The 54,106-nt window shown below is 39.8% G+C and carries 44 protein-coding genes; 21 read left to right on the top strand and 23 right to left on the bottom strand.

What is annotated here, in order from left to right:
* Positions 1–254 precede the first annotated feature (254 nt).
* A complete protein-coding gene (gene era / locus D0T56_RS06420) occupies positions 255–1,136 on the top strand; it encodes a GTPase Era (RefSeq protein WP_163319311.1) in 882 nt (293 codons plus the stop codon).
* 205 nt (positions 1,137–1,341) lie between these two features.
* On the opposite strand, the gene D0T56_RS06415 is transcribed toward era, so the two are convergent.
* From D0T56_RS06415 to udk, 3 genes are all read right to left on the bottom strand, one after another.
* Positions 1,342–3,558: a cation-translocating P-type ATPase gene (locus D0T56_RS06415; protein WP_163319310.1), complete on the bottom strand. Its 2,217-nt coding sequence runs from the start codon at positions 3,556–3,558 to the stop codon at positions 1,342–1,344.
* A 246-nt stretch (positions 3,559–3,804) separates the two neighbouring features.
* Positions 3,805–4,365 carry an AraC family transcriptional regulator gene (locus D0T56_RS06410; protein WP_163319309.1) on the bottom strand — a complete coding sequence of 187 codons (561 nt, stop codon included), beginning with the start codon at positions 4,363–4,365 and terminating at the stop codon, positions 3,805–3,807.
* Between the two features lie 23 nt (positions 4,366–4,388).
* Positions 4,389–5,012, bottom strand: coding sequence for a uridine kinase (gene udk / locus D0T56_RS06405; RefSeq protein ID WP_370458791.1), 624 nt, complete (start codon positions 5,010–5,012; stop codon positions 4,389–4,391).
* 299 nt (positions 5,013–5,311) lie between these two features.
* Here udk and gmd point away from each other — a divergent pair, with 299 nt between their 5' ends.
* Genes gmd through D0T56_RS06390 form a run of 3 tightly spaced genes read left to right on the top strand, consistent with a single transcriptional unit; the run spans position 5,312 to position 8,753 of the window.
* Positions 5,312–6,463 (top strand): GDP-mannose 4,6-dehydratase, encoded by a 1,152-nt coding sequence (gmd, locus tag D0T56_RS06400; RefSeq protein ID WP_163319308.1) that lies wholly within the window; start codon positions 5,312–5,314, stop codon positions 6,461–6,463.
* A gap of 12 nt (positions 6,464–6,475) precedes the next feature.
* Complete coding sequence (locus D0T56_RS06395) at positions 6,476–7,567, top strand: GDP-L-fucose synthase (protein WP_163319419.1); 1,092 nt, start codon at positions 6,476–6,478, stop codon at positions 7,565–7,567.
* Between the two features lie 43 nt (positions 7,568–7,610).
* Positions 7,611–8,753: an OmpA family protein gene (locus tag D0T56_RS06390; RefSeq protein WP_163319307.1), complete on the top strand. Its 1,143-nt coding sequence runs from the start codon at positions 7,611–7,613 to the stop codon at positions 8,751–8,753.
* A 100-nt stretch (positions 8,754–8,853) separates the two neighbouring features.
* Here D0T56_RS06390 and D0T56_RS06385 read toward each other — a convergent pair whose 3' ends face one another.
* Positions 8,854–9,492, bottom strand: coding sequence for a flavin reductase family protein (locus D0T56_RS06385; protein ID WP_163319306.1), 639 nt, complete (start codon positions 9,490–9,492; stop codon positions 8,854–8,856).
* Positions 9,493–9,561: 69 nt separating this feature from the next.
* A complete protein-coding gene (fucO, locus tag D0T56_RS06380) occupies positions 9,562–10,725 on the bottom strand; it encodes a lactaldehyde reductase (protein ID WP_163319305.1) in 1,164 nt (387 codons plus the stop codon).
* Between the two features lie 204 nt (positions 10,726–10,929).
* Between fucO and D0T56_RS06375 the strand changes: the two genes are divergently transcribed.
* From D0T56_RS06375 to D0T56_RS06365, 3 genes are all read left to right on the top strand, one after another.
* Positions 10,930–11,508 carry a DUF177 domain-containing protein gene (locus D0T56_RS06375; RefSeq protein ID WP_163319304.1) on the top strand — a complete coding sequence of 193 codons (579 nt, stop codon included), beginning with the start codon at positions 10,930–10,932 and terminating at the stop codon, positions 11,506–11,508.
* 50 nt (positions 11,509–11,558) lie between these two features.
* The gene (rpmF, locus tag D0T56_RS06370; RefSeq protein WP_163319303.1) at positions 11,559–11,744 is read left to right on the top strand and encodes a 50S ribosomal protein L32; all 186 of its coding nucleotides are present in this window, start codon (positions 11,559–11,561) and stop codon (positions 11,742–11,744) included.
* A gap of 69 nt (positions 11,745–11,813) precedes the next feature.
* Positions 11,814–12,797, top strand: a complete 984-nt coding sequence (locus D0T56_RS06365; protein ID WP_163319302.1) for a beta-ketoacyl-ACP synthase III — start codon at positions 11,814–11,816, stop codon at positions 12,795–12,797.
* 80 nt (positions 12,798–12,877) lie between these two features.
* Here the strand turns inward: D0T56_RS06365 and D0T56_RS06360 are convergent, their stop codons facing one another.
* Both D0T56_RS06360 and lon read right to left on the bottom strand, forming a co-directional pair.
* Complete coding sequence (locus D0T56_RS06360; protein ID WP_163319301.1) at positions 12,878–14,305, bottom strand: hypothetical protein; 1,428 nt, start codon at positions 14,303–14,305, stop codon at positions 12,878–12,880.
* Between the two features lie 314 nt (positions 14,306–14,619).
* Positions 14,620–17,097 carry an endopeptidase La gene (lon, locus tag D0T56_RS06355; RefSeq protein WP_163319300.1) on the bottom strand — a complete coding sequence of 826 codons (2,478 nt, stop codon included), beginning with the start codon at positions 17,095–17,097 and terminating at the stop codon, positions 14,620–14,622.
* 87 nt (positions 17,098–17,184) lie between these two features.
* Here lon and D0T56_RS06350 point away from each other — a divergent pair, with 87 nt between their 5' ends.
* The gene (locus tag D0T56_RS06350; protein ID WP_163319299.1) at positions 17,185–17,901 is read left to right on the top strand and encodes a tRNA1(Val) (adenine(37)-N6)-methyltransferase; all 717 of its coding nucleotides are present in this window, start codon (positions 17,185–17,187) and stop codon (positions 17,899–17,901) included.
* 343 nt (positions 17,902–18,244) lie between these two features.
* On the opposite strand, the gene aroC is transcribed toward D0T56_RS06350, so the two are convergent.
* The 3 genes from aroC to D0T56_RS06335 all read right to left on the bottom strand — a co-directional run bounded on the left by aroC (position 18,245) and on the right by D0T56_RS06335 (position 20,319).
* Positions 18,245–19,312 (bottom strand): chorismate synthase, encoded by a 1,068-nt coding sequence (gene aroC, locus D0T56_RS06345; RefSeq protein WP_163319298.1) that lies wholly within the window; start codon positions 19,310–19,312, stop codon positions 18,245–18,247.
* Positions 19,313–19,429: 117 nt separating this feature from the next.
* Complete coding sequence (locus tag D0T56_RS06340) at positions 19,430–19,627, bottom strand: hypothetical protein (RefSeq protein ID WP_163319297.1); 198 nt, start codon at positions 19,625–19,627, stop codon at positions 19,430–19,432.
* Positions 19,628–19,719: 92 nt separating this feature from the next.
* Complete coding sequence (locus D0T56_RS06335) at positions 19,720–20,319, bottom strand: YigZ family protein (protein WP_163319418.1); 600 nt, start codon at positions 20,317–20,319, stop codon at positions 19,720–19,722.
* Between the two features lie 254 nt (positions 20,320–20,573).
* Here D0T56_RS06335 and carA point away from each other — a divergent pair, with 254 nt between their 5' ends.
* The 7 genes from carA to coaA all read left to right on the top strand — a co-directional run bounded on the left by carA (position 20,574) and on the right by coaA (position 29,591).
* On the top strand, positions 20,574–21,644 hold the full coding sequence (gene carA / locus D0T56_RS16715) for a glutamine-hydrolyzing carbamoyl-phosphate synthase small subunit (RefSeq protein ID WP_255491081.1): 1,071 nt from the start codon (positions 20,574–20,576) through the stop codon (positions 21,642–21,644).
* Between the two features lie 15 nt (positions 21,645–21,659).
* The gene (gene carB / locus D0T56_RS06330) at positions 21,660–24,878 is read left to right on the top strand and encodes a carbamoyl-phosphate synthase (glutamine-hydrolyzing) large subunit (protein WP_255491080.1); all 3,219 of its coding nucleotides are present in this window, start codon (positions 21,660–21,662) and stop codon (positions 24,876–24,878) included.
* Positions 24,879–25,027: 149 nt separating this feature from the next.
* Positions 25,028–26,125, top strand: a complete 1,098-nt coding sequence (gene proB, locus D0T56_RS06325; RefSeq protein WP_163319296.1) for a glutamate 5-kinase — start codon at positions 25,028–25,030, stop codon at positions 26,123–26,125.
* Positions 26,126–26,134: 9 nt separating this feature from the next.
* Complete coding sequence (locus tag D0T56_RS06320) at positions 26,135–27,391, top strand: glutamate-5-semialdehyde dehydrogenase (protein WP_163319295.1); 1,257 nt, start codon at positions 26,135–26,137, stop codon at positions 27,389–27,391.
* A gap of 37 nt (positions 27,392–27,428) precedes the next feature.
* Entirely contained in the window at positions 27,429–27,614 is a 186-nt protein-coding gene (locus D0T56_RS06315; RefSeq protein ID WP_163319294.1) for a hypothetical protein, read from the top strand.
* Positions 27,615–27,682: 68 nt separating this feature from the next.
* Positions 27,683–28,636: an N-acetylornithine carbamoyltransferase gene (locus D0T56_RS06310; protein WP_163319293.1), complete on the top strand. Its 954-nt coding sequence runs from the start codon at positions 27,683–27,685 to the stop codon at positions 28,634–28,636.
* Between the two features lie 13 nt (positions 28,637–28,649).
* A complete protein-coding gene (gene coaA / locus D0T56_RS06305) occupies positions 28,650–29,591 on the top strand; it encodes a type I pantothenate kinase (protein WP_163319292.1) in 942 nt (313 codons plus the stop codon).
* Between the two features lie 34 nt (positions 29,592–29,625).
* On the opposite strand, the gene D0T56_RS06300 is transcribed toward coaA, so the two are convergent.
* Positions 29,626–31,860: a bifunctional (p)ppGpp synthetase/guanosine-3',5'-bis(diphosphate) 3'-pyrophosphohydrolase gene (locus D0T56_RS06300; RefSeq protein ID WP_163319291.1), complete on the bottom strand. Its 2,235-nt coding sequence runs from the start codon at positions 31,858–31,860 to the stop codon at positions 29,626–29,628.
* Between the two features lie 148 nt (positions 31,861–32,008).
* Positions 32,009–32,575 carry an elongation factor P gene (gene efp, locus D0T56_RS06295; RefSeq protein ID WP_163319290.1) on the bottom strand — a complete coding sequence of 189 codons (567 nt, stop codon included), beginning with the start codon at positions 32,573–32,575 and terminating at the stop codon, positions 32,009–32,011.
* A 461-nt stretch (positions 32,576–33,036) separates the two neighbouring features.
* Between efp and D0T56_RS06290 the strand changes: the two genes are divergently transcribed.
* A complete protein-coding gene (locus tag D0T56_RS06290) occupies positions 33,037–34,776 on the top strand; it encodes a leucine-rich repeat domain-containing protein (protein ID WP_163319289.1) in 1,740 nt (579 codons plus the stop codon).
* A complete protein-coding gene (locus tag D0T56_RS06285) occupies positions 34,773–35,354 on the top strand; it encodes a pentapeptide repeat-containing protein (protein ID WP_255491077.1) in 582 nt (193 codons plus the stop codon). Before D0T56_RS06290 ends, D0T56_RS06285 begins: the two co-directional genes overlap by 4 nt.
* A 179-nt stretch (positions 35,355–35,533) precedes the next feature.
* Here D0T56_RS06285 and D0T56_RS06280 read toward each other — a convergent pair whose 3' ends face one another.
* Positions 35,534–37,183, bottom strand: coding sequence for an AMP-binding protein (locus tag D0T56_RS06280; protein WP_163319288.1), 1,650 nt, complete (start codon positions 37,181–37,183; stop codon positions 35,534–35,536).
* Positions 37,184–37,214: 31 nt separating this feature from the next.
* The gene (locus tag D0T56_RS06275) at positions 37,215–37,769 is read right to left on the bottom strand and encodes a helix-turn-helix domain-containing protein (protein WP_163319287.1); all 555 of its coding nucleotides are present in this window, start codon (positions 37,767–37,769) and stop codon (positions 37,215–37,217) included.
* A gap of 141 nt (positions 37,770–37,910) precedes the next feature.
* Here D0T56_RS06275 and D0T56_RS06270 point away from each other — a divergent pair, with 141 nt between their 5' ends.
* On the top strand, positions 37,911–38,186 hold the full coding sequence (locus D0T56_RS06270; RefSeq protein WP_163319286.1) for a hypothetical protein: 276 nt from the start codon (positions 37,911–37,913) through the stop codon (positions 38,184–38,186).
* A gap of 308 nt (positions 38,187–38,494) precedes the next feature.
* Here D0T56_RS06270 and D0T56_RS06265 read toward each other — a convergent pair whose 3' ends face one another.
* The 6 genes from D0T56_RS06265 to D0T56_RS06240 all read right to left on the bottom strand — a co-directional run bounded on the left by D0T56_RS06265 (position 38,495) and on the right by D0T56_RS06240 (position 44,893).
* A complete protein-coding gene (locus D0T56_RS06265) occupies positions 38,495–39,127 on the bottom strand; it encodes a DUF4294 domain-containing protein (RefSeq protein ID WP_255491076.1) in 633 nt (210 codons plus the stop codon).
* Positions 39,128–39,170: 43 nt separating this feature from the next.
* Positions 39,171–39,650 carry a Cys-tRNA(Pro) deacylase gene (gene ybaK / locus D0T56_RS06260; RefSeq protein ID WP_163319285.1) on the bottom strand — a complete coding sequence of 160 codons (480 nt, stop codon included), beginning with the start codon at positions 39,648–39,650 and terminating at the stop codon, positions 39,171–39,173.
* Positions 39,651–39,659: 9 nt separating this feature from the next.
* A complete protein-coding gene (locus tag D0T56_RS06255) occupies positions 39,660–41,069 on the bottom strand; it encodes a DUF3943 domain-containing protein (protein WP_255491075.1) in 1,410 nt (469 codons plus the stop codon).
* A 114-nt stretch (positions 41,070–41,183) separates the two neighbouring features.
* Positions 41,184–41,927, bottom strand: coding sequence for a polyprenol monophosphomannose synthase (locus tag D0T56_RS06250; protein ID WP_163319283.1), 744 nt, complete (start codon positions 41,925–41,927; stop codon positions 41,184–41,186).
* Between the two features lie 340 nt (positions 41,928–42,267).
* A complete protein-coding gene (locus D0T56_RS06245) occupies positions 42,268–43,128 on the bottom strand; it encodes an RNA polymerase sigma factor RpoD/SigA (RefSeq protein WP_163319282.1) in 861 nt (286 codons plus the stop codon).
* A 247-nt stretch (positions 43,129–43,375) separates the two neighbouring features.
* A complete protein-coding gene (locus D0T56_RS06240) occupies positions 43,376–44,893 on the bottom strand; it encodes a Do family serine endopeptidase (RefSeq protein WP_163319281.1) in 1,518 nt (505 codons plus the stop codon).
* A gap of 966 nt (positions 44,894–45,859) precedes the next feature.
* Here D0T56_RS06240 and D0T56_RS06235 point away from each other — a divergent pair.
* Genes D0T56_RS06235 through D0T56_RS06225 form a run of 3 tightly spaced genes read left to right on the top strand, consistent with a single transcriptional unit; the run spans position 45,860 to position 49,478 of the window.
* Positions 45,860–47,197 carry a hemolysin family protein gene (locus D0T56_RS06235; protein ID WP_163319280.1) on the top strand — a complete coding sequence of 446 codons (1,338 nt, stop codon included), beginning with the start codon at positions 45,860–45,862 and terminating at the stop codon, positions 47,195–47,197.
* A gap of 33 nt (positions 47,198–47,230) precedes the next feature.
* Positions 47,231–48,361 (top strand): tRNA guanosine(34) transglycosylase Tgt, encoded by a 1,131-nt coding sequence (tgt, locus tag D0T56_RS06230; RefSeq protein ID WP_163319279.1) that lies wholly within the window; start codon positions 47,231–47,233, stop codon positions 48,359–48,361.
* Between the two features lie 40 nt (positions 48,362–48,401).
* Positions 48,402–49,478 (top strand): LptF/LptG family permease, encoded by a 1,077-nt coding sequence (locus tag D0T56_RS06225; protein WP_185153846.1) that lies wholly within the window; start codon positions 48,402–48,404, stop codon positions 49,476–49,478.
* 73 nt (positions 49,479–49,551) lie between these two features.
* Here D0T56_RS06225 and speA read toward each other — a convergent pair whose 3' ends face one another.
* From speA to lepA, 3 genes are read right to left on the bottom strand one after another with little or no spacing between them, the layout of a single operon-like run.
* Positions 49,552–51,444 (bottom strand): biosynthetic arginine decarboxylase, encoded by a 1,893-nt coding sequence (speA, locus tag D0T56_RS06220; protein WP_163319278.1) that lies wholly within the window; start codon positions 51,442–51,444, stop codon positions 49,552–49,554.
* A 56-nt stretch (positions 51,445–51,500) separates the two neighbouring features.
* Positions 51,501–52,013: a flavin reductase family protein gene (locus D0T56_RS06215; RefSeq protein ID WP_163319277.1), complete on the bottom strand. Its 513-nt coding sequence runs from the start codon at positions 52,011–52,013 to the stop codon at positions 51,501–51,503.
* A gap of 37 nt (positions 52,014–52,050) precedes the next feature.
* Positions 52,051–53,838, bottom strand: a complete 1,788-nt coding sequence (gene lepA, locus D0T56_RS06210; protein ID WP_163319276.1) for a translation elongation factor 4 — start codon at positions 53,836–53,838, stop codon at positions 52,051–52,053.
* Positions 53,839–54,106: the final 268 nt, after the last annotated feature.

Genomic DNA, 54,106 nt, shown 5'->3' with positions numbered 1-54,106 from the left:
CTGAGTAAAACGAAGGATCTGGATTGAAAATACATAGATTTTTCACTTCGTTCAAAATGACAAAACCAATATGGGTCTTATAATAAATGAGTTAACATCAAAGTCTTAAATGCACTACGGGTTATATATAATACTATTCACGGCAAATGCTAATGATTTTATATCTTGTTCAGAATTAATTATTCAGGTTTTATCTTCACATGAATCGTATTTGATTGTATCTTTGCCATCACATAATTTTCAAATATCATTTAATGCATAAATCAGGATTCGTAAATATTGTAGGAAACCCTAATGTGGGCAAGTCTACATTAATGAATACGTTGGTAGGGGAAAAAATATCTATCATAACCTCTAAGGCGCAAACTACCCGGCATCGTATATTGGGTATTGTCAATACGCCCGATTATCAAATCGTGTATTCTGACACGCCAGGGGTTTTAAGACCGAATTATAAATTGCAGGAGTCGATGCTCAATTTTTCCGAATCGGCCTTAAGCGACGCCGACGTACTGCTATATGTTACGGATGTGATAGAAAAAACGTCTAAGAACGAAGAGTTTCTGCATAAGGTGCAAAATACCGAAGCTCCTGTTTTATTATTGATAAATAAGATTGACCAAACCAATCAGAAAGAACTGGAAGATTTGGTGATTGAGTGGCAGAAATTGTTGCCAAAAGCTGAAATATACCCCATTTCTGCACTGAATAAATTTAATGTCGACTTGGTGAAGAAGCGTATTCTGGAACTGATACCCGAATCTCCTCCTTATTTCGAAAAAGACGCATTAACTGACCGTCCTGCCCGTTTTTTCGTAACGGAAACAATACGAGAAAAAATACTTCTCTATTATCAGAAGGAAGTTCCTTATGCAGTGGAAGTTGTGGTTGAAGAGTTTAAGGAAGAGAAAGATATAATCAATATTCGGGCACTGATTGTTGTGGAGCGTGATACACAAAAAGGCATTATAATAGGGCACAAAGGTTTAGCCTTGAAAAAAGTAGGAGCCATGGCTCGCAAAGATATCGAGAAGTTTTTCGAAAAAAAGATATTCCTGACAATGTATGTGAAAGTGGAAAAAGACTGGCGCAGCCGTGACAATCTTCTTCGACAATTCGGCTATCGGCTAGATTGATACTAAGATTGGACGGAAGTGCCCCAAAAGTTCCCAATTTTAGGAAACACCCTCCCAACCCCTAAAGGGGAGCGTTGATTCTCAATCATTTGTCGCTACATGGGATTTGCAATCCCATGATTGGCTGCTATCCGGATTTAAAATCCGGAGAATATAACTTCGGGGTTAGAAATCTCAGAGAACAAAAATGCTAACAGTTAATTGATTACAGCTTTTTATTTCTCAACCTCAAACTATTGGTAACCACGCTCACACTGCTCAGAGCCATAGCCAGACCGGCAATCATGGGGTTCAACAGAAAACCTGTCAGCGGATACAAAGCACCTGCTGCAATCGGGATGGCTAATATGTTGTAGATGAACGCAAAAAACAGATTACGGTTGATTGTGGAAACCGTAGCTTTCGACAATTTTATCGCTGCGTTTATCTTACTTAAATCACCCGAAACAATGGTCAGATCGGCCACTTCCATAGCAATGTCGCTACCGCTTCCCATTGCCATACTCACATCAGCCTGAGCCAATGCTGCACTATCGTTGATGCCATCTCCGGCCATTGCCACCACCTTTCCTTGGCTTTGCAATTTCTTGATATACTCTAACTTATCTTCGGGTAACGTTTTGGCTTTAAAACTGCCGATTCCCGCCTGTTGTGCTATTTGCCTGGCAGTTTCCTCGTTGTCTCCGGTTAGCAAATGCACTTCGATGCCGTTATTTTTTAATTGAGTGATTGCCTCTTGCGAACTCACTTTCATTCGGTCTTCTAAAGCAATGACACAAAGCACTTTATCATCTTCACCGAACAAAACTACCGTTTTTGCGGCATGCTCCCATTGGTCAATTAACGATTTAATATGTTCATTTACAGATATATCGCTAAATAATTTAACATTACCAACTGTGTAGACATTACCATTTATTACCATTTTAACACCCTGTCCTACCAAGTTGTTAATTTTGCCTCCTGCAATCAGGTCGGCATCTCCCAGATTGCTGCATATAGCCTCTGCCAATGGGTGATTAGACGATTTCTCTATGGTGTAGAGCAAGTTGGTGAGCTGCTTGGTCTGTGGCTCTATCCATGCCATGTCCACAACCTGAGGCTTGCCCTCTGTTATAGTTCCCGTCTTGTCCAGAACCACCGTATCCACCCGCTTCAGTAGCTCAAGGCTTCGGGCATCCTTTATCAGGACACCTATTTCGGCGCCTCGCCCTATCCCTACCATGATAGCCGTAGGGGTAGCCAACCCCAAGGCACAGGGACATGCTATAATCAGCACCGTAACAAAAGCCAGAAACGCATGCACCAAGCCGTTGTCACCACCTAGAACAATCCACAACAAGGCAGTTGTTACCGCCACTGCAATCACCACAGGAACAAAGATTGCCGCAATCTTATCCACCAGTTTCTGAATAGGAGCTTTACTGCCCTGTGCCTCTCCAACCATTCGTATGATCTGCGAAAGAAGGGTTTCGCTACCCACCTTCTCTGCCCTAAACCTGAAACTGCCTTTCTGGTTTAAGGTTCCGGCAAATACCCTGTCGCCCGCTTTCTTGTCAACGGGAATGGGTTCGCCCGTAATCATGCTCTCGTCTACATAAGACTCACCCTCTGTGATAGAGCCATCCACAGCTATCTTCTCGCCGGGTTTCACCATCACAATATCATTGAGGGCTATCTTTTCGATAGGCACCTCAATAGCCAGAAAACTCTTAATGATAGTGGCTGTCTTGGGTTGCAGTCCAATAAGTTTTTTGATAGACGAAGATGTTTTCTGCTTTGCCCGTTCTTCCAACAGTTTACCAATAAGAATAAAGGTAATGATAACCGCCGAAGCCTCGAAATAGAGTTCGGCCGAAAAACCTCTGTCCATCCAGAATTGCGGAAAGAACAAATTGAATAAGCTGAACAGATAGGCAACTCCCGTGCTCAGGGCAACCAGTGTATCCATATTCATAGACCTATGCCGAGCCTGCTTATATGCTCCAACAAAAAACTGCTGTCCGCAATAGAATAGCACCGGGGTAGCCAGAATCCACATTGCATACCGTGCCCATGCGTGATGCATCAATGGCGTCATTGCCAATATAACTATCAAGACAGAAAGAGTGGATGAGATTATGGTCTTCTTCCTCAATCGGAGATAGTCTTCCTGTTCTTTTTCGTCTAACCTATGGGAGATGTTGTCCCCTTCGTCAATGATCATATCATAACCTGCCGAACGTACTATATCCCTCAAGCGAGGAGGTGAAACCTCGGAAGCATTAAACTCAATATTCACAGTTTTATTTGCAAAGTTCACATCGGCTTTCGCCACACTCTTCTGATTGCGCAATGCCTTTTGTACATTGGCGGCACAACCTGCGCAAGACATGCCCGTTACAGGATATGTCTTCTTTACCATATTGTTTGATGTTGCCATAAATACTCCTTTCTTATATAGATTGTAGGGGCGAATAAACATTCGCCCACATATATTCTTTCCTTCGGGCGTAAGATTTTACGCCCCTACTTTCGGGCAGACCAGAGGCCTGCCCCTACATTTTCAAAAATATGTATAAAATGAATAAACACTTTTCCATCACCGATTCACATTGATCGTATGAATTATATACAACAAAAATAGCACCGACAATGGTCAGTGCTATTATATAATTAAGGATAAGATTTACAAAATATCGTCAAGTGGCTTTCTCAAATCAGAACTCTGGGTTTTAAACTGCGACGGGGTCAGTCCCGTTACTTTCTTGAACTGGGAAGATAAGTGTGCTACGCTGCTATATCCCATCCTGAAAGCAATTTCACTCAGGTTCAACTGGTCATAGCTCAACAGTTCTTTTACCTTTTCCACTTTCTGCAAAATAGTATATTGCTCAATGGTTATACCTTCGGTAGAAGAAAACAACTTGCTCAAATATGAATAGTCGCGATGAAGCCTGTCTGTCAACAGTTCAGAAAAAACAACATGATTGTTTTCCGATTGTTGAATCTGCTCGATAATAATCACTTTGATCTGCTCTATCAATCTTTTTTGCTCATCGTCTAACAGCTCGAAACCTATACTTCTGAGGTCTTCTGCAATAGAATCCAATTCCGATTTGCTCAAATCTCTGTTTATAACAACCTTCCCCAATTGTATATGCACTATCTCCACCCCACGGTTGACCAAAATATTTCTCACCGCCATAATGCAGCGAGGGCACACCATGTTTTTTATATATAAAGTCATATCCTTATTTTCATTTGCCTACCTTACTTGCAATTAATATTGATTTTCTGACAAATGGCGGCGGCGATAAATTCTGCAGCATTTCCGTTAAGTCCACCTCCCATAACCAACATATCAGCCTGTTGCCTCGATGGTTCTATAAATTCTTCATGCATGGGGCGCACGGTTTTGTAGTACCGTTCTATAACTTCCAATGCAGTACGCCCCCTCGATTTCATATCCCGCTCTATAATCCGAGTGAGTCGCCTGTCGGCCGGAACTTCCAGAAATATCTTCATGTCCAACTCTTTGCACAACGGAAGACAAGTATACAGAAGTATACCTTCTACGAGCAAAATCTTTTTAGGAGAGATAGGTATAGTTTCGGGCAATCTGGAACACGACAGGTACGAATAGGTAGGGCGTTCAATCGTTTCACCCTTTTTCAGTCCGTTAATATCCTTAAGCAGCAATTCCCACTCGATGGAGTCGGGATGATCGTAATTCACCATCAACCGATCTTCCATAGGCATATGGCTGTTATCTTTGTAGTAAGCATCTTGCGGAAGAATGGCAATTTCATTCTGAGGTATTCGAGACAATATACTTTCAACCAAAGTTGTTTTTCCTGAGCCCGAACCACCGGCAATACCAATTATATACATCATTTTAAACAGTTTAACAGTACAATTGTGAACAAATATAGTAAATCTGAGTTTTAATATAGGTCTGATGTCGCAAAATTTAATGAAATGCAGATAATTTTTGCGCTTTTATGTGTAAATATCTGATTTTAGGGGCATTTAAATTAATTATTTTTTTAAAAATGTTTATAGGTAACATCTTTTTTACACTTTTTTTTGTGAACAAAAGTTTTATTTTTACCTTTGCCACTTAGATGCGAGGCTTTGAAGGCCAAATGTACGTGGTATATTTAAAGCAAAGAGATTAAAATAATAAATCATTAATGGCAAAAATTGCTCTTATAACAGGAATCACAGGTCAGGATGGCGCATACTTGGCCGAATTTTTGATAAAAAAAGGATATGTGGTGCATGGCATTAAACGAAGATCATCTTTGTTTAATACTGAGAGAATAGACCATTTATACCAAGATCCGCATCTCGAAAACAGAAATTTGATATTACATTACGGGGATATGACCGATAGTATGAATTTGACTCGTATTATTGGAGACGTGAAACCCGATGAAATATACAATCTGGCGGCGATGAGCCATGTGAAAGTAAGTTTTGATACCCCCGAATATACGGCAAATGCCGACGGAATTGGAACTCTCCGTGTTCTCGAAGCAGTCAGATTACTAGGACTGACAGATAAAACCCGTATATATCAGGCTTCGACTTCGGAGCTATACGGATTGGTTCAGGAAGTACCTCAAAAGGAGACAACACCGTTCTATCCACGTAGTCCGTATGCAGTAGCAAAAATGTATGCATATTGGATCACCGTGAATTACAGGGAAGCCTATGGTATGCATGCAAGTAATGGTATTCTATTCAATCACGAATCACCATTAAGAGGCGAAACCTTTGTTACACGGAAAGTGACAAGAGCAGTTGCAAGAATAGTTCTGGGACTTCAAAAAGAGGTTTTCATGGGGAACCTGTCCAGCAAAAGAGACTGGGGGCATGCGAAGGACTATATAAAAGCAATGTATTTAATATTGCAACAAGATACACCTGACGATTATGTCATTTCAACGGGCGTAACAACCTCTATCCGTGATTTTATAAAGATGACGTTTGCAAAATTGGGAGTTACGGTCGAATTTAGAGGTGAGGACGAGTCGGAAGAAGGATTTATAGCTTCGGTAGACGAAACGTTGTTTGCCCAAAAGGTTGGATTAGAATATTTAGCCGGATTCAAGGATAGAGTTGGTATGACAGTTGTAAAAGTTGATCCAGCATATTTTAGGCCTACGGAAGTAGATTTGCTTATAGGAGATAATACAAAAGCGAGGACTAAGTTGGGGTGGAATCCCGAGTATGACTTAGATTCTTTATGTGTAGATATGATAACAAGCGATCTCACATTAATGAAAAAAGAAACATTTTTAAGAGATGGCGGCTATCGTATCAATAATTACTTTGAGTAATTTTTAGGTATGATTGACAAAAATGCTAAAATATATTTGGCCGGACATCGAGGATTAGTCGGTTCGGCGATATTGAAAAACCTGAAAAACAGGGGATACACAAATTTTGTATTACGTACACATGAACAACTGGATTTGACTGATCAAGAAGCAGTTGCAGAATTTTTTAGAACAGAAAGACCTGATTATGTTATTTTAGCAGCGGCTAAAGTTGGAGGAATTATAGCGAATAATACATATAGAGCAGATTTCATTTATGAAAATTTGATGATACAAAATAATGTCATTCATCATTCGTATCTGAATAATGTGAAAAAATTAGTATTTTTGGGCAGTACATGCATATATCCAAAGCATGCGCCACAGCCAATGAAAGAAAACGAATTGTTGACGTCACCATTGGAATATACGAACGAGCCGTATGCAATAGCAAAAATTGCAGGCATAAAAATGTGTGAAAGTTATAATATTCAATATGGAACAAATTTTTTGGCCGTAATGCCAACTAATTTATACGGGCCCAATGACAATTTTGATTTAGAGAAATCACATGTTTTGCCGGCAATGATTCGCAAAACACATTTGGGCAAATGTCTTCACAATGATGATTGGATAGCGATTCGCAAAGATTTGGACCGTCGTCCGGTTGAAGGCATAACAGGAAACAGTGAGAAAGATTCTATTATCTCAATTTTGGATAAGTACGGAATACGTAAAGCCGATGACGGGTATGCCCAGATAGAATTGTGGGGAACCGGAAAGCCTATGCGGGAGTTTCTTTGGAGTGAGGATATGGCTGATGCAACTGTTTTTATAATGGAGTCGGTGAACTTTTCGGATTTAACAAGTGTTATAAAAAGTAAAGAAATCCGGAATACTCACATAAACATTGGCACGGGCGAAGAAATATCGATTAAAGATGTTTCAACATTGATAAAAAAAATTGTAGACTATGAAGGTTCGATTGTTTTTAATACAAATAAACCCGATGGAACAATGAGAAAGTTAACGGATGTCACAAAGTTGAACTCGCTGGGATGGAAACACTCGGTTGAAGTACAGACCGGACTGAAGAAACTTTATGAATGGTATATTGATAATTAAACTAGAATTATAAGTGTTTAACTATATTAATTAAAAAGTGATTATGAAGAAAGTAGGTTTACTTTTATTTTTGAGTTTGGCAATCTTTTCGATGTCAGCTCAGGATGCACCTAGTGGGAAGACCGCATTTGTACAAAACGGTTTTTGGTCAAATTGGTTTATCGGAGCAGGTGCTAAAGGAAATGTTTATGTAAATGGAGCATTTAAAAATGCCGATTTATTGAGTACGCCATCTCTAGGAGGCGAATTCTTCGTTGGTAAATGGTTCTCTCCAGTATTCGGAGCCCGTTTAACAGTTGAAGGTGGAGGTTTGCACCCATTCTATGATGGATATCCAGACAAAAAGGATGTTACTATGGGACACCAAGAATATTTGGCTGGTCACGTTGACGCGATGGTTAACTTGACTAACTTCTTCTGTGGTTACAAACCAGGTCGTTTCTATAATTTCATTCCTTATGCTGGTATCGGTGTAGGTCATGGATTTAAAAATGAGTGGAAAAAATGGGATAATAACTCAATTTTCTTCAGTGCAGGTCTTATGAACACATTCAGACTGTCTAACAGATTCTCATTCTTCTTGACTATCGGTGGATCAATTGTTGACGATCAATTTGATGGTAACGAAGGTGGTGACTGGAACTGGGAAGGTCTTGCTCAAGGAACAGCAGGTTTTACAGTTAACTTAGGTAAAACTGAGTGGGCTCCTGCAACACTTTGGGATCAAGGTTTGATCGACGATTTGAACAGAACTATCAACAGCCAACAACGTGAAATTGACGATTTGAAAAAACGTCCAACTCGTTGTCCTGAAGTTAAAACTTGTCCTCCATGTGTAGAAAAAGAAGTTGTTACTGTTGGCGAATTCAATCCTAATGTTGTATTCTTCCGTATGGGTAGCGCAGTTATTGACAAAAACCAAGAAATCAACGTTTACAATACTGCTGAATACATGAAAGCTAACTCTGACGCTAAAGTTAAGGTTGTTGGTTATGCAGATAAGAAAACTGGTTCTGCATCAAGAAACATGGTACTTTCTGAAAAACGTGCTAAAGCAGTGGCTAACGCTCTTATCAACAAATATGGTATCAGCGAAGACCGTGTAGCAGTAGAATGGAAAGGTGCTTCAGAGCAACCATACGAAATCAATGAATGGAACCGTGTAGCAATCGTTTTTGCTGACTAATTCCTCGTTCATTTAGATAATACAGAGAAAGGCTGTCCATTGTGGACAGCCTTTGCTGTTTTTATATTGAGACGTAATTTGTCTCGTTTGACTTTTATTATTATTTATCCTTTTTCCAGACACCTACAATTTCTCCGAAATATAAGTTGTGAACCCCCGGTTCTTTACTATACCATTGATCAGCAACGGTTTTGTCGGTTATGTTTTTGGGGTCGATAGGTTGAGACAAGAGTTTCTTACATTCAATTATCATATATGCTTCTTCGAAAGCCATAGCACCCGATGGCATCTTCAAGGGGGTGAGTCCCACTTCCTTGATTTTATCGCTGTCTCGGCCTGACTTACTGCCTAGTGTCTGCAATTTGTCTTTATAACCCTCTTCGTAAAACGAGATTGTATAGACCGGTTCGCGCTGCAAAAACTCGAAAGTATAGCGAGAATCCCTGATTGTCATGAATGCAATAGGTTTTTGCCAAATGGTTCCGAATCCGCCCCAACTTGCAGTCATGGTATTGAACGAAGATTCGTTTCCGCCGGTGACTAACATCCATTTGTCGTTGATTAAGAATAGATTGTCTGAGATATTACTCACCGTGTCTTTAGCAAATCCATTGTAAAGATCTTTGGGTTGTTCAGAGTTTGCAGCCTTTTCTCCTCGATCCTGACTGTCTCCTTGGGGTGCTTTGGTGCAAGAGGCAACAAGACTTAGCATTGTTGCGAATAAAAAAAATTTCCTCATGATTTTGTCAATTTAAATGTTTGTTAAACAGACAAAAATAAGGAAATTTTTCAATTTCCTAAGTGAGTATCAATATGCTGTATTGTATATTTCTGCAATATCTTCAACCGATGTTGGCCTTGGATTACCTCCTGTGCATACATCGTTGAAAGCGGCAAGAGCCAAGATGGATTGTATATCTTCTCTTTTTACACCTATTTCGTTCAATTTTTGAGGGATGTTGACACTTGCCGAAAGCTCTCTCACTGCGTCGATTGCAGCTCTCACGCCTTCTTCTTGTGTCATATTTTCAGTGTTTTTCACACCCATAGCTTTAGCTATATTCAGATATTTAGGAGCTGCCTGAGAATTTGCATTGTATTCCATCACATAAGGCAGCAACAAAGCACATGCCACTCCGTGAGGCGTGTCGTACAGGGCACTAAGCGGATGCGCCATTGAATGAGCGATACCCAAACCTACATTGGAAAATCCCATTCCAGCTATGTACTGTGCCAAAGCCATTCCTTCCCGTGCTTCTTTGCTGGTGGGATTATCCACCGCATTCTTAAGATGCTTGCTAATCAGTTCGATAGCTTTATATTCCAACATGTCAGACATTTCCCATGCCCCCGGAGTGATATACGATTCGATGGCGTGCGTAAGGGCATCCATTCCGGTTGCAGCAGTCAGGCTTTTAGGCATTGAGTACATTAATTCCGGGTCAACGATAGCTACGGTTGGTATATCATTAGGGTCGACACAAACCATTTTCCGCTTTTCCGTTTCATCGGTTATCACATAATTGATAGTAACCTCGGCGGCAGTTCCTGCGGTTGTAGGCAGAGCAATAACGGGTACAGACCTATTTTTTGTATCGGGCGTTCCTTCAAGCGATTTTACATCATAATGTTCCGGGTTATTAGCCACAATACCAATACCTTTGGCCGTGTCGATAGCCGATCCGCCACCCAAGGCAATGATAAAATCGGCTCCCGATTTTTTATAAGCGTCAACCCCTTGTTGAACATTTTTGATAGTCGGATTTGCTTTTATTTCATCATAAATTTCGTATGGAATGGAAGCGTTATTCAATACTTTTTCAATTTCGGCAGCTACTTTGAACTTTACAAGATCTTTGTCTGTAACAAGTAAGGCTTTTTTGTAATTCCGACGTTTCACCTCTGCAGCAATTTCATTTCTCGACCCCGCGCCGTGATAGGATGTTTCATTCAGTACAAAACGGTAAGACATAGTAAATTTGTTTTTTTAAGTTAATAGATTTTGAGTTATAGCAATTTTCTTGCCTCACGAAGTTAGTATAAGACATAATTTTTGCTCTTTACAGATTGATTTTATTACTTTGCATATTGATTCTTGTTATAAAGATTCGAGAAAATGTGGAAAAACTGAAAAAAGTTCTTATCTTTGCGTCCATTCTTTTAAGGATAATCGGTTGTGGGAAAATTTACTGTTTATAATATACCATTAAAAGGCTTATCGGAAGGAATCCATTCGTTTGATTTTTTATTAGATAAAAAGTATTTTTCTGATATTAGCGATGGAGAGTCTGATATAAAAAGAGGTGATGTTCCTGTTAAACTTACAGTGAAGAGGGTAGGTTCCACCTTTGAAATGAGCTTCGACCTTTCGGGAGAAGTCATAGTGCCGTGCGACAGATGTTTAGACGATTTGTCTTACGAAGTTGCGGTTCAGAACAGGCTATTCGTGAAATTTGGGAAAGAATATTCCGAAGAAAGTGACGAAATAGTTGTTATTCCCGAAGATGAAGGCGAAATAAATATAGCTTGGTTTCTTTACGAATTTGTGGCTTTAAGTCTGCCCGTAAAGAAAGTGCATCCTCCCGGAAAATGTAACCGGATGATGTCGTCTAAGTTGAACAAGCATAAAGCCTCGAGCCCCGATGATGAAAGCGGAGATGAAGATTCGGATGTAGACGTTGACTACGAAGATGATTCGTCCGGAGACGTAGACCCACGTTGGGACGCTTTGAAGAATTTGAATACAGAAGAATAAATTAGATAAAAACGATTATAAAACGAAATTAAAAATAAAATTATAAAAAAATGGCACATCCTAAACGAAGACAATCGAAGTCTAGATCAGCAAAAAGAAGAACTCATGATAAAGCGGTAGCACCAACATTGGCAGTATGCCCTAACTGCGGAGCATGGCACGTATTTCACACTGTGTGTGGCGAATGTGGCTACTACAGAGGTAAAATAGCTATCGAGAAAGAGGTTGCTATTTAATGCCCATAAGCAAGTAAAAGCCCTAAAACAAAATTTTAGGGCGTTTTTTTAATTAAGATACAAACTACAATGATTCAAGCCGCAATAACAGGTGTTGGAGGTTATGTACCGGAAGACGTGATTACGAATGAAGACATAGCTAAGATTGTCGACACAAGTGACGAATGGATAACTTCACGTGTAGGTATTAAAGAAAGACGGGTTCTTAAGGGTGAGGCAAAAGGAGTTTCGGTTATGGCTGCAGAGGCCGTAAAGCAGCTTCTTCAAAAAACAAATACAAAACCGGAAGAAGTAGAAATACTGATTTTTGCTACATCAACTCCGGATTTTATATTTCCATCGGCAGCAGCAATGACTTGCGAAGCATGTGGCATAAAAAATGCTTTTGGCTTTGACGTTCAAGCAGCTTGTGCCGGTTTTATTTTTGCCCTTGAAACCGGATCTAACTTCGTAAGATCAGGAAAATATAAAAAAGTAATAGTCGTTGGCGGAGACAAAATGACTGCCATAACTAATTATACAGACAGAACTACCTGTCCGCTTTTTGGCGATGGGGTAGGGGCTGTTATGTTGGAGCCTACGGAAGAAAATGTGGGTGTAATGGATAGCATACTGCATGTCGATGGCATTGGTATAAATCATCTGCACATGCGTGGAGGAGGTTCTGCTCATCCGGCTTCAGTTGAAACGATTGAAAAACAGATGCATTATGTTTATCAGGAAGGACAAGTTGTGTTTAAACACGCTGTGTCGAAGATGGCAGATGTATCGGCAGAGATAATGGAGCGTAATCACTTGTCGAAAGATGATGTTGCGTGGTTTGTTCCACATCAGGCAAATTTACGTATTATTGACGCTGCAGCCAATAGAATGGGTTTGTCATCGGACAAGGTGATGGTGAACATTCATAAATACGGAAATACCAGTGCGGGAACCATTCCTTTGTGTTTATGGGAATGGGAAGACAAACTGAAAAAAGGCGACAATATAATACTTGCGGCTTTTGGTGCCGGTTTCACCTGGGGTTCAATTTATTTGAAATGGGCCTATTAAAAAAAAAGTCTGATCATAAATAATTAAAAAAAGCGTATTCTATAAATTTAGAATACGCTTTTCTTTTGGGTATGAATAAGTTACAGGGTAACTTTTATGCTTTTTGATTGGTCGTTCGACGTAATTTGTACAATATAACAACCATTGCCTGTAACATCGAAATATTCCAAGGAATTGTCAACAATCTTCGACCGCATCAAAATGCCATTCATTGTATAAATGTTTACCTTGCATCCGGAAGCACCTGACACAACAATCTGTTTATTAGATGTATATGCGGATGCGTTGATGGACGAAAGCTCGTTATCGTCAATTCCGCTATCTTCTTTTATTTTACCAACCCCTGCATACGCTTTCAGAATGGCAGGAATATCTTCAGCTTTGTCTAATACGGAAGAATAGTTATAATGGTTGGACGGAACAAAATCGGTTTTTGTAAATGATTCGCTGCTACTTAAAAGTTCGGGAGAACTTCCATCAATATTGGTATATCCATCAGGAAGCCTTTTGCATCCATTAAAAATATTGTCTATCAGTGTCGCTTTGCCAGATTCAGACGATTTTCCGAAAACAGGCTTCTTACAATTTTCAAAATAACATGCTTCGACATAAGCGTGACTGTTTACACGAACTTGCAAACCATCTTCACATCCATACTGATAATTGTTAAAGTAGTGATGTTGTCCGAAACGAAGTAAAGGCAGGCGCGAACCTTTAATGTTCTCGAAGAAGTTGTGATGCAATGTTGTTGTACGGTTATACTGGTCTGATCCTCCTTTTCCGAATAGGCATGCTTTTGAGTGGTCGTGGAAATAACACCACGATATGGTAACATACTGTACGTCATTCTTTATGTCGATCAGTCCATCATAACGGTCTTTGTTCGCATAGTCATCTTCGGGGTTGTAGTTGTAAAACTCACAATGATCTATCCATATATTCCTGCAATATCTGCTCGATGAAGGGAGGTTGTCGTCATCGGCCTGAATACCGATACAATCAGGGTCGCCAAGCAAAACCTCGGCTCCGTTTCTGAACCCGACAATCTTGTTTTCGTCCGATTTACTGATCGGCACATTTTGCAGGGTTATTTTTAAATTGCGAATAATAATATTGCTTTTGCATTGCACGTTGATGCCTATGCGGCTTAATGTGGCATTGGCTCCAATACCGATCAGCGTTTTGTTTGAACCTAGTTTTATCACTTCTCCGTATGTGGTTTCTGTTCCTGAAGAAGCAATCTTTCCGTCGTTGTCGATATAGGCTTTGATGCCTGTGTTTATTTCGCCCTCTACTTGAATGACGTAAGGAGTGCTTGGGTCTTCCGCATATTTTTTCAGGTCGGCAAAGGTGCTGACTTTTACTGTTTGACCGCCTTCTCCTCCGGTTGTGCCTCCGTTAAGGGTGGCAAAACCGATCATAGAAAAATCGGGGGTAGATGCTGTTGTGTTGTTTGTTGTTAAGAGAGAGACTGCTAAGATAAAGCAGCTAAGTAAAATTTTTCTCATATATTATGGTATTTGATTAAATGTGAAACCGTCTAGACTTTTTCGTTTTATTCAATTTTGTCATCCTGAGAGTATCGAAGGATCTGTTTTTTAGATGTTTCACTACGTTCAACATGACAAAAACTCAAAAATTAAGTATAATTTAAAAAGTCTAGATGACTTCTGTAAATATTTTCTCTGTAACAAAATTAGGGATATCGAAATAAAAAGATTCGCACATTTTGACCAATTGGGTGGAATAAATGATTTAGTTTTATAAAAAAATAATGAGGCACATGATTATGCGCCTCATTAACAACGGGTATTGCTCGTTTTTAGTTTTTGGTATCTTCTATACTTAAATCAAGAGGGTCTTTCACTTTTTCTTTGAGCAGTGCAATGTCAAGAACTTCTTTTATGTCGGAGACGAAGTGAAACTTCAATCCTTTCAGGTATAATTCCTTGATTTCGTCAATGTCTTTCTTATTGTCTTTGCTCAATATAATTTCCTTGATTCCGGCGCGTTTGGCAGCCAATATCTTTTCACGTATCCCACCCACCGGCAATACTTTTCCTCTCAAAGTCATTTCTCCGGTCATAGCCAGATTGGCACGAACTTTTCGTTGAGTGAAAGCCGATGCAAGCGAGGTAACCATTGTGATTCCGGCCGAAGGTCCGTCTTTTGGTATGGCTCCTTCCGGCACATGGATATGTACGTTCCAGTTTTCCAACACTTCGTAAGGTATCCCGATATATTCGTTATGAGAACGGATATATTCCATAGCCAACATGGCAGATTCTTTCATCACATCCCCCAATTTTCCGGTTAAGGTTAGTTTTCCGCCCTTACCCTTACTTAGCGATGTTTCTATAAACAATATTTCTCCGCCGACGGCAGTCCATGCCAATCCTGTCACAACTCCGGCATATTCATTGCCCTGATATGCGTCTTTGGTGAAGATGGGTGCGCCCAGATAATCTTGCAGATCGGAAACCTCCAGTGTTTTTGAGTATTCTGCTTTTGTTGCAACTTTCAGAGCAACCTTTCTCATCAGTTGAGCCAACTTCTTATCCAACGCCCTGACTCCCGATTCGCGGGTATAGTCTTCAATTATTTTTTCGATAGTCTTTTTGGGTATATCTATGGCATCCGCTTTCAAGCCGTGGTTTTCCAATTGTTTAGGAATCAGGTGGCGACGGGCAATTTCTATTTTTTCTTCAATGATATATCCATTCACATCAATCAGCTCCATACGGTCGAGCAAGGGTTGCGATATGGTCGAAATATTGTTGGCGGTTGCAATGAACAGCACTTTCGACAAATCGTAATCAATGTTCAGGTAATTGTCGTGAAAGGCAAAGTTTTGCTCCGGATCTAACACTTCAAGAAGCGCCGAAGACGGATCGCCACGGAAATCGTTGCCAATCTTATCTATTTCGTCCAACACGAACACAGGATTTGAAGATCCGGCTTTCTGTATGTTCTGTATTATTCGTCCCGGCATTGCGCCTATGTATGTGCGGCGATGTCCTCTGATTTCAGATTCGTCGTGCAATCCGCCGAACGAAACACGCACGTATTTTCTGTTCAAGGCTTCGGCAATTGATTTACCGAGAGATGTTTTTCCCACCCCCGGAGGTCCGTAGAGACATATAATGGGCGATTTGAGGTCACCTTTCAGTTTCAAAACCGCCAGGTGCTCTATTATACGTTCCTTCACTTTTTCCAAACCGAAGTGATCCCTGTCTAGTGTTCTTTGAGCATTTTTCAAATTGAAGTTATCTCTCGTACACTCGTTCCAAGGCAAGTCTAGCACGGTTTGTATATACGAAAACTGTGTCGAATAATCGGGCGATTGAGGGTGAAGCCGTTCAAGTTTACTGATTTCCTTTTCAACGGTTTCGGCAATATTTTCGCTCCATTTTTTTTGATGAGCCCTGATACGGAAAGCATCAATATCTGCTTGCTGTGGATTCCCTCCAAGTTCGTCCTGAATCGTTTTTATTTGTTGTTGAAGGAAATATTCTTTTTGTTGTTGGTTCAGTTCTTCGCGGGTTTTCATCTGGATGTTCATCTTCATTTCCATCATTTGAACCTCACGATTGAGAATCATCACCAATCTGTATGCTCTGTCTCTTTCGTTGTCGATGTTCAACAACTCTTGTTTTTCTGCGCCCGAAACAGGTAGGTTTGTACAGCAGAAGTTTACCAAAAGAGGAGACTTGACTATGGAATTCAGCCTTTGCACAAGTTCTTTCGGTGGTTCGCCATACATTCTCAATATCTGCATCGAGAGGTCGAATATAGACTCAAGCAACAGGTTATATTCTTTGTCGTTGATAGGTGCGGGAATAGTATCCCTTATCGAGAATCTTGCCCTCAAATAAGGTTTCACCTGTGTTGCTTCTTTCACATCGAAACGATCTTTCCCTTGAAAAATAACGGTTATCGATTCTTCTCCGGGAAATTCTATCACGCGCAAAATTTCGCCGATCACTCCAACCGAGTGAAGATCTTCCAAAGCAGGATCTTCCGTTTCAGCGTCTTTTTGGCATATCAGACCGACATAACGTCCTTTTTTCTTATTCAGGCTTCGTATCAGTCTCAACGATTTTGTGCGGGCAACGGCAATAGGTTGGCTCGTACCCGGAAATATCACAGTGTTGCGAAGCGCCAAAATAGGAAGGTCGTCTTGTAGGTCTTTGGGGTCTACATGAATTTCCGATTCATTGATATCGCCTGAAACAAAGGATATTACAGGGTCGGAAGTTTCGTCGATATTCAGAAAATCGTATTTTTTGTTTTTTGACATATTCTATTTTCGTTTCGAGTGTTTATATTCTATGCTGTAAAATTAAATAATTGCATTATTTTTGAAACATTGTAAATAACAAATTCTATGCCAAATACGTATTTTCGATTTAAGCAGTTTACCGTTTGTCATGAAAAGTGCGCGATGAAAGTAGGAACGGATGGGGTTCTGCTTGGCGCGTGGACCGACGCCGACAGTTGCCAATCTGCGCTTGATGTGGGTGTGGGTTCGGGTCTTGTGGCATTAATGCTTGCCCAACGATATCACAACCTTGTCGTTGATGCCATAGATATAGATAAAGATGCAGTGGATCAGGCTATTGAAAATGTGACAAATTCGCCTTTCAGCCATATCAATTGCTATCACGCTTCGTTGCAGGATTGGGCAAAGGTTTGTGATAAAAAATATGACCTGATTGTATCCAATCCTCCTTTCTTTTCATCCTCCCTGAAATCGCCGAAACATCAACGTACATTGGCTCGCCACACCGATTCGTTGCCGATGGAGGATTTTATACCAATAGTAGAATCTATTTTATCGGATGCGGGCAGATTTTCATTTATTTATCCATATTCAGAAAAAGCATTGTTGTTAGAAATTGCGGATAGATACCACCTGAAGGCTTCCCGTATCACGAATGTATTGCCTAAAGCAGGGGTGTCCCCGAAACGGGTTTTGATGGAATTGAGAAGAAAACCGACCGAGAATATTGTTTCTGAAAATGATCTTATAATAGAAAAAGACAGGCATATTTATACTGACGAATTTACCGGATTGGTAAAGGATTTTTATTTGAAAATGTAGATATGTTATAACAAAAGAGTTAGTTTATTTTGTACAATATCTTTCCAGTAGGGTGTGTGTCAAAAGTAAATTTCAATGTCTTTTTGTCATCCTGAACAAAGTGAAGGATCTGTTTTTAGAAAGTACAGATTCTTCGTTGCACTCAGAAACAACGTTCGAGGAGCGAAGGCGACTCAATGACAAAAATCAGTAACACTTTGATAGTGCAATCTTACTTTTGACACCCTCGATATTATTGACACGAGGGCATAAGATTTTACGCCCCCTACTTTCGGGCAGACCAGAGGCCTGCCCCTACATTTTCATTTTCAAAAATATGTGAAAAATAAACCAATATTTTCAACTACTGATTCGCTTTATTCAGTAAATAATAGTCGAGAATTGTCATAGCTGCCATTGCCTCCACGATAGGAACTGCACGGGGCAATACGCATGGGTCGTGCCGGCCTTTAGCGGTGAGTCCGGTATTTTCACCATTTTTATTCACTGTATTTTGTTGCATCAAGATTGTAGCCACCGGTTTGAAGGCTGCACGGAAGTATATATCCTGACCGTTTGAAATACCACCCTGAATACCACCCGAATGGTTTGTAGTGGTAACAATTTTTCCATTTTCGTTGACAAAAACATCGTTCACTTCCGAGCCTCGGTGGTCAACATCAAATCCGTCGCCATATTCAAATCCCTTCACGGCATTAATACCCAGAATGGCAGTGCCCAAAGCCGCATGCAGTTTGCCGAAAACAGGCTCGCCCAATCCCACGGGAGCACCTTTTATGACACAAGTGATAACTCCGCCGATGGTGTCTCCTTTCATTTTCACTTCACCTATCAGGTCTATCATTTCCTGTGCCTTATCAAGATCGGGACATCTTACGGGAGTTTCTTCAATCAGGCTCAGGTCGTACGCTGTATATTGTTTTTCCAGTTTCACGTGCCCTACCTGCGATGTGTAGGCGGTGATAGAGATATTCAACTGTTTCAATGCCAGCTTGGCAATGGCTCCACCAACACAACGGGCAATGGTTTCTCGCGCCGAAGATCGTCCGCCTCCACGATGGTCACGAATACCGTATTTTTTCTGATAAGTGTAATCGGCATGCGACGGGCGATACAAGTCTTTCATGTTGTCGTAGTCGGAAGAATGTTGGTTTGCATTGCGAACTATAAATCCGATTGGTGTACCTGTAGTTTTTCCCTCGAAAATGCCCGAAAGAAATTCTACCTCGTCGGCTTCTTTTCGTGGAGTTGTAATTTTCGATTGTCCGGGACGACGACGATTCAGTTCGTTCTGAATAAAGTCCATGTCTATTTCTATGCCCGATGGACAACCGTCAATCACCCCGCCGATGGCCACACCGTGCGATTCGCCGAAAGATGTTAGCCTGAATATATTACCAAATGTGTTCATTTCTTCTTATCACGTAAAATTTCAGAAACAAAGATAACTCATTTATGTAGTAGCGGAAACAAAATATCCCAAATTACTTAAAGCAATTCGGGATACTTATGTTTATTTTGTTTTCTATTATTGTTTATTTGTGCCCAATCGGCTTCCGATAAGGAATAAAATTGCGCCAACAACCGTAATCGCTATTTTTATTATCCATGCTATACCATCGCCCCATGTATATATCCAAACTAATACAGACGGCACACGGTCAACAAAGTCTAATACGATTGCTAAAATACCAATAATAAACAAAAAAGAACCAATGCTTTTCATAATTAATTGAAGTGTAAATAGTTAATAAATAGTTATGTAAAATTTATACTTTTGTCTAGTTTTCGGGGGCAAATATATATATTTTTGTCGAGTTATATTTCGGGAAAATTGAGACTTTCGACTTTCGACAGCCTGTTTTTCAACAAATCGAATTGAGCTTGCCTAATCTGTAATGTCATGTAACAATCCATGTCGTACGATTGGTTCAGTATTGTTGCCTCCATGTCTTTTACAATCTTCATCACATCGTTCATGAAAGGGTATTCGAATGAAAATGATATGGAGCAATCCACCGTTTTTGTTACAATCTCAGCACCTTCTATGGCTTCGGCGGCAGCACTTCTGTACGATGTGATCAGTCCGCTGGTTCCTAGCTTTATGCCCCCGAAATATCTTACAACAAGAACAAGTATGTCTGTAAGTTCGTTCGAATTTATTTGTCCCAGAATCGGTTTGCCTGCTGTGCCCGAAGGTTCGCCATCGTCATTCGACCTGAACTCTGAACGATCAGCACCCAGCACATAAGCCCAGCAGATATGGCGCGAATCGTAATATTCTTTTTTATACTTTTCTAGTTCACTTTTCACATCGTCGACCGATTGAATAGGGATGGCGTAGGAAATGAATTTACTTTTTTGTTCCGTAAAAATGGCTTTTGATAGTTCTTTTATGGTTTTGAAGGTATCATTCATTGTCAAAGGAGTAATCAATATTTCGAAAGCAAATATAACTATTTTAAACGTAATTATTTTTTGCAATCGAAAAACATTTACTACTTTTGTACTTCAGATATTCACAGAGTATTTGAATGGCAAAAATGACACAGCAGAAAATATATCATATCGAAAGCAGAAAGGACGGATTTTTATAATCTTGTCCTTTTTTTTTGCCCAAGAAAAATGTAATATCCAAATCATTTGTCAAACAATAATAATTCTATCGCAAAATGCATGCAGACAAACCTGTTCGACTGATTCTTGATGATGGTACAATCTTCGAAGGAAGATCGTTCGGTGCAGAAACACCGGCAGCCGGAGAAGTTGTATTCAACACGGCAATGGTTGGTTATCCCGAAAGCCTTACCGATCCTTCCTATCTGGGGCAAATCCTTACAGTGACATTCCCCCTTGTTGGAAACTATGGCGTTCCCGAAAACACCTTTACCAACGGGATCTCAAATTTTTATGAGTCGGAAAAAATTCAAGTCCGTGGACTGATCATCTCCGATTATTCTCACGAATATTCGCATTGGAATGCCCAAAAAAGCCTTGGCGAATGGCTCAAAGAAAGCGGCGTTCCCGGAATATACGGGATAGACACCCGCGAGTTGACCAAATTGCTTCGTGAAAAAGGTTCGATGAAAGGTAAAATCGTCTTTGCTGATGAAAACGAAATAGATTTTATCGACCCGAATCTTGAAAATCAGGTAGCTAAGGCCAGTTGTAAGGAAGTTATCACATACGGAAACGGAGAAAAACGAGTGGTCTTGATAGATTGTGGCGTGAAACATAACATATTGCGTTGCCTTCTGAAACGGGATATCACGCTGATACGTGTACCGTGGGATTATGATATTTCGCAGATAGAATATGACGGATTGTTTATATCGAACGGTCCCGGAAATCCTGATTTTTGCGAGATAACAGTACAAAATATCCGAAAAGCGATGCAAAATGACAAGCCAATCTGCGGAATTTGCATGGGGAACCAGCTTCTTTCGAAAGCGGGAGGAGCCACAACATATAAACTGAAATACGGGCATCGCAGCCATAACCAGCCTGTCAGGATGGTGGGCACAGAGCGGTGTTTCATCACCTCGCAAAATCATGGCTTTGCAGTATCCAATGCTTCGCTGGGTGAAGAATGGGAACCCCTGTTTCTGAATCTGAATGATGGAACAAACGAAGGAATCAAGCATAAAACAAAGCCGTTCTTTTCGGCACAGTTTCACCCCGAAGCCGCCAGTGGCCCCACTGACACAGACTTTTTGTTCGACTTGTTTATTGAGAAACTCTAAAAAAATTATCACATCATGGATATAAATATAAAAAAGGTACTGGTACTTGGTTCGGGAGCTCTGAAAATAGGTGAGGCGGGAGAGTTCGACTATTCCGGTTCGCAGGCATTGAAAGCCTTGAAAGAAGAGGGTATCGAAACGATACTGATAAATCCGAATATCGCAACCGTTCAAACATCGGAAGGCAGTGCCGACAAAATATATTTCTTGCCAATCACTCCTTACTTTGTAGAGAAAGTGATTAAAAAAGAAAAACCGGAAGGCATTTTGCTTGCTTTCGGAGGGCAAACGGCGTTGAACTGCGGCGTTCAGCTTTTCGAATCGGGTATTCTGGATAAATACAACGTGAGAGTGTTGGGTACTCCTGTTCAGGCGATTATGGACACGGAAGACCGTGAGCTTTTTGTGAAGAAACTAGACCAGATAGATGTAAAAACCATCAAGAGTATGGCTGTGGGCAGCATTGAAGATGCCGTGAAAGCAGCCGACGAACTGGGTTACCCCATCATTGTGCGTGCGGCTTATGCTTTGGGCGGATTGGGTTCCGGGTTTTGCAATGACGAGCAGGAACTGAGGGCATTGGCCGATAAAGCCTTATCATATTCATCGCAATTGCTTGTCGAAAAATCGTTGAAAGGCTGGAAAGAAATAGAATACGAAGTTGTACGGGACAAATACGATAACTGCATGACTGTCTGCAATATGGAAAACTTCGATCCTCTCGGAATCCATACAGGCGAGAGCATCGTTGTTGCGCCATCGCAGACATTAACAAACTCGGAATACCACAAATTGCGTGAGATAGCCATTCGCATTGTCCGTCACATCGGCATTGTGGGCGAATGTAACGTTCAATATGCTTTCGACCCCGAATCGGAAGATTACAGGGTGATAGAAGTGAACGCACGTCTCAGCCGTTCTTCGGCTTTGGCATCGAAAGCAACAGGCTATCCTTTAGCGTTTGTTGCGGCAAAATTAGGACTTGGTTATGGCTTGTTTGAACTGAAAAATTCTGTAACTAAAAGTACCAGCGCATTTTTTGAACCGGCTCTGGACTATATTGTGGTGAAAATTCCTCGTTGGGATTTGGGTAAATTTCATGGAGTATCTAAAGAAATCGGTTCGAGCATGAAATCCGTTGGTGAAATTATGGCAATCGGACGGACATTTGAAGAAGCCATTCAAAAAGGCCTTCGCATGTTGAATATAGGTATGCATGGATTCACAGGGAATAAAGCCCTTGAAACAGAAAATATTGACGGAGAACTGACAAACCCCACCGATAAGCGTATATTCTTTATTTATCAGGCGTTTGAGAAAGGTTATGATATAGATAAGATACACGATCTGACCAAGATAGACCGATGGTTTTTGCAAAAATTGCATTACATATACAAGTGTTCGGAAGAATTGAAAAGTTTTGATGATATACAATCACTGCCACTTCAACTGCTTCGATCAGCCAAACAAATGGGCTTCTCCGATTTTCAGATTGCCAAAACCATTTGCAAGGAACCATCATTGATAGACAATATCGTTCCTGAAGTCAGGGCAATAAGAAAGCGGAACGGAATAGTTCCGGTTGTGAAACAAATAGATACTTTGGCGGCAGAATATCCGGCTCAGACAAATTATTTATACTTAACCTATAACGGAACGGCCAACGATGTAAAATATCTGGGCGACCATCGTTCCGTTGTTGTTTTAGGTTCGGGAGCATACCGTATAGGTTCGTCCGTAGAATTCGACTGGTGCTCGGTAAATGCCTTGCAAACAATACGTAAGGAGGGGTATCGCTCGGTGATGATCAACTACAACCCCGAAACGGTATCTACCGATTACGATATGTGCGACCGCCTCTACTTCGACGAGCTGACCTACGAAAGAGTGATGGACATCATAGAACTGGAAAATCCTCATGGGGTGATTCTGTCGGTTGGCGGGCAGATACCCAACAACTTAGCTATCCGTTTGGATGAAGCAAAAGTGAACATTCTGGGAACAACCGCACAGAGCATTGATAATGCGGAAGACAGGCACAAGTTTTCGAGTATGCTGGATAGGATAGGGGTTGACCAACCCCGATGGAAAGAACTTTCAACTCTGTCCGATATTAAAGATTTTGTTGCAGATGTAGGTTATCCGGTTTTGATTCGTCCATCTTATGTGCTTTCGGGTGCTGCGATGAATGTCTGCTCTAATGATGAAGAGTTGGAAAACTTTCTGGGACTGGCTGCCGAAGTTTCTAAAAAACATCCTGTTGTGGTGACTGAATTTATAGAAAATGCAAAAGAAATAGAAATTGATGCAGTTGCCAACAAAGGGGAGATTGTGATGTATGCAATATCGGAACATGTTGAGTTTGCGGGAGTTCACTCAGGAGATGCGACAATACAGTTTCCGGCGCAGAGGCTTTATGTAGAAACTGTGAGGCAGGTGAAAAAAATTGCCCGGAAAATAGCACAGGAATTACAGATATCAGGACCTTTCAATATGCAATTTCTGGCTAAGAATAACGATATCAAAGTGATAGAGTGTAACCTTCGGGCGTCACGCTCGTTTCCTTTTGTGTCTAAGGTTTTGAAGATCAACTTCATTGATTTGGCAACACAAGTTATGCTCGGAAAGCATGTGGAAAGACCTAACAAAAATGAGTTCGATTTCGACTATGTGGGCATTAAGGCTTCGCAGTTTTCGTTCTCCCGCCTGCAAAAAGCCGACCCTGTTCTAGGTGTCGACATGGCTTCCACAGGAGAAGTGGGATGTATAGGTGATAATTTCTACGATGCTATGCTAAAGTCGATGCTTTCGGTTGGTTATCGCATCCCGAAGAAGACGGTGTTGTTCTCGACAGGGCCTGCAAAGTCGAAAGTTGAACTGTTGGAAGCTGCCCGCTTATTGCACCGTAAAGGGTATGAACTATATGCTACGGGTGGTTCACAGAAATTTCTCGAAGAAAATGGTGTTCCGTCTACGCAAGTTTATTGGCCGTCGGAGGATAAAAAGCCGAGTGCTTTAGAGATGATTCGCAACAAAGAAATAGACATGGTAGTGAATATTCCTAAAAATTTCACTTCCAGCGAGTTGAATAACGGGTACAAAATTCGCCGAGCTTCTATTGATTTTAATATACCTTTGCTCACGAATTCACGTCTTGCGAGCGCATTTATACAAGCCTTTTGCAAAATGAATGTAGATGATATCGAGATCAAGGCGTGGAACGAATACGAATAATTGATAATCTGATTATGACCTCAAAACTTTTTTGGGAGAAAAGATATTTAAATTAAAACCCGGAAGGCATTCTTTATGGATGCCTTTTGTGCTTACTTTTTTGCGGGTTCTTACAAAATAATTAACTTTGTGATGCTCGTTTAATCATTATGAAAGCTAAAACAAAAGAACTCCGACGAATTGCTATCAAGATAGGAAGCAACGTACTCACCCGAAAGGATGGAACGCTGGATGTGACAAGAATGTCGGCTCTGGTAGACCAGATTGCAGAACTGCGCAAATCGAAAATAGAAGTCATACTGATATCTTCGGGGGCTGTTGCTGCGGGTAAAACCTCTATCCGACCCAAAAATAAAATAACGGATGTTGTCTCAGCACGTCAGCTCTATTCGGCGGTGGGTCAGGTAAGGCTTATCAGTCAATACCTTACACTTTTCAGTCATCATAATTTAGTTTGTGGACAAGTTTTGGCAACAAAAGAAGATTTTTCTACACGCAGGCATTACCTGAATCAGCGAAATTGTATGTCTGTGATGCTCGAAAATGATATTATTCCCATCGTAAACGAAAATGATGCAATATCCGTTAACGAGTTGATGTTTACGGATAATGACGAACTATCGGGATTGGTGGCGGCAATGATGAATTGCAACAAACTGATTATATTGAGTAATATTGATGGAATATACAACGGACACCCTGACAATCCTGATTCCCGGGTGATAGAAGTTGTTGATACGAAAAAAGACAAAATAGAAGAATTCATACAAACTTCGAAGTCGACTGCCGGAAGGGGCGGTATGCAAACAAAGTACAACATAGCCCGGAAGATTGCCGAAGAAGGCATTGAAGTGATTATAGCAAACGGAAAAAAAGACAATATCCTCATTGATTTGCTTTCGGATAAAGAAATAGTTTGCACTCGTTTCAAGGCTTCATCGAAAGAAATGTCGAACGTGAAAAAATGGATAGCACACTCGGATAGTTTTGCGAAAGGCGAAATTCATGTGAATGAGTGTGCCAGACTTGTTCTCATGGGCGATAAGGCGGTGAGTTTGTTACCGGTTGGGATAACAAAAATCTCAGGTAATTTTGAAGAAGACGATATCGTGCGTATTTTTGATGAAAAAGGCAATCAGATAGGCATTGGAAAAAGTTCGTTTAACAGCACGAAAGTGAGCGAATTGATAGGAAAAAGTAATGTTAAACCAATAATACACTACGATTACTTATACATAGATAAATAAATTACTAAAATGGACGATGACACCAAACAACTGTTAGAAGCAGCACAGGTAGCAAGCCGCAGCCTGATTTTGTTGAAGGAAGAAGAAATTAACAACATTCTTGAAGCCATTGCAAAGGAAACCGAGTCAAAAATCTTTTACATCCTTGAAGAAAATTCGAAAGATCTTCAACGCATGGATAAGGAAAACCCGAAATACGACAGGTTGAAACTTACGGAAGATCGTATCAAGGGGATAGTTAGCGACATTCGCAATGTTGTATCCCTGCCCGGTCCTGCCGGACGGATCTTGGAAGAAAAGACTTTGCCGAATGGCCTTCACCTGACAAAAAAAGCAGTCCCGTTCGGAGTAATCGGTATAATTTTCGAAGCACGCCCGAATGTTTGTTTCGATGTGTTTTCATTGTGTTTCAAATCGGGAAATGCTTGTGTGCTGAAAGGTGGTTCGGATGCCTATTTTTCTAATCGGGCAATTGTAGAAATTATCCGTAACGTGCTTGACGAACATGGTTTGAATCCAAACATTTGTGTCTTGCTATCTAATGACAAAGAGGCAGTAAAGGAACTTCTCGGCGCACGTGAATATGTGGATGTAATTATTCCCCGTGGAGGTCAATCGCTGATAAATTTTGTTCGTGAAAATGCCCGTATACCTGTGATAGAAACAGGTGCAGGCGTGTGTCACACTTATGTGCATAGCAGTGGCAATAAAGATTTTGCCAGAAACATTGTCTATAACTCAAAAACTCGCCGGGTAAGTGTATGTAACACATTAGATTGCCTCATTGTAGACAAAGATAGGTTGCCTGACTTATATTATATTTGCGAAGAACTGAAGAACGATAATGTAACCATTTACGCCGATAAATATGCCTTTGAAGAACTGAAAGGAAAATATCCTGAAAATCTTCTGAAAGAGGCTGTTACAGAAGATTTCGGAACCGAATTTCTTGATTATAAAATGGCAATAAAAACAGTTTACAGCATCAATGAAGCCATAGACCATATAACTGAATACGGATCGAAGCACAGTGAAGCTATAATTGCCGACGACGAATCGGCCGTTCAACTCTTCCAATCGCTTGTTGACGCCGCATGCGTTTATGCAAATGCTTCAACGGCATTCACCGATGGCGCACAATTTGGCATGGGGGCTGAGATAGGTATCAGCACACAAAAACTTCATGCACGTGGTCCGATGGCTCTCAATGAGTTGTGCAGCTATAAATGGATTGTCGACGGCAACGGGCAAACCCGAAATCCATAAAGGCTACAAACCTTTTGGATGCTTTAATTTAAACTTAATGAAGAAGAATAGAAATAAGAAAAAGACAAAAATAACTGTTCAGGATTATATAAAAGCAGTGAAGAAAGCCAATAGAGACATTCAGATGGAGTCTTCTATTGGTTGGTCTTCTGTCACTAAAGTGCATAAAAGCAAAAAAATATACGACAGGAAAAGAATTAAGAAGGATCATTCGGAAGAATGATTCTTTTTAATTATAACCATTCAACATAAAAAACTAAATTTGTCTCCGATTACATAAATAGAAAACGAATGAGAACATACACCAACGTCAAAGATCTGGGCGATTTGAATCTCGCCGTAAAGGAAGCCCTTGAAATAAAGAAAAACAGGTATGCATACAAGCACCTTGGCGAAAACAAGACCCTGTTGATGGTCTTTTTCAATTCAAGCCTCCGCACTCGGCTGAGTACTCAAAAAGCAGGGATGAATCTGGGTATGAACACCATAGTTCTTGACATCAATCAGGGAGCCTGGAAGTTGGAAACCGAAAGAGGTGTCATTATGGATGGCGATAAGACGGAGCATATTCTCGAAGCCATTCCTGTGATGGGTTCTTATTGCGATCTTATTGGTGTACGTGCATTTGCACAATTCGAAAATAAAGAATACGACTACAACGAAACCATATTGAATCAGTTTATACAATACTCAGGTAAACCTGTTTTCAGCATGGAAGCCGCAACGGGGCATCCTCTGCAAGCATTTGCCGACCTGATTACGATTGAAGAATATAAAAAAACAAATCGTCCGAAAGTAGTGCTCACGTGGGCTCCCCATCCTAAGGCGTTGCCTCAGGCCGTGCCTAATTCTTTCGCCGATTTTATGAATGAAGCGAATGTCGATTTTGTTATCACACATCCCGAAGGATATGAGCTTGACCCTAAGTTTGTTAGGGGAGCTAAAGTTGAATACGATCAGGATAAGGCTTTAGCCGGAGCCGACTTTGTTTATGCAAAGAATTGGGCGGCATACACAGATCCCAACTACGGTAAAATATTGAGTAAAGATCGTAGCTGGACTATTTCTTCTGAAAAAATGGCTCTGACTAACGATGCCTATTTCATGCATTGCCTGCCGGTTAGGCGCAATATGATCGTGACTGACGACGTGATTGAAAGTCCTCGATCCATTGTGATACCGGAAGCGGCAAACAGGGAGATCTCTGCCCAGACTGTTATAAAAAGAATGCTCGAATCTCTATAATTTAGAATACTATATGAATTCAGTACCTGACAGTCCATACATGACGTTTACTCGTGATAAGTGGGCTGCCCTTCGTAAATCCGAGCCACTCACACTGACAGAAGAAGACTTGAGTGAATTAAAGGGTATCAACGAAGAAATCTCAATAGATGATGTGGAAGAAATCTATCTTCCTTTGTCCCGGTTGCTCAGCTATTATGTAGATGCAACCACAAGCCGTCAAACGGCAACAATGAAGTTTCTGGGCGAGGAAAACAAGAAGGTTCCCTTCATTATCAGTATTGCAGGAAGCGTCTCGGTAGGAAAAAGTACTACGGCACGTGTTATGCAGGCTTTGCTTAGCCGGCAGAAAGAACATAACAATGTAGCACTTATCACAACCGATGGTTTTCTATACCCCAATGCCATTTTGGAAGAAAAGGGTATAATGCTGAAGAAAGGTTTCCCCGAATCTTACGATATACATGGTTTGTTGCAATTTGTGATGGACATAAAGTCGGGAAAACCGGAAGTGACGGCTCCCGTTTATTCCCACCTGACTTATGACATTGTAAAGAATGAGCAAGAGGTTATAAAACAGCCTGATATACTGATAATTGAAGGCTTGAATGTATTGCAGAGCGGTATGGACTATCCCCAGAGTAAACCTCGTGTATTTGTATCCGACTTTGTGAATTTTTCGATTTATGTGGATGCCGACGAAGAATTACTGGAAGAGTGGTATATTTCCCGTTTTATGAAGTTCAGGCAAGGAGCCTTTACCGATCCGAAATCTTATTTTCACTCATTTGCCCAATTGCCTGAAAATCAGGCCGAAAAGATGGCAAAAACTGCATGGAGGGAAATAAACAGGAAAAACCTGAGGAAAAACATTCTTCCCACGCGTGAACGAGCCAGCCTGATAATACACAAAACAAAAAATCATACGGTTGATTATGTGAAACTTCGCAGATAGCATTACTCCTTAATGCTATCTGCGAAATTGAAAGCTACATGAGCCGGGTAATTTGCTTTACACCTTTCACCGTCTTCATTTTCTTCATCAATCCATCCAATACTTGCGTATTATTCAGTGTGACAGACAGGTTGCCTTGAAATATACCATCATTCGATTCTATATTGATTGATCGTAACAAAACGCCGTTTTCTTTCGATATGATTGATGTGAGGTTGGTTACAATACCAATATCGTCCTGACCCACAACACGTAAGGTCACGGTATATGCCGAACCAAATTTTCCCGACCAACGGGCAGGGATAACCCGATAGGCAAAGCGAGAAAACATATCGTGGGCATTGGGGCAGTTGCTCCTGTGAATTTTGATTCCATGCGACGACACAAAGCCGAAAATTTCATCTCCGTATATTGGGTTACAGCATTTTGCCAATTGATAATCAATACCTGTCAAGTCTTTATCAATAATCAGTTCGTCGGTAGCCTTTGCCGCCATATCTGTTTGCTCGGCAGGGTGCATAACAAACTCCTCTGCACTGACAACATCGTGCTTATCCCTGACATCAGCCTCTTTTTTCTCCAGTTCCGCATAACCATCTATCACATGGTTAACGTCCAGCGATTCGTCTGCAATGGCTTGATAAAAATCGGTCACAGTTTTGTACCCCATTTTCTTTATCAGACGCATTAAGACACCCTCGTCTTCTTCTATTTTCCGATTTTTGAACCGCCTTTTCAACAATTCCTTGGCATAATCGACTTGCTTATTCGCCTCTTCTTTCAAACTTTGGCGAATCTTATTCCTTGCCTTCGACGTGGTTACAGAGTTCAGCCAATCACGTTTCGGGGTTTGATTGGGTGAGGTTATTATTTCAATCACATCCCCATTATTGAGTCTGTGACGAATGGAAACGATCTTCGTTTTATCTCCTTTAATCAGTTTTCCGGAAGTACACGTAGAACCGACCTTCGAATGTATGGAAAAGGCAAAATCGAGTACTGTTGCGCCTTTGGGCAATTTGTGCAAATCACCTTTGGGTGTGAAGACATATATTTCTTCGTCGTATAAGTCGAGCTTAAAATCTTCTAGCTTTTCGGTTACATTTAGGTTTCTGTTTTCAAGGGTTTCCCTCAGGTTTGTCAACCAGTCATCCAGATTCGATTGACTTTTCACCCCTTTGTATTTCCAATGTGCCGCCAGTCCACGCTCGGCTATTTCGTCCATTCTTTTGGTTCTGATCTGGACTTCTACCCATCGGGAGTCTTGCCCCATAACGGTGGTATGCAGCGATTCGTATCCATTGGTTTTGGGTATCGACAACCAGTCTTTCATCCGTTTCGGGTTGGGCTGATATAAGTCCGTCACAATGGAATAGACCTGCCAGCATTCCGATTTTTCTTTCTCCATACTCGAATCTAAAACGATTCGTATGGCAAATAAGTCATAAATAGACTCAAAGTCTATTTTTTGTTTTTTCAATTTATTATTGATGGAAAATATAGACTTGGTGCGCCCTTTTATATCATACTTCAACCCTGTGTTTTTAAGCATTTTATCAATCGGGGCAATAAATTCGGCTATATATTTGTCACGAGATTCCTTACTTTCGTTTATTTTTCGGGAAATGTAATCGTACGATTCCCTGTCGGTATATTTCAGATATAAATCTTCCAGTTCCGACTTTACTTTATACAACCCCAATTTGTGAGCCAATGGTGTATACAGATACGAAACTTCCAAGGCAAGCCTTAAGCGGAATTTTTCATCCAATTGTTTCGCCGATCTCATCAGAAACAGCCTGTTGGCTATCATAATGAGAATGACCCGCATGTCTTCGGCAAACGACAACAGAAGGCGCAAATAGTTGTCAGATCCAAGTGTCGGCTGATTTGAATCCAGATTCCTTACTTTTTTCAAGCCATTGACAATGGTCATGACATCGGGGTCGAAGTGTTTGCAAACTTCAGCTTCTTTGTCAGGATTGGATATGATTGAAAAATATAGCATTATGGCCAGAATGGATGTATTTTTCAGTCCCATTTCGTTTACCACAATGAGGGTTGTATTAACACTCACATCCGAAATATTGAATCCGTATTCGTCCGTAACGCCTGTTTTCGCATCTTTTTTTATTACGGGATAAACATATTTTTTCAATTTCTCAATTTCCTCCGGCGAGAGGTTGTTTTTCAATGCCAAGAAAAACTGTCTGTATTGTGTTAGGGAAATACCTTCTGATCTTTTACCTTTTGCCTCTACCTGTGCCATCTCCGTCGATATAAATTAATGCCATAAAAGTACAATAATTAGAGAAAATTGTATTGTTATGAGCATTTAATTATACATAAATACTATAAAAACAGAAAAAGCCGAACAAATGATCGTCCGGCTCTTTAATATATTTTGTGTGAAAGTTTTAACTTCTCACTCTTTCCACATAAGAACCGTCCTTTGTGTTAATTTTTATTTTTTCACCTTCATTGATGAACAGAGGAACACGAACTTCGGCGCCTGTTTCCACCGTTGCGGGTTTCATCGCATTGGTTGCCGTATCACCTTTTATACCCGGCTCGGTATATGTAATTTCAAGGATAACGTTCTGAGGAAGCTCCGCAGTCAACACAGTTTCGGTTTCGGCATGCACCTGCACTTCCACCATATCTCCTTCTTTCAGGAAAGCAACTCCTTCTATCTGATTTTCAGGAATAGAGATTTGCTCGTATGTTTCGGTATTCATGAAATTGTATCCCATTTCATCTTTATATAGGAACTGATAAGGGCGTCTTTCTATGCGCACCTCGTCAAGTTTAACTCCCGCATTGAATGTTTTTTCAAGAACACGTCCTGTGGTAACACTTCTCATTTTTGTACGTACAAAAGCTGCGCCTTTACCGGGTTTTACGTGCAAAAATTCGATAATTACAAAATATTGACCGTCGATGTCAATACACATTCCGTTTCTTATATCAGCCGTAGTAGCCATAAGTAATTCTTATTTATATGTTTACATTTATAATTTATTTCGCGTGGCAAAGATAGTAAAAAAGCAAATAGAACGAAATACAGAAATAAATAAATAATGCCAAACGGTATTTGTATTTCAATACCTAGTTAACCCGTAGTGCATTTAAGAGTTTGATGTTAACTCATTTATTATAAGATTTATATCCGCTTTGTCATTTTGAACGAAGTGAAAAATCTGTGTATTTCAATCCAGATCCTTCGTTTTACTCAGGATGACAATGCAAATATATATTATTTTTCAGCTAGTTATCTTTTATTTTCTAAATGCACTACGGGTTTAGTTAATATGCAGGCGAATGTTTATTTGCTCTTGGCAATCGTTATCATCGAAATTAAAATTTCACACAAAGTCAACTTATTTTTTGTTTTTTATGCTAAATTTGTGATAATATGGTGATTTGAATTTTAAATATTAGATAAATGAGAACTATCTTTTTATTTTTTATAACAATAGTATCTATTTGTGCTTTCGCTCAGAATGGAACTACGGGTGATGTGAAGTGGAATCTTGATGAAAATGGAACTCTGACTATTAATGGTTCGGGAGAGATGAAGGATTATAAGTTGCTTTCGAGTGCACCTTGGGACAGCGATAAAGATAAAATAAGAAAAATTATCATTTCGGAGGGAGTAACCAACATCGGTAAATATGCTTTCAGAAGTTGCGAATCTGTTGCATCTGTAGAAATGCCGAGTACTTTAGTGACAATCGGCTCGAATGCTTTTTATAACTGCACATCTCTTGTTTCCATTGAAATACCTGATGGTGTGAAAATTATAGAAGGAGATGCCTTTTATGGATGCCGGAGTTTAAAAATTCTTAGTCTGGGTAAATTAGTGGAAAGGCTTGATGGCAGTATCATTATGAAATGTGACAACTTGCAGACCTTAATAAGCAAGAACTCAACTCCTCCCGTAACCAAATCGAAGTTTATGAGCGAAACTTTTATGGGGGCGCCTGTCGAAACTTGCAATATAATTGTTCCTGAGGGAAGTGAAGCAGCCTATAAAGGAGCAAAAGGTTGGAAAAATTTTAAGAAATATGGAAAAATAGGAAGTACACCACAAGTTCAAGGAGATATAGCTGCCGTAACGCAAAACAGGCAGGAAGAAAAATCAATATCTGTGCCTACCGACGAAAAGAGTGGCACTGATGGAAATATAAAATGGAAGATTAACAGTAAAAATGAATTGTATATAAGTGGTAGCGGAAATATGAAAGATTATTCCGCCATCACAAATGCAGATTATTCGCCATGGCATTCGTTTTATAAATATAAGGAGAATGGATTTACAAGAAGAGCAATGGCACATTTTGCAAAAAAGATATATATTGCAGATATTGAACACATTGGCAATTGGGCATTTACGAATGGCGTGCAATTAACACACGTAAGCATTCCGAATACCGTAAAAAGTATTGGTGCTCAGGCATTTTCAGCTTGTCCTTTGTTGAAATCCATTACCATACCCAATTCTGTGACATCGATAGGTGTAAATGCTTTTAACGGAAGTGGTTTTTCTTATATAGAAATACCTAATTCGGTTACGTATATGGACGGTAGGACATTCTATAATTCAGCTCTCGATTCAATATCTCTTTCTAATTCAATAGAGAAGATTGGTCTTGAAACCTTTGCTTATTGCAAAAACCTCAAGTTTATAGTTATTCCAAACTCTGTGAAAGATATTCAATCAGAGGCTTTTAAGGGCTGTGTCAGTCTTAAAAGTGTAAAGATGGGTCCTGCTGTAAAATATATCAAAAAAGGAGCCTTCATGGGGTGTACCAGTTTAACAAGTATAACTTTACCTGCATCTGTAACGTGGATTGAAAAAGAAACTTTTAAAGATTGCACCGGTCTAAAATCGGTTACTTTAAACTGTTCTACTTCTCTATCGGTAAGTATGTTCGAAAACTGTGGTTTTGAGTCGGTGAAGATTCCATCATCCATAAATATGATTTCAGATTATGCCTTTAGGAATTGTAAAAACCTGAAATCTGTAACAATGGTAAGTTCTCGCCCCCCTAACATAGGTTATGGTGTATTCAACGGTGTGCCCGAAGATTTTAAGATATATGTACCGAAAGGTAGTTCGGGAAATTATAAATCAAGCTCTTCTTCTTTTAAAAACTATTCTAAATATATAGTGGAAAAATGATGAGCTTTGATAATAGAACATACCAAGACGATACATTTGAAAAAGTAGATATCACCGAATCGATTGACTCTAAAGAATTTGAATATTGCACTTTCAAAAATTGCAATTTATCGAACATTGCCATCACATCCTGCAAATTTATAGAATGTAACTTTACGGGTTGTGATATTTCGATGTCAAAATTGACCGAAAGCCAGTTTTCTAACGTAGAATTTAGAGATTGTAAAATTCTGGGAGTTAAATTCAACTTCTGCAACAAGTTCTTGTTCGATGTGAGATTTTACAATTGCATCCTCGATTACAGCACTTTCCCCGAAATGAAGATACCGAAGACTCCATTCCTGAAATGTAGCCTGAAAGGTGTCGATTTTGCCGGAGCTATGTTGGAGCAAGCGAAATTCAACGAATCGGACTTAACCGATACCATATTTGAATCGACAAACCTGAAAGGGGCTGATTTTTCTTCTGCGCATAACTACATCATAGACCCCCGTTCCAATTTATTGAAAAACGCCAAATTTTCACGAGACGGACTTTCGGGTTTACTGACAAATCTGGGCATAAAGATAGTGGATTGAAAGTATTCAATGAATTTTGACTTAAAAATTTAGGGAGCTCACCTTCCGAAATCAGGCGGAAAAACAGAACTAAACAATATGTATAAAACAACAACATCCGTCACAGCTAAAGTGACAGATGTTGTTTATGATACAATAATTGAAGAACAAGCGTACGCAAAATTTCGTAGTTCAACAAATTATTTTTTTCTTATTTCCGCACGTTTAATCTTGCCGCTGATTGTTTTGGGCAATTCGTCCACAAACTCCACTATTCGTGGATATTTGTACGGAGCCGTAACATTTTTCACATGATCTTGAATTTCTTTCACCAAAGCGTCATTGGCTTTGTCTTTATAATCGGCAGATAAAACGATTGTAGCCTTAATCACTTGTCCTCTTATTTCGTCGGGAACTCCGGTAATGGCACATTCTACTACGGCTGGGTGAGTCATGAGGGCACTTTCAACCTCAAATGGCCCGATACGATACCCCGAACTTTTTATCACATCATCCAAACGCCCTATAAACCAGCAATAACCGTCTTCGTCGCGCCAGGCAACGTCTCCCGTATGATATATATTATCATAATATACCTCGTTGGTCAATTCTTCATCATGATAATAACCCATAAACACGCCTAATGGTTTCTTGCCATTCGGAGTTCTTATTATCACCTCGCCCTGTTCTCCATCTTCGGCTGTCCGTCCATCAGAAGTAACGAGATCCATATCGTACATAGGGTTCATTACACCCATAGATCCCGGTTTTGGCTCAAGCCACGGAAAGGTTATGATAGAGGGCATAGTTTCCGTCTGACCAAATGCTTCCATCATTTTGATGCCTGTTGCTTTATAAAATGCCTCAAACACAGAAGGGTTGAGTGCCTCTCCAGCCGTTGTACAATATTCCAGAGACGAGAGGTTGTATTTGCTCATATCTTCCCTGATCATGAAACGGTATACAGTAGGAGGCGCACAGAATGATGTTATTTTATGTTTCTCTATCAATTCGAGAAATGTTGTAGCATTAAATTTGTCATGGTCGTAAACAAATACGGTAGCTCCCACAATCCACTGTCCGTACAGCTTACCCCAAACTGCTTTTGCCCAACCAGTATCGGCAACCGTAAGGTGTATGCTCTTGTCGTGCAGATTGTGCCAAAACTTAGCTGTGACAATATGCCCAAGAGGATACGTGTAGTTGTGTATCACCATTTTAGGTTCTCCCGTTGTTCCCGAAGTGAAGTATAAGAGCATAATATCTTCGTTCGTATTCACATTCTCGGGGCGAACGAAAGGCATTGCATTTTCCAGGCCTTGGTCGAAGCTATCCCATCCTTCCGGTATATTTTTTCCGCAAGCTATGCGATGCTTAATACTTGGAGAATCTGCCATAGCTTCATCTACATGTTGCTGAATGAGTTTTTCGTCAGCCACAACAATAGCCTTGATGTCAGCCGCATTGTTACGGTATATTATATCCTTTTTTGTGAGCAGGTGAGTTGCGGGGATTGCTATTGCCCCGATTTTGTGTAAACCCAGTATTGCGAACCAGAATTCATACCTCCGTTTAAGAATCAGCATCACTTTGTCACCTTTGCCAATCCCTAAAGACATGAAATAAGAGGCGGCTTTGTCGCTTTGCTTCTTTATATCACTGAAAGTGAAGTTGATGTGTTCGCCATGTTCGTTTGTCCAAAGCAAGGCAATCTTATCCGGGTCTGTTTTTGCCCATTCGTCTACAACATCGTAAGCAAAATTGAAGTTTTCGGGTACATCAATCTTAAAGTTTTCCTTGAAATCATTAGTTGATGTGTATGTTGTTTGTTTTAAAAATCGTTCTAACATTATTCGTCCGTGTCGTTTGAGTCTGGTTAAATTATACTATTACTGTAAGAAATTTGGCGGGTTTCCCGTCCAACGCTAACATTCCGTGAGGCAGGCTAGGGTCGAAGTATAGACTATCTCCAACTTCCAGAACCAAATCTTTTCCGTTCACCTGAATCAACAAGCGACCCTCGAATACAAGGCAAAACTCTTGCCCCGAATGTTGGCTTAAATGTATCGGATGGCCTTCGCTTTCGGGTTTTGCCGTTACAACAAAAATATCAGCTTTTCTGTTTATAAAACCACTTGCCAAAGCCTGATAGTCATATTCATCGACACGATTTATAGACAATCCCTTGTTTTTTCTGGTCAGGGCATAACTGCTCATGTGCGGCTCTTCGTCAAACATAAGCGTGTTGAGGTCGATCTTATATTTGTCTGCAATGTTTTTCAGGATGCTGATCGAAATGTCCTTCTTCCCGTCTTCATATAGTTTATAATCTTCTACCGAAATATTACAGGAAGAAGCAACTTCTTCTTGTGTAAGTTCAAGCGCATCGCGTAAGCCTTTTAGCCGCAAGCCTATTTGCTTCAGTTCTTCATTCATTGTATAGCATTTTAGTAATAAAAATCGTCCAAAGGTAATAAATAAAAAAAATAATCAGTGTTAATCTTGTTTTTACTTTATTTTTGAAAGATTAATTTCAAATAATGTATCTTTGTGTCAAACAAAAGGGAATCTGCTTGCATGAAGAAATATAGAAACCTCATTTACTATATATCGGTAATCGGTGTTTTATGTATTATAATGTATGTTATTTTCTTTTTCGGAGAAAGTAATCTTGAAGCACATCGTCAGTTAGAAGTAGTTACGTCACAGCTTTCGGCCTGGAAAAATTTCACGCTGTCCGTATTTAGCGAAGCCACGGGGTCTGTGGCTATTCTCTTATTACAAATAATTGTAATATTGATGTTTGTCCGTCTTTTTGGTTGGATTTGCCAGAAGATAGGACTAGTCAGATAGCGACATCCTAAAGAAACAAGACTTGGTGATGGTGAGCCTGAAAAGCTGGAAAACATTGAAAGAAACCAATCTTCCGTGGGTGAAATCAATCCCGTCCCGCTTGCTTTTAGATGACTGATTAATGGGTATGGTTTATTAAAAAACAAGGGTGAATTGCATTTACCCGACAGGAACAACCTATAGCGGACGCATTCAATACGCCCCTGCAATCGTTATTATCGAATTTAAACCAACGTTTTTATTATAGAAGATCCAAATACTGATTGGCATTATTGATATATAAATATTATTGATTACTCATATGTCAACTATAAGACTCCTTCTTCTATCAGAATGGCAATGCGTTCAATCAGCTTGTCTTTTCCTTCGGGATCGTATTTTGTTTTGAGGCTGTTTCCAAAAATTCCGGCGAAAACATTATACATCCCTGCCTGAAAACTGCCAACTATAGATTTTACGATGTAGTATGATGTTGAACTGGCTTCCCTGTCTATCAGTTTTATGAGTATCTGCCCCTGTCGGCGGGTAAGTTTCTTCATCTTGGGCTTATATTCGTCCATCATGTATTTTTTCACCTGATCCAGATGCTTTTGCTTTGCCTTGTCGTCCGGCAAAGTCTGCATGTATTCGTATGTTTCAATGATGCTATACGTAACAGCCTTGGCATAAGGAAGCGTTTTTCTCACATCCCTTATCAACTTATTATATTCTATTTCTTCCTTGTTGTTCTTGAAAACTAACGGATTGAAAATGGTAATGTTAGGTATTACGCCGAACAACAAGGTATCACCGTCCTGAACTGTATAGTGATACTGTATTTTACGCTGATACCGATACGAATCCGATTCTTGTGCTTGCACTCCCAAGCATAAGAATACGAAAAAAATAAATATGGAGAGATATCCCTTCAACCTGATTTTATATTGATCAAACCATTTCAAAAATAGGCATTTTAGAGATAAAAATCACATTCTCTGATTTTTTTTATGATTTGATAAGTAAATGGTCTTCCGCTTTGATTAGGGATAGCAAGTCGGTTGGGTTCATTTTTATCTGCATACCTCTCACTCCGGCACTGATATATATGAAACTGAAGTCTTTACATGAAGAATGAATGTATGCAGGAAAATGCTTTTTCATCCCGATCGGGGAACATGCACCACGAATATAACCTGTTATAGACAGCAAGTCTTTCATCGGGATCATATCGCAATTTTTATTGCCCGATACTTTTGCCGCTAATTTCAGGTCAAGTTCTTCCGCTCCCGGAATTATGCACACAAAATAACCTGTTTTGTCTCCTTTGAGGACTAAGGTTTTGAATACTTGCTCAATAGGTTCATCAAGTTGTTCGGCTACATGCACGGCACTTAAATCCGATTCGTCAACCTCGTATGTTATCAGTTCGTATGATATTTTTGCCTGATCCAATAACCGGGCGGCATTTGTTTTGTTTATTTTCATACCCTTAGCCTAATATTTGTATGTGAGCATTAGCTTCACATCATTAGTTTGAGAATATACATTCTTAAAATCCTGATAAGCCGTAGAACGCCTGTAATATGTAAACATCGAGGTTAGATAAAACTGTTTTTTCAGTTTTATATCAATCTTAAAATTGGTTGTGCTGAAAGAAGCATTTGAATGGTCGCCCTGATAATTGAGTTTCTTTTCGTCAACAGAATCTAAGTTAAAATTCTTAGGATACCCTTTCCATGTGAAAAGACGATAGCCTTCGTGCCACATAGACACTCCTATTTTGTCTTTATACGATATTGCACCACCTGCAAGCCACGAAAAGCCGCTACCCAGATTGTATTGCCTTTTGTCTACCACATAATGATCGCTTAACGAACCTCCTAATATTATGCCCGAAAAATGTGCATGCGAATTAATATTCCAATTATTCAAACGTTTACTTTTGTGCATCAGTCCGACTCCGAACGAAGCGGGTGTTCCAAACTTGTAAGGGATTTTATTGGACACATCCGAAATTGTATCCGAATCGTAATAATCGAAATGCTGATATACGCCAATATTAAGATAATCTGTTTTATTATCAACAAGATCGCCACCCCAAATTCGTCCCATCACATTTATCTGCCCCAAAATAGGCTGGCCTTTTTGAAGATACAGACCTGCTCTGAGCGAAAAATAATCGTACGGCTTCAGTCCGTCTGTTTCGTATCTTTCTCCATATTCGATAGAGCCCATAAGAGCACCACCAAGTCCTTCGTCTATGATGGGGTCTTCCAACTCCAAGCCTCTAATTCCTATTGACGTTTCGATGCTGACATTGGGTATTCCGTGCTGACGCCCCGAGGTTGACCGTTTTTTCCACGTATCACCGTTAATCAATCGGGACAAACCTCTGGTTGGTGTAATCAAAAATGCAGCCACTTCCCGCACAACCCTCTCTCGACCTGTTTTTCGGTCGTCTATCACCATATCCGACGCCCGGTGAAACACCTCTCCGAATATTGTACCACCTATTGGTGTTGCTATCACATCATTGATCGACGGATATTCATTTTCCAGAAACATTTCCCACATAAGACTTCCTCCCAAGGCAAAAGCCGAAGACCCAAGATAACTAAATCCATTGGAACGTGCCGCATTGAAATACATGCTGCCATGATATGGGTGAAGGAACATGTTTGTTCCCAGTTGATCGTTGTCCCACACAAAACCATGCTTGAAGTTGGCTTTTATAGTGCGGGCGTTTATATACGCAAAGTCAGACTTGGTTACATACCTGTCGAACGCCCATATTCCCATATTCAGACCAACCACCTGTCCTGCTGCACTCCACCAGTTTCTTTTACCGTAATATGCTATGTCGATCGAATCGGCAGGTCGGATAGTGCTAAGTTGTTTTCTCATTGATGAGTATTGAGAATATACATTAGAAGGAAGTATTATTGACAGAAAAATGATTATTACGAGTTTCCTGATAGAACTGATCATAAGTTTAGTGTATTGTAATAAATGCGAGTGTTATTGAGCTTGATGAGGCCTAAATTTCCCCAACATTTTACGGATGCGTAAGCGTATGACTCCGAAGAAAGCCTCACTGAATATTCCGCTATTCATTTTTGACACACCCAAAACACGATTAACAAAAATAATTGAAACTTCTTTCAGGTTGAAACCAAGGCAATATGCAGTATATTTCATCTCGATCTGAAAAGCATATCCTTTAAACTGAACCTGATCCAAATCTATTGTTTCCAGAACTTTTCTCTTGTAACAAACAAATCCTGCTGTGGCGTCATGCACTTTCATGCCTGTAATCAATTTCACATATTTGGATGCAAAATACGACATAATGACCCGCCCCATTGGCCAGTTAACAACATTCACCCCAACATTGTAACGAGAGCCTATGGCTAAATCGGCGCCTTCATTAACACATGCGTCATACAGCCGCAACAAGTCTTTTGGGTCGTGCGAAAAATCGGCATCCATTTCAAAGATATACTCATATTCTTTTGATAACGCCCACTTGAATCCGGCAATATATGCCGTACCTAAGCCCAATTTTCCTTCTCTTTCGATCATAAACAACGAATCGCTAAATTCTTTTTGTAGATTTTTAACGATTTGAGCGGTGCCATCGGGAGAACCATCATCTATAATCAATACGTGAAATTTTTTTGGCAACGAAAATACAACCTTGATTATATTCTCAATGTTTTCCTTTTCGTTATAAGTCGGTATTATTACTAAAGAATCTCCCATATCTTGATTTTTGCCCAAATATAAACAATTACGAAATAGAATATATTAAATAAAATATTTTTTTTAAATTTTTCAAAACTATTTAAGGTCACGGATCTTTCAATGAAGTCATCTAGACTTTTTAAATTATACTTAATTTTTGAGTTTTTGTCATGTTGAACGTAGTGAAACATCTAAAAAACAGATCCTTCGATACTCTCAGGATGACAAAATTGAATAAAACGAAAAAGTCTAGACGGTTTCAATTTCATCAAACAACGATTTATTCGATGAATATAAATATACAAAAAAGAGATTGCACATCTGTGCAATCTCTTAACTATATTAATCTCTATTTTTGTTAGCCTAAATAACCTTTAAGCAATTTACTTCTTGAGTTTTGACGCAATCTCTTGATTGCTTTCTCTTTAATCTGTCTAACACGTTCACGTGTCAACTGGAATTTATCACCAATTTCTTCGAGTGTCATCTCCTGATAACCGATTCCGAAAAACATCTTGATTATATCACGTTCTCTTTCGGTCAGTGTAGACAAAGCTCTCTCAATTTCTTGTTGAAGCGACTCATTGATAAGCGAACGGTCTGCAATGGGCGCATCATCATTCACCAACACGTCTAACAAACTGTTGTCTTCTCCTTCCACAAACGGTGCATCCATAGATATGTGCCTACCCGACACTTTCAGCGAGTCTGCTATTTTATCCACCGGAATATCCAATTCCAGAGCCAATTCTTCTGCCGATGGCTTTCTTTCGTTTTCTTGTTCAAACTTGGAGAATGCCTTGCTTATTTTGTTCAACGAACCCACCTGATTCAACGGCAAACGTACTATACGTGACTGTTCGGCCAATGCCTGAAGTATAGACTGGCGAATCCACCACACCGCATAACTGATAAATTTAAACCCACGGGTTTCGTCAAACTTTTCCGCTGCCTTTATCAGACCCAGGTTTCCTTCATTTATCAAGTCAGGTAAACTTAATCCTTGATTTTGATATTGCTTTGCTACAGATACGACGAAACGTAAATTCGCTCGAGTTAGTTTCTCCAAAGCAGCCCTGTCGCCACGTTTAATGGCTTGAGCTAATTCAACTTCTTCTTCAACAGTGATCAGGTCTTCACGCCCAATTTCTTGCAGATATTTATCCAGAGAAGCGCTCTCACGATTAGTGATAGATTTGGTAATCTTTAATTGTCTCATCTATATAAAGTTATTGTATATTATCCAAAAATGCTTGCAAATATACTAAAAATTTGCCGAATTATTTACATTTCACAGATAATAAATTCTTGTTATACATTTTTCGTTCCTTTACTATTGCTTAAGAATAAAGTTCTCATTTTGCGCAAAATGAATATTGTATATCCTCTCTTCGTAATTATAAACGCTTAACTCCTTGGTATTCCTCAGAGTTAAGCGTTAATTTATAGTTAATAATACGTAATTATTATTCGCTCAGGTCAATTGCAAAATACTTTCTCGATCCGCTTGGGTAGAAACCTGTGATAAACAATACTTTATCGTCGCTTACGGCAACTTTCTTGATTATGCTTTCAACGTCTTCGGATGTTGATACATTCTGATTGTTTATTTTAGTGATAATGAATCCTTTAGTTATTCCTTCTTTTTTGAATTTACCTGAATTGTCAACTCCGGCAACTTCAACTCCCGAACGGATTCCATATTGTTTCTTTTTCTCCTCGCTTAGAGTTTTGAAAGCAGCGCCAACAGCGGCTATTCCGTCCGTGCTCTTCACAATCTTGGTATCGCCGGCACTATTTTTCAGAACAATTTCTGTTGTTTTTGTTGTGCTTCCTCTCATAAATGTGATTTTCACTTTATCGCCGGGGCGGAAACGGTTTATCTGATCTAATAATTCGCTAACACTTTTTATCTTTGAATCATTAACTCCCACAATAACATCTCCTTTTTCCAAACCAGCTTCTTTAGCCGGACTACGTTCTGCAAAATCGTTCACGTATGCGCCTTCTGTCGCTTTCAAGTTTTTAGCTTCATCTGCATCAGACTCTTTTGCTACACTTACGTCTGTAATAATTACTCCAAGTATTGCTCTTTGTACAGTTCCATATTCCTTGATATCAGCAACTACTTTTCCTGCAATTGAAACTGGTACAGCAAAACCGTATCCTGCAAAATCTCCTGTTTGAGAATAAATGGCTGTATTGATACCTATCAATTGTCCCGCTGTATTAACCAACGCTCCACCACTGTTTCCTCTATTTATAGCAGCATCCGTTTGAATAAATGACTGAATATCTCCACTACCTATTCCACCACGACTTTTTGCACTCACAATACCTGCCGTAACAGTCGAATTTAGGTTGAAAGGGTTACCGATAGCCAACACCCATTCGCCGACTTTCAGTTTATCTGAATCCCCGAAAGGAATGGTTGGGAAATTATCACCTTCTATTTTCAACAAGGCAATGTCTGTTTTCGGATCTGTGCCAACCAATTTTGCAGTAAATTTTCGGTTATCATTCAACGTAACTTCTATATCGTTTGCTTTATCAATAACGTGATTATTAGTTATTATATAGCCATCTTTAGATATTATAACTCCAGAACCCATGCCCACACTTGGTTGAGACTCGTAAGGAGAACTGCCTCCTTTATCGCCAAATCCAAAGAAATAGTCAAAAAACGGGTCGCCCGTACCACCTCGGCTTCTGCCCGAACTTCCTGACGATTTCACCACCGATTTTATATGTACTACGGCATGTACCGAGTTTTCTGCAGCTTTAGTAAAATCGGGATAACCTTCCGCTGTCAATGAAGCTAAATGGATATTCTGGTCTTGCTGAAAATCTTTCCCATAATCGTAATAGTCGGCAATTTCGCCCGACGAATGATTGTTGTAAAGATTATAAGCACCAAAAGTTGCACCTGCACCCACCAGAGCTACAATCACATAAGTTGAAATTTTCTTCCAATTTTTTTTCATATGCTTATTATTTTAAATTTTATATATATAATTTTCTTGTATTCATTTTTCAGTTATCAAATATAGCAGCAAAAATCATTCATTTAACATGCCGACATTCCGATTTTAACACTTTTAACCGCACAAAAACGCCCTTAACAGGCTTTAACTTCACTTAAAACAGAGCACAGTTTTTTTAACAATACACTGACATGTCAAATTTACAGAAAAAATGACAATTATGGCAGGGTTGTTCAAAACCTGTTCCGAAAAATTATTTATGTGAATCAGTAGTTGAAAAGTGTTCTTTTATTTTATATAATACACTGCGCGTAATCAAAGATTACTTGCATCCCTTTTGACCAAAGCCTCAAAAGGAATCAAAAAGGCTTTCTGTGACTCAGGCTTCTTGCCGACCCACTTTACAGCTTATAAGCTGAACAAAAAATAACTCGCACCAAAAGTCTGTCAAAATCAGAGTGGTTTGGTTATGCTCAAACAGCTTTTTGTTCTAGTCGCTTATCTGCGCTGTGTGGGTACCCCGTCAATTAGCCAAATGTCACGTTTACACCCGTTAGGCGAAATGGCATCTGCTTCGTAGGCGGGGACACGTTAAGCGAAACAAGGCGTAAAATTGAAAGCTGTTTGAGCGAAGCGAGTTTTTTCAATTTAGCCAGTGAGATTGTAACGGGTCGCCGAGAAGCTAAGCCTTGACTTTTTGGTTCGTTTTGTGTCAAGACAAAATGAACGAAGGCAAACTTTCGAAGAAAGTGCGTCAGAAAGAACGTCGAATGAAAAAGAACGCTTTTATGTATAATAAACTCAACTACTGATTGGCATTATTAAGCAGAAATTATTAAGCAGAATAAACTATTCTATCGGATAAAGCGTTATTTTGATAAAATGTTTACAATATAATTTTGATAGGAATTATATTAACAAATGCGCAAATATATTATCTTTGCATCATCACATTTAAAATAATATATGTTTACGAACATTCTTATTACTCTTCTTTTTGTTTTCTTAAACGGCTTTTTTGTTGCAGCCGAATTTGCAATTGTAAAGGTGAGGTCATCTCAGCTTGAGTTGAAGGCTCAGGAGGGAAATAGTTTTGCCATATTGGCCAAGCATATTGTTGGTCATTTGGATGCGTATCTTGCTGCCACTCAGTTAGGTATAACACTGTCCAGTTTGGCTTTAGGTTGGATTGGAGAGCCCGTTGTTTCTAAGATGATTCTCAGTTTCATTGAGTTTCTTAACAGTGCTTTCGACCTGAATCTGGCTTTAGGCTCAGACCTGCTGCACAGTGTAGCATTGATTTCGGCATTCCTTATCATAACGATATTGCACATCGTTTTTGGTGAATTGGCACCTAAATCGTTGGCCATATTGAGACCGGAACAAACTACATTGTTTGTTTCATATCCTCTGCAAGGTTTTTATTGGATATGCCGTCCGTTTATTTGGTTATTGAACGGATTTGCTAATCTGATTCTGAAATTGTTCGGACTTCACACGGTGTCGGAAGCAGAATCGTATAGTAGCGATGAATTGAAATATCTCGTAGATCAGGTAAGGGAAAGCGGTGATATTGAAGATACAAATTACGATATAATAAAAAACGCTTTCGATTTTTCGGAACGAACAGCACGTCAGGTAATGGTTCCTCGTACACAGATAGTGGCTATTGATGCCAACGACTACGACGAGGAAACACTGGAAACGGTGATAGAAGACGGATATTCACGTATCCCTTGTTATGAGGATAGTATAGACAACATTATTGGGGTTGTCCATCTGAAAGATATCCTGAAGAAGATGCGCCAAAGTGGGAATGTAGACATACGCTCTATTGTCCGTCCCGTATCTTTTGTTCCTGAAACAAAGCGTATCGGGCAGATATTGAAAGAATTTCAGGTGAAGCACCAACAAATAGCCATGGTATTGAACGAATATGGCGGTATAGATGGGATCATCACAATGGAGGATATTCTTGAAGAATTGGTTGGCGAAATTCAGGACGAATACGACAACGAGATACCTTTCGTCGAAAAGATGAGCGAGAATACCTACTCGGCAATTGCCACCGCTGCCATAAGTGACATAAACGACCAACTTCCACATTCTATCGATAAGGCAAAGCAGTACGATACACTTGCCGGATATTTGATAGATAAATTTGGAAGGATACCAAACATACACGATGCCTTAGAATGTGAAGGTTATGAGTTTAAGGTACTTAAAAAGAATAAAACATCAATAGTCCTGGTTCAATTAAGGGATTTGGAGTCTGAGGGTGAGAGTGTTGCTTCTTCGAAATAACTTTATCATTTGGGGACTACCTAACTTTCGAAAATGAAATTTGAATTACTACATACTGATAATCAATCGAAGGCGAGAGCCGGATTGATAACGACAGATCACGGACAAATAGAAACTCCCATTTTTATGCCTGTTGGTACACAGGGAGCGGTGAAGGCCGTACACATGACGGAGCTTGAAAATGATATAAAGGCTCAGATTATATTGGGAAATACGTATCATTTATATTTGCGACCCGGCTTAGAAATTCTAAAACAAGCCGGAGGACTTCACAAATTCAATAGCTGGAATAAACCTATATTAACTGATAGCGGAGGATTTCAGGTATTTTCCCTTGCCGAAAATCGAAAACTGACCGAAGAAGGTGCTATTTTCCGTTCGCATGTAGATGGATCGAAACATATCTTCACTCCTGAAAATGTGATGGATATTCAACGAACCATTGGTGCGGATATTATTATGGCTTTCGACGAATGTACGCCCGGAGATGCCGACTATAACTATGCGAAAAAATCATTGGAACTGACTGAGCGTTGGCTCGACAGGTGTTTCACCCGTTTCAACGAAACTGAGTGTGAGTATGGTTACAAGCAGTCGCTATTTCCTATTGTGCAAGGCTGTGTTTATACAGATCTTAGAAAACGTGCTGCCGAAAACGTAGCATCGAAAGGTGCGGAGGGAAACGCTATCGGAGGTTTGGCTGTTGGCGAACCAACAGAGAAAATGTATGAGATGATAGAAGTTGTGAACGAAATACTTCCCGAAGATAAACCCAGATATTTGATGGGCGTGGGAACTCCCGCCAATATTCTGGAAGCCATAGAACGGGGTGTGGATATGTTCGACTGCATTATGCCAACCCGCAATGGACGTAATGGACAACTTTTCACCTGGAATGGTATTCTGAACATGCGTAACAAAAAATGGGCGAACGATTTTTCTCCGATCGATCCTGATGGAACATCGTTTGTCGACACATTATACACAAAGGCGTATCTTCGCCATTTATTTATTGTTAACGAAATTCTTGCTCTTCAAATAGCTTCAATACATAACTTAGCGTTTTATTTGCAATTGGTGAAAGAAGCTCGTAAACATATAATAGAAGGAGATTTTTCGAGTTGGAAAAAATCAGTTATAGAAGATATTTCAAGAAGAATATAGTTTAAGGTCGCAGACCTTTTTATTACTTAAGTTAATACAGATGCTTTCTATTCTGGATAGATATATAATAAAGAAGTTTTTGGGAACATACGTTTTCTCAATTGCGCTTATTATTTCCATCGCCGTTGTTTTCGATATAAATGAGCAGTTAGATAAATTCTTGAAGAATAAGGCACCGCTATCAGCCATTGTGCTTGATTATTACGTCAACTTTATACCATACTATACCAACCTGTTCAGCGCTCTTTTCGTTTTCATTTCCGTTATTTTCTTTACATCAAAACTGGCTAACAATTCGGAGATTATAGCGATGCTTTCTAATGGAATGAGCTTCAAAAGGCTCATGAAGCCGTACATGATTTCGGCAACGGTTATCGCTATATTGAGTTTTATATTAACCAGTTTCATTATTCCTCCGGCAAATAAGACCCGTATTGATTTTCAGAATAAGTATATCAAGAACAAGGCTGTCGATTATGCCTCAAAAATTCAAGTACAGGTAGAACCCGGCGTTATAGCATTTTTTGAGAGCTATGATAATAAAAACAAATCGGGAAGAAATTTTTCGTTGGACAAATTCGATGGAAAAGAGTTAGTCTCTCGTCTGACAGCCAAGAATATAGAGTATGATTCGGCATATCATTGGGTGGTAAAGAATTACCAGATCAGAGAGTTTAACGGTATGCGCGAGACTTTAAAAAATGGTGACAGAACTGATACCACATTAACTATTACGCCGAACGATTTTCTCATATCGGCAAATGATTTTGAGAAAATGAACACCATACAATTGTATGAACACATCAAAAGGCAGAAAGATCGTGGAATAGCTAATATTCAAGGATTTGAGATTGAGTTTCACAAACGGTTTGCATCCATTGCATCTGCGTTTATACTAACCATAATAGGAGCATCCCTCTCTGCCCGAAAGATGAAAGGCGGTATGGGGTTGAATATTGGTCTGGGTATCTTACTGAGTTTGACCTATATAATATTCTTGACAGTAAGTTCTTCTTTTGCCGTTTCGGGTTTGGTTAGTCCTATGATTGCTGCATGGATACCCAACTTTGTGTTTGTATTTATTGCTATTTTACTGTATCGTAAGGCTCCGAACTAATGATATAAAAAAGAAAGTGTCTCAAAAAAACTTTTGAAACACTTTCCTAGATTATTATACAATTAGGTATTTATTACTCCAAATAGGTATATCCGTATAATCCTGAACGATAGTTAGATAGAAATTCTTTTCCTTCTTCCACAGTTATTGTGCCTTGCTTCACAGATGTTGTTACCCACGTTTCTACCGTGCGCACAAGCTTTTTAGCATTGTATTGAGCATAATCCAAAACTTCGGCAACAGTTTCCCCGTCAATCATTTGATCTATCTTGTAGCCGTCTTCACTAACAGAGACATGCACGGCGTTAGTATCTCCAAACAGATTGTGTAGATCGCCCAATATTTCTTGATAAGCACCTACCAAAAATACTCCAAGATAATAGGACTCATTTTTCTTTAAAGCATGAACCGGAAGATAACCCGATTGATTGCCTGTTGGTATGAAATTATCTATCTTTCCGTCCGAATCGCAAGTAATATCTTGCAAGGTTGCCGTACGGTCTGGTTTTTCGTCCAATCTATGAATCGGCATTATCGGGAATATCTGATCAATAGCCCAAGAGTCAGGCAAAGACTGAAATAACGAGAAGTTGCAGAAATATTTATCCGGCAACAATTTACCCAATTGCTTCAATTCTTCGGGCGAATGTTTCATCCTTCCCGCCATTTGGTAAACCTCACGAGCTATTGAAAAGTAAAGGCGTTCAACCTGTGCCCGTGTTTTCAGATCGAGCATGCCTAGGCTGAACAAGTCTAAAGCCTCTTCCCTTATTTGTTGCGAGTCGTGCCATGCTTCAAGCATACTGCGCTGAGTGAGATCGTCCCAAATTTGATACAGTTCTCGAACCAATTCATGGTCATCGTCAGATATTTCGTTACCTTCTTGCCATTCAGGTAATGTAGCAGTTTCAAGTACTCCGAACACCAATATGGAATGATGGGCAGTAAGAGAACGTCCCGATTCCGTGATGATATTGGGGTGAGGTAAGTCGTTCTTGTTGGCGGCATCTACCATAGTTGCTATCGAATCGTTCACATATTCCTGAATACTATAATTAACACTACTTTCACTCATAGCTGAGCGTGTGCCGTCGTAGTCTATACCCAAACCTCCGCCAATATCAACAAATTCGACCTTGAACCCTAGTGAATGAAGCTGAACGTAGAATTGAGAAGCCTCACGTAAAGCTGTTTTTATACGGCGAATTTTTGTTACCTGACTACCAATATGAAAGTGGATCAAACGTAACGATTCTTGCAAATTATTCTTTTCGAGGAATGCGAGAGCTTCGAGCAATTCGCTGGAATTTAGTCCGAATTTACTAACGTCGCCTCCCGATTCTTCCCATTTTCCGCTACCGCTGCTTGATAGTTTGATACGGATACCGATATTAGGAACGATCTTCAAGCGTTTAGCAATTTTAGTAATCAGAGGAAGCTCGTTTAGTTTTTCAACCACAATGAAAATTCTTTTTCCCATTTTCTGGGCAAGAAGAGCCAACTCTATATAGCTTTCGTCTTTATAACCATTACAGATTATGAGAGAATTAGGGTCGGTGTTTATGGCAATCACGGCATGAAGTTCGGGTTTTGAACCGGCTTCCAAACCTATATTGAATTTTTTTCCATGACTGATAAGTTCTTCCACAACAGGCCGCATCTGGTTCACCTTGATGGGATAGATAATGTGGTTCTGAGCTTCATAACCATATTCTTTCGATGCTTTCTGGAAGCAAGTCGAAATTTTCTCGATACGATTATCCAATATGTCAGGAAAACGAAGAAGTACGGGTGCTTCTATATCACGAAGCTGCAATTCGTCAATCAATTCTTTCAGGTCGACCGATACCCCATCTTTGCGAGGTGTAACCGCTACATTCCCTTTTTCATTGATTGAAAAATAATTAACACCCCATCCCGAGATGTTATACAATTCTTCCGAATCTTCAATACGCCATTTTCTCATTATTGCAAATTAAGCCGAATTAAAATGTTAATATAATTTTAAACTATTGTTGAATTTTATTTTTTTATCAAAACTTTCCTTATCTCTGCAATATACAAATAATGAAAGTCTTTCTCAGAATACCATTGATCTATAATTTTTTCATCAAGAAATGATGATTCGGATAATGGCTGAACAAAAAGTTTTTCCACTAAAATCGCAGTTTCCGACTCCTCAAAGTACGGAGTATCAGTGTTATCTTTTGCGACAGTCAATCCTGCTGTTTCTATTTTATTCTCATCTCTGCCCGATGCTCTTCCCAGATAACCTAATTGCTTTTTGAAACTTTCGTCGAAAAAGGTCAGGGAAAAAGAGTCTGCATTATCTACAAATTCCTTCGTATATCGTTGTGGTCGTATTACTACAAATACAACATCTTTGTTCCACATAACACCGAATCCGCCCCAACTGGCAGTCATTGTATTCACAGACCCGTCTGCTTTTGCAGCCGTAACCAGCATCCATTTATTCTTCAAGTCGAATGGAGAAAAAGATAATTCGGATGCTTCTATTTCTTTGAAATTGCTCATAGCCTTCAATATTGATACAATTATTTTGTTCTCAGGTTTAATCCAGTTTCAGCACTGCAAGGAAAGCCTTTTGTGGCACTTCCACATTGCCCACTTGTTTCATTCGTTTCTTACCTTCTTTTTGTTTCTCAAGAAGTTTACGTTTACGAGAGATATCACCTCCGTAACACTTCGCTGTCACATCCTTGCGAACGGCTTTTATCGTTTCCCGCGCAATAATTTTAGCGCCGATTGCTGCTTGAATAGCTATGTCGAACTGTTGACGAGGGATGAGTTCCTTCAATTTCTCACACATGCGGCGACCAAACGTAACGGCATTGTCCACATGCGTAAGCGTGGAAAGTGCATCCACAGGCTCACCGTTGAGCAGAATATCCAGTTTCACCAGTTTCGATTCACGGTAATCGTGCATGTGATAATCGAACGAAGCGTAACCTTTAGATATACTTTTCAGTTTGTCATAGAAGTCTATAACTATTTCACCCAGAGGAATATCGTAGATGATTTCGACCCTGTCGCCAGAAATATATTCTTGTTTTATAAGTATTCCCCGTTTACCCAGACAGAGAGTCATTATCGGGCCTATGTAGGTTGTGTTTGTGATAACTGATGCCCGGATGTATGGTTCCTCAATATAATCAATGAGAGTGGGATCAGGTAATCCTGACGGATTGTGAACCTCTTTAACGTTATCTTTCTTGTCATGAACAAGATAAGACACGTTAGGCACGGTTGTTATAACGTCCATGTTAAATTCTCTGTCGAGACGTTCCTGTATAATTTCCATGTGGAGCAGTCCTAAGAATCCGCAACGGAATCCAAATCCCAGAGCCACAGACGATTCGGGCTGAAATGTCAAAGAAGCATCATTCAATTGAAGTTTTTCGAGAGACGCACGAAGGTTCTCAAAATCCTCACTTTCGATAGGATAAACTCCGGCAAAAACCATCGGCTTCACTTCTTCAAAACCTGCGATAGCTTCTTTGCACGGATTCTTTACGTGGGTAATGGTATCACCAACTTTTACTTCCTTTGATGTTTTTATCCCCGAAATAATATACCCTACATCTCCGCAAGTTATTACATCACGGGGCGACATAGTTAGTTTTAAAACGCCAATTTCATCGGCTTCATATTCTTTTTCCGTAGCAAAGAATTTCACCAGATCACGCTTGTGCAGAGTCCCGTTTTCTATTTTAAAATAGGCGATAATACCTCTGAAAGAGTTGAATACAGAATCGAAAATCAATGCTTGCAACGGAGCTTCGGGGTCACCTTTCGGAGAAGGTATACGTTCTACAATAGCAGCAAGAATATCCATCACGCCCTCACCTGTTTTTCCACTGGCACGGATAATCTCGTCTCGTTTACAACCAAGCAGTTCTATAATTTGGTCTTCCACCTCGTCGGGCATAGCACTGGGCAAGTCAATCTTATTCAGGATAGGAACAATTTCCAAGTCATTGTCAATTGCCATATACAGGTTCGAAATTGTTTGAGCCTGAATACCTTGAGCAGCATCTACAATCAATAACGCACCTTCGCAGGCAGCGATTGACCTGGATACTTCATAAGAAAAGTCGACGTGTCCCGGAGTATCTATCAGGTTGAGTATATATTTTTCACCTTGATACATATATTCCATTTGGATGGCATGGCTTTTTATAGTAATGCCTCGCTCACGCTCCAAATCCATATCGTCCAGAACCTGCGCTTGCAGGTCTTTCCCTTCCACCGTTTTGGTGAACTCGAGCAGACGGTCGGCTAAAGTGCTCTTTCCGTGGTCTATATGCGCAATAATGCAGAAATTTCGTATTTTATTCATTCTTCTATATTGTATATCCTTTTATCCTCATCTTTTTGAGGCTAATTTTCCTAATTTAAAAATGGAGTGCAAATATACACAAAGAATTAGAGTATTTAAAGTTGCAGATAAGAAACAATCATTAAAAATGCGAATCAATAGTTGAAATAGGTTGGTTTTTATTCAACAACATGCTGCGCATAATCAAAGATTACTTGCATCCCTTTTGCCCAAAGCCGCAAAAGGAATCAAAAAGGCTTTCTGTGACTAAGGCTTCTTGCCGACCCAC

The organism is Dysgonomonas sp. 520, assembly GCF_010501095.1.
In the GTDB taxonomy this organism is placed as follows: Bacteria; Bacteroidota; Bacteroidia; order Bacteroidales; family Dysgonomonadaceae; genus QVMP01.
The sequence above is the reverse complement of the archived record's forward strand: the minus strand, read 5'-3'. Positions and strand labels throughout refer to the sequence as shown.

Excerpts from the sequence above, each read along its gene's own strand:
- D0T56_RS06350 (WP_163319299.1), top strand. The coding sequence starts at position 17,185 with ATGCCAAATACGTATTTTCGATTTAAGCAGTTTACCGTTTGTCATGAA.
- carB (WP_255491080.1), top strand. The coding sequence starts at position 21,660 with ATGGATATAAATATAAAAAAGGTACTGGTACTTGGTTCGGGAGCTCTG.
- tgt (WP_163319279.1), top strand. The coding sequence starts at position 47,231 with ATGAAATTTGAATTACTACATACTGATAATCAATCGAAGGCGAGAGCC.
- D0T56_RS06270 (WP_163319286.1), top strand. The coding sequence starts at position 37,911 with ATGAAGAAATATAGAAACCTCATTTACTATATATCGGTAATCGGTGTT.
- rpmF (WP_163319303.1), top strand. The coding sequence starts at position 11,559 with ATGGCACATCCTAAACGAAGACAATCGAAGTCTAGATCAGCAAAAAGA.
- D0T56_RS06360 (WP_163319301.1), bottom strand. The coding sequence starts at position 14,305 with ATGAGAAAAATTTTACTTAGCTGCTTTATCTTAGCAGTCTCTCTCTTA.
- speA (WP_163319278.1), bottom strand. The coding sequence starts at position 51,444 with ATGAGAAAATGGCGTATTGAAGATTCGGAAGAATTGTATAACATCTCG.
- ybaK (WP_163319285.1), bottom strand. The coding sequence starts at position 39,650 with ATGAAAATAAACAAAACAAATGCCGCCCGGTTATTGGATCAGGCAAAA.
- D0T56_RS06280 (WP_163319288.1), bottom strand. The coding sequence starts at position 37,183 with ATGTTAGAACGATTTTTAAAACAAACAACATACACATCAACTAATGAT.
- gmd (WP_163319308.1), top strand. The coding sequence starts at position 5,312 with ATGGCAAAAATTGCTCTTATAACAGGAATCACAGGTCAGGATGGCGCA.
- D0T56_RS06315 (WP_163319294.1), top strand. The coding sequence starts at position 27,429 with ATGAAGAAGAATAGAAATAAGAAAAAGACAAAAATAACTGTTCAGGAT.
- lepA (WP_163319276.1), bottom strand. The coding sequence starts at position 53,838 with ATGAATAAAATACGAAATTTCTGCATTATTGCGCATATAGACCACGGA.
- D0T56_RS06275 (WP_163319287.1), bottom strand. The coding sequence starts at position 37,769 with ATGAATGAAGAACTGAAGCAAATAGGCTTGCGGCTAAAAGGCTTACGC.
- D0T56_RS06300 (WP_163319291.1), bottom strand. The coding sequence starts at position 31,860 with ATGGCACAGGTAGAGGCAAAAGGTAAAAGATCAGAAGGTATTTCCCTA.
- fucO (WP_163319305.1), bottom strand. The coding sequence starts at position 10,725 with ATGTCTTACCGTTTTGTACTGAATGAAACATCCTATCACGGCGCGGGG.
- D0T56_RS06335 (WP_163319418.1), bottom strand. The coding sequence starts at position 20,319 with ATGAATGATACCTTCAAAACCATAAAAGAACTATCAAAAGCCATTTTT.
- D0T56_RS06240 (WP_163319281.1), bottom strand. The coding sequence starts at position 44,893 with ATGAAAAAAAATTGGAAGAAAATTTCAACTTATGTGATTGTAGCTCTG.
- D0T56_RS06415 (WP_163319310.1), bottom strand. The coding sequence starts at position 3,558 with ATGGCAACATCAAACAATATGGTAAAGAAGACATATCCTGTAACGGGC.
- lon (WP_163319300.1), bottom strand. The coding sequence starts at position 17,097 with ATGTCAAAAAACAAAAAATACGATTTTCTGAATATCGACGAAACTTCC.
- aroC (WP_163319298.1), bottom strand. The coding sequence starts at position 19,312 with ATGAACACATTTGGTAATATATTCAGGCTAACATCTTTCGGCGAATCG.
- D0T56_RS06285 (WP_255491077.1), top strand. The coding sequence starts at position 34,773 with ATGATGAGCTTTGATAATAGAACATACCAAGACGATACATTTGAAAAA.
- D0T56_RS06310 (WP_163319293.1), top strand. The coding sequence starts at position 27,683 with ATGAGAACATACACCAACGTCAAAGATCTGGGCGATTTGAATCTCGCC.
- D0T56_RS06225 (WP_185153846.1), top strand. The coding sequence starts at position 48,402 with ATGCTTTCTATTCTGGATAGATATATAATAAAGAAGTTTTTGGGAACA.
- D0T56_RS06365 (WP_163319302.1), top strand. The coding sequence starts at position 11,814 with ATGATTCAAGCCGCAATAACAGGTGTTGGAGGTTATGTACCGGAAGAC.
- D0T56_RS06245 (WP_163319282.1), bottom strand. The coding sequence starts at position 43,128 with ATGAGACAATTAAAGATTACCAAATCTATCACTAATCGTGAGAGCGCT.
- D0T56_RS06290 (WP_163319289.1), top strand. The coding sequence starts at position 33,037 with ATGAGAACTATCTTTTTATTTTTTATAACAATAGTATCTATTTGTGCT.
- D0T56_RS06255 (WP_255491075.1), bottom strand. The coding sequence starts at position 41,069 with ATGAGAAAACAACTTAGCACTATCCGACCTGCCGATTCGATCGACATA.
- D0T56_RS06410 (WP_163319309.1), bottom strand. The coding sequence starts at position 4,365 with ATGACTTTATATATAAAAAACATGGTGTGCCCTCGCTGCATTATGGCG.
- carA (WP_255491081.1), top strand. The coding sequence starts at position 20,574 with ATGCATGCAGACAAACCTGTTCGACTGATTCTTGATGATGGTACAATC.
- D0T56_RS06215 (WP_163319277.1), bottom strand. The coding sequence starts at position 52,013 with ATGAGCAATTTCAAAGAAATAGAAGCATCCGAATTATCTTTTTCTCCA.
- D0T56_RS06390 (WP_163319307.1), top strand. The coding sequence starts at position 7,611 with ATGAAGAAAGTAGGTTTACTTTTATTTTTGAGTTTGGCAATCTTTTCG.
- D0T56_RS06340 (WP_163319297.1), bottom strand. The coding sequence starts at position 19,627 with ATGAAAAGCATTGGTTCTTTTTTGTTTATTATTGGTATTTTAGCAATC.
- D0T56_RS06385 (WP_163319306.1), bottom strand. The coding sequence starts at position 9,492 with ATGAGGAAATTTTTTTTATTCGCAACAATGCTAAGTCTTGTTGCCTCT.
- D0T56_RS06250 (WP_163319283.1), bottom strand. The coding sequence starts at position 41,927 with ATGGGAGATTCTTTAGTAATAATACCGACTTATAACGAAAAGGAAAAC.
- efp (WP_163319290.1), bottom strand. The coding sequence starts at position 32,575 with ATGGCTACTACGGCTGATATAAGAAACGGAATGTGTATTGACATCGAC.
- era (WP_163319311.1), top strand. The coding sequence starts at position 255 with ATGCATAAATCAGGATTCGTAAATATTGTAGGAAACCCTAATGTGGGC.
- proB (WP_163319296.1), top strand. The coding sequence starts at position 25,028 with ATGAAAGCTAAAACAAAAGAACTCCGACGAATTGCTATCAAGATAGGA.
- udk (WP_370458791.1), bottom strand. The coding sequence starts at position 5,012 with ATGATGTATATAATTGGTATTGCCGGTGGTTCGGGCTCAGGAAAAACA.
- D0T56_RS06320 (WP_163319295.1), top strand. The coding sequence starts at position 26,135 with ATGGACGATGACACCAAACAACTGTTAGAAGCAGCACAGGTAGCAAGC.
- D0T56_RS06235 (WP_163319280.1), top strand. The coding sequence starts at position 45,860 with ATGTTTACGAACATTCTTATTACTCTTCTTTTTGTTTTCTTAAACGGC.
- coaA (WP_163319292.1), top strand. The coding sequence starts at position 28,650 with ATGAATTCAGTACCTGACAGTCCATACATGACGTTTACTCGTGATAAG.